Annotated in this window: 61 protein-coding genes and 1 pseudogene (1 of these 62 cut by a window edge); 35 read left to right on the top strand and 27 right to left on the bottom strand. The window is 40.8% G+C overall.

Going from position 1 to position 56,929, the window contains the following annotated elements:
* The 3 genes in view from B9T38_RS08240 to B9T38_RS08230 are tightly spaced (at most 17 nt apart) and all read right to left on the bottom strand, a layout consistent with a single transcriptional unit that may run on beyond the window.
* A protein-coding gene (locus B9T38_RS08240; RefSeq protein ID WP_086196458.1) for an OB-fold-containig protein crosses the window boundary here: on the bottom strand, positions 1–427 show its 5' portion. The gene continues 191 nt to the left of window position 1, outside the view; 427 of the gene's 618 nt are visible here — the first part of the coding sequence; the start codon lies at positions 425–427; the stop codon falls past the left edge of the window.
* Between the two features lie 17 nt (positions 428–444).
* Positions 445–756, bottom strand: a complete 312-nt coding sequence (locus tag B9T38_RS08235; protein WP_171263213.1) for a Rieske (2Fe-2S) protein — start codon at positions 754–756, stop codon at positions 445–447.
* Between the two features lie 14 nt (positions 757–770).
* The gene (locus tag B9T38_RS08230; protein ID WP_086196457.1) at positions 771–1,775 is read right to left on the bottom strand and encodes an adenosine kinase; all 1,005 of its coding nucleotides are present in this window, start codon (positions 1,773–1,775) and stop codon (positions 771–773) included.
* 136 nt (positions 1,776–1,911) lie between these two features.
* Here B9T38_RS08230 and B9T38_RS08225 point away from each other — a divergent pair, with 136 nt between their 5' ends.
* The 3 genes from B9T38_RS08225 (at position 1,912) to B9T38_RS08215 (ending at position 6,848) form a co-directional block, all read left to right on the top strand.
* On the top strand, positions 1,912–2,361 hold the full coding sequence (locus B9T38_RS08225; RefSeq protein WP_086196340.1) for a GNAT family N-acetyltransferase: 450 nt from the start codon (positions 1,912–1,914) through the stop codon (positions 2,359–2,361).
* Positions 2,362–2,729: 368 nt separating this feature from the next.
* Positions 2,730–5,669: an insulinase family protein gene (locus B9T38_RS08220; protein ID WP_086196339.1), complete on the top strand. Its 2,940-nt coding sequence runs from the start codon at positions 2,730–2,732 to the stop codon at positions 5,667–5,669.
* Between the two features lie 24 nt (positions 5,670–5,693).
* Entirely contained in the window at positions 5,694–6,848 is a 1,155-nt protein-coding gene (locus B9T38_RS08215; protein WP_086196338.1) for a phospholipase A, read from the top strand.
* Positions 6,849–6,907: 59 nt separating this feature from the next.
* Here the strand turns inward: B9T38_RS08215 and B9T38_RS08210 are convergent, their stop codons facing one another.
* The 3 genes from B9T38_RS08210 to ilvA all read right to left on the bottom strand — a co-directional run bounded on the left by B9T38_RS08210 (position 6,908) and on the right by ilvA (position 10,717).
* The gene (locus tag B9T38_RS08210; RefSeq protein ID WP_086196337.1) at positions 6,908–8,248 is read right to left on the bottom strand and encodes a TrkH family potassium uptake protein; all 1,341 of its coding nucleotides are present in this window, start codon (positions 8,246–8,248) and stop codon (positions 6,908–6,910) included.
* 3 nt (positions 8,249–8,251) lie between these two features.
* On the bottom strand, positions 8,252–8,902 hold the full coding sequence (locus B9T38_RS08205) for a potassium channel family protein (protein WP_086196336.1): 651 nt from the start codon (positions 8,900–8,902) through the stop codon (positions 8,252–8,254).
* Positions 8,903–9,178: 276 nt separating this feature from the next.
* A complete protein-coding gene (gene ilvA, locus B9T38_RS08200; protein ID WP_086196335.1) occupies positions 9,179–10,717 on the bottom strand; it encodes a threonine ammonia-lyase, biosynthetic in 1,539 nt (512 codons plus the stop codon).
* Between the two features lie 107 nt (positions 10,718–10,824).
* Between ilvA and rpiA the strand changes: the two genes are divergently transcribed.
* The 7 genes from rpiA (at position 10,825) to B9T38_RS08165 (ending at position 17,679) form a co-directional block, all read left to right on the top strand.
* Positions 10,825–11,496, top strand: a complete 672-nt coding sequence (rpiA, locus tag B9T38_RS08195) for a ribose-5-phosphate isomerase RpiA (RefSeq protein ID WP_086196334.1) — start codon at positions 10,825–10,827, stop codon at positions 11,494–11,496.
* A gap of 102 nt (positions 11,497–11,598) precedes the next feature.
* Positions 11,599–12,279 carry a M48 family metallopeptidase gene (locus tag B9T38_RS08190; protein WP_086196333.1) on the top strand — a complete coding sequence of 227 codons (681 nt, stop codon included), beginning with the start codon at positions 11,599–11,601 and terminating at the stop codon, positions 12,277–12,279.
* 297 nt (positions 12,280–12,576) lie between these two features.
* On the top strand, positions 12,577–13,632 hold the full coding sequence (gene argC / locus B9T38_RS08185; protein WP_171263210.1) for an N-acetyl-gamma-glutamyl-phosphate reductase: 1,056 nt from the start codon (positions 12,577–12,579) through the stop codon (positions 13,630–13,632).
* A gap of 78 nt (positions 13,633–13,710) precedes the next feature.
* Positions 13,711–14,466: a DUF6776 family protein gene (locus B9T38_RS08180; protein WP_086196331.1), complete on the top strand. Its 756-nt coding sequence runs from the start codon at positions 13,711–13,713 to the stop codon at positions 14,464–14,466.
* A gap of 18 nt (positions 14,467–14,484) precedes the next feature.
* Positions 14,485–14,907: an ATP-dependent Clp protease adapter ClpS gene (gene clpS, locus B9T38_RS08175; protein WP_086196330.1), complete on the top strand. Its 423-nt coding sequence runs from the start codon at positions 14,485–14,487 to the stop codon at positions 14,905–14,907.
* Positions 14,908–14,916: 9 nt separating this feature from the next.
* Positions 14,917–17,193 carry an ATP-dependent Clp protease ATP-binding subunit ClpA gene (gene clpA, locus B9T38_RS08170; protein WP_086196329.1) on the top strand — a complete coding sequence of 759 codons (2,277 nt, stop codon included), beginning with the start codon at positions 14,917–14,919 and terminating at the stop codon, positions 17,191–17,193.
* Between the two features lie 132 nt (positions 17,194–17,325).
* Entirely contained in the window at positions 17,326–17,679 is a 354-nt protein-coding gene (locus tag B9T38_RS08165) for a YnfA family protein (protein WP_086196328.1), read from the top strand.
* Positions 17,680–17,704: 25 nt separating this feature from the next.
* Here B9T38_RS08165 and B9T38_RS08160 read toward each other — a convergent pair whose 3' ends face one another.
* From B9T38_RS08160 to B9T38_RS08150, 3 genes are all read right to left on the bottom strand, one after another.
* Positions 17,705–18,175 (bottom strand): hypothetical protein, encoded by a 471-nt coding sequence (locus B9T38_RS08160; RefSeq protein WP_086196327.1) that lies wholly within the window; start codon positions 18,173–18,175, stop codon positions 17,705–17,707.
* Between the two features lie 100 nt (positions 18,176–18,275).
* A complete protein-coding gene (gene argF / locus B9T38_RS08155) occupies positions 18,276–19,196 on the bottom strand; it encodes an ornithine carbamoyltransferase (RefSeq protein WP_086196326.1) in 921 nt (306 codons plus the stop codon).
* Between the two features lie 114 nt (positions 19,197–19,310).
* On the bottom strand, positions 19,311–19,961 hold the full coding sequence (locus tag B9T38_RS08150) for a TetR/AcrR family transcriptional regulator (protein WP_086196325.1): 651 nt from the start codon (positions 19,959–19,961) through the stop codon (positions 19,311–19,313).
* 335 nt (positions 19,962–20,296) lie between these two features.
* Between B9T38_RS08150 and prpB the strand changes: the two genes are divergently transcribed.
* Both prpB and prpC read left to right on the top strand, forming a co-directional pair.
* Positions 20,297–21,172: a methylisocitrate lyase gene (prpB, locus tag B9T38_RS08145; protein WP_086174234.1), complete on the top strand. Its 876-nt coding sequence runs from the start codon at positions 20,297–20,299 to the stop codon at positions 21,170–21,172.
* 24 nt (positions 21,173–21,196) lie between these two features.
* Positions 21,197–22,333, top strand: coding sequence for a bifunctional 2-methylcitrate synthase/citrate synthase (gene prpC, locus B9T38_RS08140; protein ID WP_086196324.1), 1,137 nt, complete (start codon positions 21,197–21,199; stop codon positions 22,331–22,333).
* Positions 22,334–22,366: 33 nt separating this feature from the next.
* On the opposite strand, the gene B9T38_RS08135 is transcribed toward prpC, so the two are convergent.
* The 3 genes from B9T38_RS08135 to B9T38_RS08125 form a co-directional block, all read right to left on the bottom strand.
* Positions 22,367–22,990, bottom strand: coding sequence for an aminotransferase (locus tag B9T38_RS08135; RefSeq protein ID WP_086196323.1), 624 nt, complete (start codon positions 22,988–22,990; stop codon positions 22,367–22,369).
* Between the two features lie 2 nt (positions 22,991–22,992).
* Positions 22,993–23,469, bottom strand: a complete 477-nt coding sequence (locus B9T38_RS08130) for a CinA family protein (RefSeq protein ID WP_086196322.1) — start codon at positions 23,467–23,469, stop codon at positions 22,993–22,995.
* Between the two features lie 259 nt (positions 23,470–23,728).
* Positions 23,729–24,139, bottom strand: coding sequence for a prolipoprotein diacylglyceryl transferase (locus B9T38_RS08125; protein ID WP_086196321.1), 411 nt, complete (start codon positions 24,137–24,139; stop codon positions 23,729–23,731).
* A gap of 226 nt (positions 24,140–24,365) precedes the next feature.
* Here B9T38_RS08125 and pyrG point away from each other — a divergent pair, with 226 nt between their 5' ends.
* The 8 genes from pyrG to B9T38_RS08085 all read left to right on the top strand — a co-directional run bounded on the left by pyrG (position 24,366) and on the right by B9T38_RS08085 (position 31,207).
* Positions 24,366–26,006 carry a CTP synthase gene (pyrG, locus tag B9T38_RS08120; protein WP_086196320.1) on the top strand — a complete coding sequence of 547 codons (1,641 nt, stop codon included), beginning with the start codon at positions 24,366–24,368 and terminating at the stop codon, positions 26,004–26,006.
* Positions 26,007–26,038: 32 nt separating this feature from the next.
* A complete protein-coding gene (gene kdsA, locus B9T38_RS08115; RefSeq protein WP_086196319.1) occupies positions 26,039–26,896 on the top strand; it encodes a 3-deoxy-8-phosphooctulonate synthase in 858 nt (285 codons plus the stop codon).
* 60 nt (positions 26,897–26,956) lie between these two features.
* Positions 26,957–28,246, top strand: coding sequence for a phosphopyruvate hydratase (gene eno / locus B9T38_RS08110; protein WP_086196318.1), 1,290 nt, complete (start codon positions 26,957–26,959; stop codon positions 28,244–28,246).
* A 9-nt stretch (positions 28,247–28,255) separates the two neighbouring features.
* Positions 28,256–28,660 carry a septum formation initiator family protein gene (locus B9T38_RS08105; protein ID WP_086196317.1) on the top strand — a complete coding sequence of 135 codons (405 nt, stop codon included), beginning with the start codon at positions 28,256–28,258 and terminating at the stop codon, positions 28,658–28,660.
* Positions 28,650–29,348: a 2-C-methyl-D-erythritol 4-phosphate cytidylyltransferase gene (gene ispD, locus B9T38_RS08100; protein ID WP_086196316.1), complete on the top strand. Its 699-nt coding sequence runs from the start codon at positions 28,650–28,652 to the stop codon at positions 29,346–29,348. Before B9T38_RS08105 ends, ispD begins: the two co-directional genes overlap by 11 nt.
* Positions 29,349–29,449: 101 nt before the next feature.
* Positions 29,450–30,586 carry a rod shape-determining protein RodA gene (gene rodA / locus B9T38_RS08095; RefSeq protein ID WP_086196315.1) on the top strand — a complete coding sequence of 379 codons (1,137 nt, stop codon included), beginning with the start codon at positions 29,450–29,452 and terminating at the stop codon, positions 30,584–30,586.
* 62 nt (positions 30,587–30,648) lie between these two features.
* Positions 30,649–30,951 (top strand): DUF6988 family protein, encoded by a 303-nt coding sequence (locus B9T38_RS08090; RefSeq protein ID WP_086196314.1) that lies wholly within the window; start codon positions 30,649–30,651, stop codon positions 30,949–30,951.
* Positions 30,952–30,985: 34 nt separating this feature from the next.
* A complete protein-coding gene (locus tag B9T38_RS08085) occupies positions 30,986–31,207 on the top strand; it encodes a DUF6988 family protein (protein ID WP_086196313.1) in 222 nt (73 codons plus the stop codon).
* Positions 31,208–31,362: 155 nt separating this feature from the next.
* Here the strand turns inward: B9T38_RS08085 and B9T38_RS08080 are convergent, their stop codons facing one another.
* The 10 genes from B9T38_RS08080 to B9T38_RS08035 all read right to left on the bottom strand — a co-directional run bounded on the left by B9T38_RS08080 (position 31,363) and on the right by B9T38_RS08035 (position 39,351).
* Positions 31,363–31,659: a cyd operon YbgE family protein gene (locus tag B9T38_RS08080; protein ID WP_086196312.1), complete on the bottom strand. Its 297-nt coding sequence runs from the start codon at positions 31,657–31,659 to the stop codon at positions 31,363–31,365.
* A 3-nt stretch (positions 31,660–31,662) separates the two neighbouring features.
* Positions 31,663–31,764 carry a cytochrome bd-I oxidase subunit CydX gene (cydX, locus tag B9T38_RS08075; RefSeq protein ID WP_002120988.1) on the bottom strand — a complete coding sequence of 34 codons (102 nt, stop codon included), beginning with the start codon at positions 31,762–31,764 and terminating at the stop codon, positions 31,663–31,665.
* 24 nt (positions 31,765–31,788) lie between these two features.
* Positions 31,789–32,934 (bottom strand): cytochrome d ubiquinol oxidase subunit II, encoded by a 1,146-nt coding sequence (cydB, locus tag B9T38_RS08070; RefSeq protein WP_086196311.1) that lies wholly within the window; start codon positions 32,932–32,934, stop codon positions 31,789–31,791.
* Positions 32,931–34,517: a cytochrome ubiquinol oxidase subunit I gene (locus B9T38_RS08065; RefSeq protein WP_086196310.1), complete on the bottom strand. Its 1,587-nt coding sequence runs from the start codon at positions 34,515–34,517 to the stop codon at positions 32,931–32,933. The genes cydB and B9T38_RS08065 overlap by 4 nt, the downstream gene beginning before the upstream one ends.
* Positions 34,517–34,708, bottom strand: a complete 192-nt coding sequence (gene cydP / locus B9T38_RS08060) for a cytochrome oxidase putative small subunit CydP (protein ID WP_086196309.1) — start codon at positions 34,706–34,708, stop codon at positions 34,517–34,519. Before cydP ends, B9T38_RS08065 begins: the two co-directional genes overlap by 1 nt.
* Positions 34,709–35,155: 447 nt before the next feature.
* Entirely contained in the window at positions 35,156–36,280 is a 1,125-nt protein-coding gene (locus B9T38_RS08055) for a porin (protein ID WP_086196308.1), read from the bottom strand.
* A gap of 299 nt (positions 36,281–36,579) precedes the next feature.
* Positions 36,580–36,993 (bottom strand): HIT family protein, encoded by a 414-nt coding sequence (locus B9T38_RS08050; protein ID WP_086196307.1) that lies wholly within the window; start codon positions 36,991–36,993, stop codon positions 36,580–36,582.
* Positions 36,994–37,025: 32 nt separating this feature from the next.
* Positions 37,026–37,295 carry a YARHG domain-containing protein gene (locus B9T38_RS08045; protein ID WP_086196306.1) on the bottom strand — a complete coding sequence of 90 codons (270 nt, stop codon included), beginning with the start codon at positions 37,293–37,295 and terminating at the stop codon, positions 37,026–37,028.
* 81 nt (positions 37,296–37,376) lie between these two features.
* Positions 37,377–38,249 (bottom strand): NAD(P)-dependent oxidoreductase, encoded by an 873-nt coding sequence (locus B9T38_RS08040; protein WP_086196305.1) that lies wholly within the window; start codon positions 38,247–38,249, stop codon positions 37,377–37,379.
* 10 nt (positions 38,250–38,259) lie between these two features.
* Positions 38,260–39,351, bottom strand: a complete 1,092-nt coding sequence (locus tag B9T38_RS08035) for an alpha/beta fold hydrolase (RefSeq protein WP_086196456.1) — start codon at positions 39,349–39,351, stop codon at positions 38,260–38,262.
* Between the two features lie 135 nt (positions 39,352–39,486).
* Here B9T38_RS08035 and B9T38_RS08030 point away from each other — a divergent pair, with 135 nt between their 5' ends.
* The 9 genes from B9T38_RS08030 to trpB all read left to right on the top strand — a co-directional run bounded on the left by B9T38_RS08030 (position 39,487) and on the right by trpB (position 47,194).
* On the top strand, positions 39,487–40,674 hold the full coding sequence (locus B9T38_RS08030) for an O-succinylhomoserine sulfhydrylase (RefSeq protein ID WP_086196304.1): 1,188 nt from the start codon (positions 39,487–39,489) through the stop codon (positions 40,672–40,674).
* A 40-nt stretch (positions 40,675–40,714) separates the two neighbouring features.
* Positions 40,715–41,044: a YbaB/EbfC family nucleoid-associated protein gene (locus B9T38_RS08025; RefSeq protein ID WP_086196303.1), complete on the top strand. Its 330-nt coding sequence runs from the start codon at positions 40,715–40,717 to the stop codon at positions 41,042–41,044.
* A gap of 12 nt (positions 41,045–41,056) precedes the next feature.
* Positions 41,057–41,653: a recombination mediator RecR gene (recR, locus tag B9T38_RS08020; protein WP_086196302.1), complete on the top strand. Its 597-nt coding sequence runs from the start codon at positions 41,057–41,059 to the stop codon at positions 41,651–41,653.
* Between the two features lie 226 nt (positions 41,654–41,879).
* On the top strand, positions 41,880–43,022 hold the full coding sequence (locus B9T38_RS08015; RefSeq protein WP_086196301.1) for a ribonuclease D: 1,143 nt from the start codon (positions 41,880–41,882) through the stop codon (positions 43,020–43,022).
* A 129-nt stretch (positions 43,023–43,151) separates the two neighbouring features.
* The gene (locus tag B9T38_RS08010; protein WP_086196300.1) at positions 43,152–43,460 is read left to right on the top strand and encodes a YcgL domain-containing protein; all 309 of its coding nucleotides are present in this window, start codon (positions 43,152–43,154) and stop codon (positions 43,458–43,460) included.
* 22 nt (positions 43,461–43,482) lie between these two features.
* On the top strand, positions 43,483–43,866 hold the full coding sequence (locus B9T38_RS08005) for a hypothetical protein (protein ID WP_086196299.1): 384 nt from the start codon (positions 43,483–43,485) through the stop codon (positions 43,864–43,866).
* A 21-nt stretch (positions 43,867–43,887) separates the two neighbouring features.
* Entirely contained in the window at positions 43,888–44,739 is an 852-nt protein-coding gene (locus tag B9T38_RS08000; protein ID WP_086196298.1) for an AAA family ATPase, read from the top strand.
* 13 nt (positions 44,740–44,752) lie between these two features.
* Entirely contained in the window at positions 44,753–45,940 is a 1,188-nt protein-coding gene (locus B9T38_RS07995; protein ID WP_086196297.1) for a vWA domain-containing protein, read from the top strand.
* A gap of 45 nt (positions 45,941–45,985) precedes the next feature.
* Entirely contained in the window at positions 45,986–47,194 is a 1,209-nt protein-coding gene (trpB, locus tag B9T38_RS07990; protein WP_086196296.1) for a tryptophan synthase subunit beta, read from the top strand.
* Between the two features lie 165 nt (positions 47,195–47,359).
* On the opposite strand, the gene B9T38_RS07985 is transcribed toward trpB, so the two are convergent.
* From B9T38_RS07985 to B9T38_RS07975, 3 genes are all read right to left on the bottom strand, one after another.
* On the bottom strand, positions 47,360–47,791 hold the full coding sequence (locus tag B9T38_RS07985) for a CBS domain-containing protein (protein WP_086196295.1): 432 nt from the start codon (positions 47,789–47,791) through the stop codon (positions 47,360–47,362).
* Positions 47,792–47,923: 132 nt separating this feature from the next.
* Positions 47,924–48,298 (bottom strand): DUF2750 domain-containing protein, encoded by a 375-nt coding sequence (locus B9T38_RS07980; protein WP_086196294.1) that lies wholly within the window; start codon positions 48,296–48,298, stop codon positions 47,924–47,926.
* Positions 48,299–48,437: 139 nt separating this feature from the next.
* Positions 48,438–48,671, bottom strand: coding sequence for an SEL1-like repeat protein (locus tag B9T38_RS07975; RefSeq protein ID WP_086196293.1), 234 nt, complete (start codon positions 48,669–48,671; stop codon positions 48,438–48,440).
* A 220-nt stretch (positions 48,672–48,891) separates the two neighbouring features.
* Between B9T38_RS07975 and B9T38_RS07970 the strand changes: the two genes are divergently transcribed.
* Complete coding sequence (locus tag B9T38_RS07970) at positions 48,892–49,251, top strand: hypothetical protein (RefSeq protein ID WP_086196292.1); 360 nt, start codon at positions 48,892–48,894, stop codon at positions 49,249–49,251.
* 108 nt (positions 49,252–49,359) lie between these two features.
* Positions 49,360–49,680: a hypothetical protein gene (locus B9T38_RS07965; RefSeq protein ID WP_086196291.1), complete on the top strand. Its 321-nt coding sequence runs from the start codon at positions 49,360–49,362 to the stop codon at positions 49,678–49,680.
* On the opposite strand, the gene B9T38_RS07960 is transcribed toward B9T38_RS07965, so the two are convergent.
* The gene (locus B9T38_RS07960) at positions 49,607–51,190 is read right to left on the bottom strand and encodes a M16 family metallopeptidase (RefSeq protein ID WP_086196290.1); all 1,584 of its coding nucleotides are present in this window, start codon (positions 51,188–51,190) and stop codon (positions 49,607–49,609) included. The genes B9T38_RS07965 and B9T38_RS07960 overlap by 74 nt on opposite strands.
* Before the next feature lie 11 nt (positions 51,191–51,201).
* Positions 51,202–52,514: pseudogene (locus tag B9T38_RS07955) on the bottom strand (M16 family metallopeptidase).
* A gap of 252 nt (positions 52,515–52,766) precedes the next feature.
* On the opposite strand from B9T38_RS07955, the gene ftsY reads away from it, so the two are divergent.
* The 4 genes from ftsY (at position 52,767) to B9T38_RS07935 (ending at position 56,404) form a co-directional block, all read left to right on the top strand.
* The gene (gene ftsY, locus B9T38_RS07950) at positions 52,767–53,882 is read left to right on the top strand and encodes a signal recognition particle-docking protein FtsY (protein WP_086196289.1); all 1,116 of its coding nucleotides are present in this window, start codon (positions 52,767–52,769) and stop codon (positions 53,880–53,882) included.
* Positions 53,883–54,056: 174 nt separating this feature from the next.
* A complete protein-coding gene (locus B9T38_RS07945; RefSeq protein WP_086196288.1) occupies positions 54,057–54,743 on the top strand; it encodes a nitroreductase family protein in 687 nt (228 codons plus the stop codon).
* A gap of 187 nt (positions 54,744–54,930) precedes the next feature.
* Entirely contained in the window at positions 54,931–55,524 is a 594-nt protein-coding gene (locus tag B9T38_RS07940; RefSeq protein ID WP_086196287.1) for a nitroreductase family protein, read from the top strand.
* 211 nt (positions 55,525–55,735) lie between these two features.
* Complete coding sequence (locus B9T38_RS07935; RefSeq protein WP_086196286.1) at positions 55,736–56,404, top strand: DUF2057 family protein; 669 nt, start codon at positions 55,736–55,738, stop codon at positions 56,402–56,404.
* Positions 56,405–56,929: the final 525 nt, after the last annotated feature.

The following is a 56,929-nucleotide window of genomic DNA, read 5'->3' as shown; positions in this document are numbered from 1 at the left end:
GCGCATTGCCACTGGAAATGGTCGCCAAACGTCCCAGCAGACTGACCTGTTGTTTAGTAAGCGTTGGCTTGATGACCTGGTCAAGACAATGAATCATAAATACAGTGAAAAACACCGCAATGATCAGTGCCGGGATCATCAGATAATAAGCAGGCAAGAATGCCTTCTGCTGTGCAAATACACAAAGTTGCAGAAAATAGCCTGCGAAACTGAAGTTCATCAGTAAAAACACCACAATTAGTGTTTTGGAGAATTTGACATTGAGTAGAGGGGAGTCGGTAAGTTTCTTTGGATAAAGGGTTTTTAGAAACTCAGTCGGACGAATATTAAAGTAATAGCCAATGGTTTCTGCCATGCTGAGTAAAATTAAAGCCAGTAAACTTAAATGAAACGGGATTAAGTTATAGTTTTGTAGAAACTCAAGCATGGCAAATTCCATAAGTTTTATTCTTCTTTCAGGTAAATTCCACCATCAGAATGCACATTAATCTTTACTTTTTCAAGTGATTGTCCTAAGCAGGGACCAGAAATACATTCACCGGTTTCAACCAGAAACAGGGCTCCATGAGTGGAGCATTCAATATATTCCTGATCACGATCTAAAAACTGGTTTTCCAGAAATTCCAGTTCGACCTGTAAGTGAGGGCAGAGATTTTGATAGGCAAAGAATGAACCATCACGTTGGGTAATGAAAATATTGTCACCATTTGGCGTTTCGTATGAACGTGCTTCACGTTCAGGGATTTCTTCCATCATGGCAATTTTAATCATTATGCACATTCCTTGTGGAAGTTATTTAATAATTCTGCATAACTTTCTACACTCAGGCGTGGTCCAAATTGTGAAACCACTTCACTTGAAATCAAGATTGATAATTCAGCAGCCACTTTAAGGCTTAAACCTGCATTGAGTGCATACAGGAACGCACCTGCAAAGGCATCACCAGCGCCATTGGCATCTACCGCAGTCACCTTACGACCAGGAACTTTCAGGATTTGCTCAGAATCGGAAATCAAAGCACCTTCAGCTGATAATGTAATGACAGTGTATTTGCTTTTTAATTGCAATTTAGCCAAAGCTGCTTCAATTGAATCAGTTTCCGTATACATTAAAGCTTCATGATAATTACAAAGCAATAAATCGACACCATCATCCAAAAGCTCATCCAGCCCTTGACGCGCATATTGCACCATTGCTGGATCAGAAAGGGTTAAGGCAATTTTTACCCCATGTGCTTTTGCAATTTCACGGGCTTGTTTAACCGCTTGTCTTGCAGTGTCGCTAGTGGACAAATAGCCTTCAATATACAGCCATTTTGCAGTTTTTAAGGGTTCAAAATCGATTTGTGCTTCACTCAGTTCAGCGGTAATACCAAGGTAAGTTTGCATGGTACGTTCAGAATCTGGACTCACCAGAACCATACAGGTTCCAGTCACGCCCTCACTGACGGATTGTGCTGCAGTTTGAATGCCGGCATCATTTAAGCCTTTCAGGTAAATCTGACCAAGTTCGTCGTTACCCACGCGGCAAGCATAAAAGGCTGTGCTGCCTAAAGCACTAAATGCAACGGTGGTATTTGCAGCAGATCCACCTGATGCTTGACCTTTGTATACTTGCGTTTCTTTTAAATTATTATATAAATTTGCTTGCGTTTCACCATCAGTCAACTGCATAGTGCCTTTTTGCAAATTTTGTTGAATCAGGAAATCGTCAGAGACTTTAAATTCTTGGTCGATTAATGCATTACCAATTGCAAAAAGATCAACAGTTGTCATGTCTTTCATTCACATTTAAATTAAAACGTTAAGTTTACACCAATGCTCATGATTGCTGTAGATTGATGAATAAAATTCAATATAGAGTCAATTTATTCGTTCAAAATACTATATAGGACAGAATAAGGAAGGTTAGATGAATATCACGATTGATAAAGCTGAGCAATTACCTGAACAAATCAAGGAATTAGCCAAGCAGGCACAGAAAGAAGGATTTCAGTTTGTTGATCGATTGATTGAAGAGTTCGAAAGTGGCAAGAACCGGTTTGATCAACCTGGTGAATTTCTGCTGTTGGGCTATGATGATGACAAGCTTGTGGCTTGTGGCGGTTTAAACCAGCAGTGGAATGAAAATGAAATTGATGCGCGTATTGGGCGGGTGCGTCGTTTTTATGTATTACCGAAATACCGCAAGCATGGTGTGGGCAAGCAACTGTTACAACAGCTGGAAAAAGAGGCACGTGCCAACTTTTCAGCATTGTGCCTGAATACAGATACTAAAAATGCAGCGCATTTTTATCAAAAGCAAAACTATGTGTTTGTAGAAAATCATCCTAACTACAGTTATTTCAAATATTTGATCTAGTTTTTATTTTCACTTATGACACCGTTAAGTCTGAGTAGGCTTGATGGTGTCATAATGAAGTTATTTTTTAAATGCTATTCATTATTCAGATATTAGTCTAAATTGATAATTAAAAATTATTTCAACTTAATCTCTTGTTTGTTGCATTCATCGCTTTGTTTTCCACTATTTTTTGAATACCTGTCTGACCCTTATCTTGAATTCATTTTTGATAAAGTTACATTAAAAAATTCCGAAATCTGATTGAAATATTCCGTGATTTAAAATGGACCAAAATGCTTGGAATTTGGTAACTGTACAAATCCAAATAGTGCAATATTCAGGTATAATCAAAACCATCTTATAAATATTTAAATGTTGGAGATCACATGACTGTAGATGTCACTGAAACCATTTCTCAAACTGTTCATCCTGCGTTTCAGTTGATCCGTCAACACCATGTTGAAGCCCTAGATATTCGGGTGTCTGAATATAAGCATAAAGCCACGGGTGCTATACATTATCATCTGGCCAGTGATCTGGATGAAAATGTCTTTCTGGTGGCATTTCGTACCCAGCCCATGGATTCAAAAGGTGAGGCGCATATTTTAGAACATACTGCGCTTTGTGGTTCGGAAAAATTTCCGGTCCGTGACCCATTTTTCCTGATGATTCGTCGTTCGCTCAATACCTTTATGAATGCGTTTACTTCAGCAGACTGGACCGCCTATCCTTTTGCCACGCAAAACAAAAAAGACTTCCAGAACCTGCTGGAAGTGTATCTAGATGCTGCTTTTGCTGCCAATTTAAATGAACTTGATTTTGCTCAGGAAGGTATTCGCATTGAGCTGGAAAATGGCGAACCGGTTTATAAAGGTGTGGTCTTTAATGAAATGAAAGGAGCAATGAGTTCTCCTTCAGATCAGCTTTATCATCAATTGGCGCATCATTTATTCCCGCATACTACCTATCATTACAATTCCGGTGGCGATCCTAAGAATATTCCGGATTTAACTTACCCTGAGTTGGTTGATTTCTATAAGTCACATTACCATCCAAGTAATGCGGTATTTATGACTTTTGGCAATGAATCGGCTTATTACTTGCAGGAACAATTTGAAACTTTAGCCTTGTCTAAATTTGAAAAAGGTCAAACTTTACATTCAACACCCGAAACCCGTTTAACTGTACCGCTTGAAGTCACAGAAAGTTATGCTGTAGATGCAGAAGACCTGAAGGATAAAACCTATCACGTGATTTCATGGCTGTTGCCGCAAGCCAGTGATATTAAATTGCGCTTGGGGATGCGTCTGGTTGAAGGGATTTTGCTGGAAGATTCAGCTTCGCCCTTACGTCATTACCTTGAAACCTGTGATTATGCACAGTCTACCGGTCCAATTATGGGCGTAGATGATTCCAACTTTGAAATGACCTTCTTCTGTGGTGTGCAAGGTTCAAATCCTGAACATGCCCAGGAATTTAAAGACGGTGTGTTTAAGGTTCTTGAAGAAGTTGCTTCTAAACCGGTTGATGCTGAAATGGTGGATGCGATTTTGCATCAAATCGAATTACATCAGCGTGAAATCAATGGCGATGGCATGCCGTATGGTTTAAGCCTGATTTTAAATGGATTAAGCAGTGTGATTCATCACAGCGATCCGATTCAGGTCTGGGATGTAGACACGGCGATTGAACAGGTGAAAGAAGAACTCAAAGACCCAATGTGGTTGTCCAACCTGATTAAAGAATATCTGCTGGATAATCCGCATCGTGTACAGATGACTTTGGTGCCGGATGCCACAAAATCTGCCCGGGAAGCTGAAGCGGAAAAAGCGCGTCTGGCTGAAATTGGTGCCCAACTCACTGATGAGCAAAAAGCGGAAATCATCAAGCAAACCGAAGCATTAAAAGTCCGTCAGGATACGCCGGATGATTTGAACCTGTTACCGAAAGTCGGTCTGGAAGACGTTCCTGCAGACTTGCACATCGTCCAAGGTCAATTGCGTGAAATTATCAGCAATAATTTAGACACGCCTTTGAATCTGTATCATGCCGGAACCAATGGCATTTACTATCAACAGGTGTTGGTAAAAATTCCAGATCAGGTGGTTCAGTCGCCATATTTCAATTTACTTTCAATTTTGCTGGGTGAAGTTGGTGCGGGTGAATACGACTATCTGGAACTGCAACAACTGCAAACTGCGGTGAGTGGTGGCGTGGGGATGGGTGCATCTCTACGTTCAAAATATGATGATAAAAACAAGATTAGCGCATGGCTTACGTTGACCACCAAATCATTGGTGAATAATTTTGAAGCCATCCGCCTGTTGAAACTGGCATTTGAACAACTGCGTTTTGATGAAAAAGACCGTATTATTGAATTATTGCAACAACGTAAAACACGCTGGAATTCACGTATTTCCGGTTCTGGTCATAGTTATGCCATGCAAATTGCAGGGCGTAACCACAGTGCTTTGGCACAGCGTGACTATCAAAATACCGGTCTGGGTGCGCTGAACTGGTTAGGCGATTTGGTAAGTAAAATTGAAAGTGATGAAACTGCTTATAATGCATTAATTGCAGAATTAAAAGCCATTCATCGTTTACTTTTACAGGCACCAAAACAATTCTTGCTGGTGTGTGAAGAACATCAGTCCGATCGTTTGATTGAAGAAGTGCAAGACGTTTGGGACAAGTTAGCTATTGATAAAAGTCCGGTAGAATTAACTCAAATCATCACAGAAAATAGCAATAATGACGAAGCTTGGCTGATTCAAGCCAATGTTCAATTCTGTGCTGCTGCTTATGCTGCAGTAGAGGTTTCTCATCCAGATGCTGCACCTCTCATGGTCTTGGCTGCTTATTTGCGTAATGGCTTCTTGCATAGTGCAATTCGTGAAAAAGGCGGGGCGTACGGCGGTGGAGCAAGCTACGATGGCAATGCCTGTTCGTTCCGTTTTTATAGCTATCGTGATCCACGTTTGGCAGAAACTTTTAAAGATTTTGACGCCAGTCTTGACTGGTTGCTGAATACAGAACACAAACCGCATCAACTGGAAGAAGCAATCTTGGGCTTAATTGCAAGCATGGATAAACCGGGTTCTCCTGCCGGGGAAGCCATTACTGCCTGCTATGCATTATTGCATGCACGTACACCTGCAGTGCGCAAGCAATTACGTGCACGTTTACTTGCTGTAACTCTGGATGATTTAAAACGGGTTGCAGAACAATATTTGGTTCAGCAAAAACCAGTCAAGGCTGTGGTTGCACCCGTAGCTAAGCGTGAAGCGCTGCTTGAACTTGGTTTTGATATTAAGCAAGTGAACTAAAGATATCATTTGAGGTAAAACCCTATGGCGTTCAAAACGCTTGAACGCACTACATTGCAACTGAGCATGATCATGCTCAGTTCTTTGTATGCGGCGAGTATTCATGCACAAAAACCAGAATCTCTCATTACACCCGCAAGTCCGGAAGCATGCGTGGCATTAGAGTCCAATGCGGATCGTCTGGCCTGTTATGACACTTTGTTCAAGGTGCCTGAAACAGAAAAAACGGCACTGGTGTCTGAACGTCAGGCAGCCAATCAAATTGCACCTGCACCGACTGAGCCAGAAACGATCAAAGAAAAAATCAGTCATGGGATGAGTAATGTCTTTGCAGTTGAGGGGCCAAAAATTGATCCCAATACGTCTTTGCTGGACAAGCGTTGGGAGCTGTCTTCTGAAAGTAAACTTGGAACCTGGAATATTCGTGCGCACCAACCGGTTTATCTGCTTCCAGGATTCTGGACTTCAGACAAAAACGAACGTCCTTTCAGTCCGAATGAAAATAACACGGTACAGGTGGGTGATGAGCAAAACCTGAAATCGATGGAAGCGAAATTCCAGTTGTCTTTAAAAACCAAAGCAGTTGAAAACCTGTTTGGTGATAATGGCGATATCTGGCTAGGTTATACCCAGTCATCACACTGGCAGGTTTATAATGCAGATGCCTCACGTCCTTTCCGTGAAACCAACTATGAGCCTGAAGCCAGTCTAGTTTTTCGGACCAATTATGAAATTTTGGGCTTAAATGCACGTTTACTAGGCGTGACCTTTAACCATCAGTCCAATGGCCGTGCCGATCCTTTATCACGTAGCTGGAACCGTATTATTTTTAATGTCGGTTTAGAACGCGACAACTTTGCATTGATGCTACGTCCTTGGTATCGCATTGAAGAAGATGCAAAAGATGATAACAACCCAGATATTAAAAACTATATTGGTCGTGGTGATTTAACTGCATTCTACCGCAAGAATGATCATGAATTTTCCCTGATGCTGCGTCACTCGCTAAAAGATGGTAATGATGCGCATGGGGCTATGCAGTTTGATTGGGCATTCCCGATTAGCGGTAAATTGCGTGGTCATTTTCAATTGTTTGATGGCTATGGTGAAAGCCTGATTGATTATAATCATCGAGCCACTTATGTCGGTTTAGGTGTATCCTTAATGAATTGGTATTAAAATTTATCCATGAATGATAAAAAACCACTCTGTATGAGTGGTTTTTTATTGAATCGGGTTTAACCAATTTGAATATCTGCCGGTGGATGTTTTAAACGGCTTTTTTTCGGGGTGGCAATCAGGTAGGCTAGAGTCAGTGGCCCCAAACGCCCCGCAAACATCAGTAAGATTAACGCAAACAGACTTGCCGGCTGTAATTCACTGGTAATGCCACGTGATAATCCTACCGTACAGGTGGCAGAAACTGCTTCGAAGAGTAAATCCAGGAAGTTTTTGCTGGGCTCCAGAATAAGAAGCGTAAATAATCCTAAAAATATCAGTATGGCCGTAATGGAAACCACGGCTAAGGCTTTAAATGAGGTGGTTTTAGAAACTGAGTGATTGAATACGGTTAATTCTTCCGAGCGTCGTAAAAAAGTGATCACAGTTAAGACCACAATAATAAAAGTACCCACCTTAATACCGCCAGCCGTGCTGAGTGAACCGCCACCAATAAACATCAGGATCATGGTGACTAAGGTGGAAGCATCGGTCATGTTTGCCATTTCCAGGCTGTTAAAACCGGATGAGCGCGGAACGGTGGCATGGAACCAGGCGTTTAGGGCTTGATCACCCAGGCTCATATTCGCCAGGGTTAGGGGATTGTTGGCTTCCAGTGCCCAAATTACGATAAAGGCAAATAAGTTTAAACCTGCAATGGTAGAGAGTATTAATTTGCTATTGGCACTTAATTTTTTCCAGCGACGAGTGCGCTGGATATCCATCAGCACGACAAAGCCAATTCCACCAATAATATAGAGCATACTAATGGTAAAGGTAATAAAGTAATGGCCTGCAAAACTCATTAAACTGTTTGGGAAAAGCGAGAAACCACCATTATTAAAAGCCGAAACACTATAAAAAGCCGCGTAAAAAAAGGCGCGGGAAAACTCGTATTCTGGCATCCAGGCAATAGTTAAAATCAATGTGCCAATCGCTTCAAAAAACAGGGAATATAACAGCACCCCTTTAATGGTGAATGACACTTTAGCCAGGCTGGTTTGACCAATGGTTTCCTGCGCCATCATTTGCTGTTTGAGCCTGATATTGGAAGAAAGGCTCAGTGCAGCCAGTATGGCAAAGGTCATAAAACCTAGGCCGCCGCTTTGCAATAACAGCATAATGACGACCTTGCCAAAGGTGGTATAGGCGTCTCCGACATTGACTACAGACAGCCCGGTAATAGTCACGGCAGACGTTGAAGTAAACAGGGCATTGAGCCAGCTTAATTCACCATGATGTGAAATCGGGAGTTTGAGCAATAAAGTTCCGACAACGATAAAGCTCAAGAAACCCAGTGCCAGTAAACTGGGTGGGCTTAGATTGACCGTATTTGGATTTTTGTTTTGCGCTTGGTTCATATTTTATTTAAACCGGGCAGACAGTTTTCTTAAGGGTTCAATTTCACCTTCCACGACTAAGATATCACCTTCTTGCATAATTAAATTAGGATCAATGTTATATGAAACCTCTTTGCCGCGTTTGTGCAGAATCGTTTTAATTTCAGGAACATGACTCATAAGCTGATGAAAACGTTCTCCCTGCTGACTCTTTTTAATTTCAATTTTAACGATGAAATGATTGTCTTCTAAACCCATATAACGACTGACCATCGGGTAGCTTAATGACTGGGCAACCCGATTACCCATATCTTCTTCAGGATGAATGATTTTATTCACGCCAAGATGAGTCAAAATCATGTGATGGGCTTGTGATTTGGCCTTAGCCCAAATTTTTTTAATACCCATATTTTTTAGATGTAGGACACATAAGATGCTAGCTTCTATATCTTCGCCAATAGCCACCACCACGGCTTCACAGTTTTGAATATTCAGTTCTTTGAGTACATGTTCATCTGTGGCATCGGCAATGACTGCATGAGTCAGCTGATCAGAAAAGGTTTCTACATATTTTTTATTGCTGTCTATACCAATCACATCATGGTTTAACATGGCTAATTTGGTTGCGACGGTTGCACCAAAACTACCCAAACCAATCACTGCAAACTGTGCCATGTGTTTTTAATCCTAATTCGTTTTCAATTTTTACATCATATTTCAACGACTATGATGCCACTAAATTTTAGAGTTTGCGTGTTAAACTTTAGCTTAAGTATTGAATAACGTCATTCAACTGAATTCTAAACAGGAAATGATTAGCTCAAAATTATAAAACAGCTCATGTGCAGCTTTTGATTGATGTGATTTGTCTAACTATTTTTTTAATAATGAGAGTTAAATGCAAAAAAATAGCCTGTATGAATACAGGCTATTTCAAGTCATGCTAAAAAATTATTTCAAGAATCGTTGATACCCCAGATTATTGGTAATTTCAGCATATGGATAAGTGATATTTTCCAATGTTTCAATTAAACCATCTGGATTCTGCTTCGCGTCACTTGCTTCTAAGCCAACCAGTACACGACCTTCAGCTGCACCGTGGTTACGGTAGTGGAACAGGGTAATGTTGTGCGTAGGCCCTAAACGTTCCAGGAAAGTCAGCAATGCACCCGGACGTTCCGGAAATTCCACACGGAACAGACGTTCATTTTCAATGTCTGCATGACCACCAACCAGATAGCGAATATGCAGTTTGGCAACTTCATCATCAGACAAGTCATCAACATCATATTGCGTGGTTAAAGTTTCATAAATGTCGTGACGTTCTTTTTCACCACCTTTCAGGCTGATGCCGACAAAGACCTGAGCAGCACTGGCATTACTGGCACGATAGTTAAATTCGGTAATGTTACGGCCTTGCAGGGCACGGCAGAAATTCAGGAATGAACCTTTTTCTTCTGGAATAGTGACTGCGAAAATAGCTTCTTTACGTTCACCGAGTTCTGTGCGTTCAGCAATATAACGCAGGCGGTCGAAGTTCATGTTGGCACCGCAGACAATCGACACCATGTTTTTACCTTCTATGCCATGTTCTGCCACATATTTCTTGATCCCGGCAAGTGCCATGGCACCGGAAGGTTCAACAATACTGCGACATTCATCATAGGTATCTTTAATGGCTGCACAGATCTCGTCTGTGTTGACCAGAACGACGTTAGGTTCAACAATTGGACCCGAGTTATCTGATTTTTGCAGGCGAATTACATCAAACGGTTTTTCACCAATTTGAGCCACGGCCGTCCCGTCAGCAAATAAACCTACAGATGGCAAAATCACACGTTCATTGGCTTCAAAAGCCGCTTTTAAACACGCAGATTCATCATATTCCACTGGAATGACTTTGACATGCGGTGCGACATCGCCCAGGTAAGCCGCAACACCGGCAATCAAACCGCCACCGCCAACAGCTACAAATACATATTCCACATCACGCCATTGACGTAAAATTTCATTGGCAATAGTACCTTGACCTGCCATGACCAGTTCATCGTCATAAGGGGGAATAAAGGTCATGCCATCTTCGGTAGCACGTTGAATGGCATATTTATTGGCAACATCGAAAGAATCGCCGTGCAAGACCACTTCACCACCCAAACGTTTTACTGCCTGAACTTTAATGTCAGGCGTGGTTTTCGGCATGACAATAATGGCGCGAATTCCCAGTTTTTTACCAGATAGGGCCACACCTTGCGCATGGTTACCTGCTGAAGCCGTAATAACGCCACGTTCCAACTGAGATTTCGGTAATTGACTAATACGGTTATAAGCACCGCGTAGTTTAAAGGAAAAGACAGGTTGTAAATCTTCGCGTTTAAAGCGAATGTTGTTGTTTAGCTTTTCACTAATTCGTGGCGCTGCTTCGAGTGGAGTTTCGATTGCAACGTCATATACCGTTGCTTGTAATATTTGTCGAACCAAACGAGACAGCATGTTAATTTTCCATCTAACAGTTTAAAATAGGCCTTTATTGTAACAAACCCCTGTACATTTGGGCTGTTAAATCAGCAACAAATGTCAAAAAATAGTTGAGCCAAGTTATGAGTCTGTATGCTACCCAAGATGAAAAGAAACAAGCTGCTGCAAAAGCTGCTTTAAAACACTTGCCTAAAGGCGGGATTTTGGGGGTAGGTACAGGAAGTACTGTGAACTTCCTCATTGAATTGTTGCCAGAATTGCAACTGGAAGCTGCTGTTGCCAGTTCTGAAGCGACTGCCCAGCGTTTGAAAAAATTAGGCATTGAAGTGGTTGATATGAACAGCGTTGGTGGCTTAGACGCCTATGTGGATGGTGCAGATGAAATCGACCGTCACATGCATATGATCAAAGGCGGCGGTGCTGCATTGACTCGTGAAAAAATTGTGGCATCGATTGCGAAAAAATTCGTCTGTATCGTGGATGATTCAAAATGGGTAGAACAATTGGGGCGTGATTTCCCGCTGCCTGTAGAAGTCATTCCAATGGCGCGTTCTGCGGTAGCTCGTAAAATTGTTGCTTTAGGTGGGGACCCTGTATACCGTGAAGGCGTAGTGACAGATAACGGCAATGTGATTTTAGATGTGCATAATTTGAATATCTTAAATGCGCTTGAACTTGAAAAAACCATTAATAACATTCCGGGTGTGGTGTGTAACGGTATTTTTGCTTTGAATAAAGCTGATATTGCTGTAGTTGCAACAGACAACGGTATTGAAGAGCGTACTGCGGTTTAATTAAACTTTCTAGAAAAATCCCTCTAAATCTCCCTTTCTTAAAGGGAGACTTTAAAGCCCCTCTTTGTAAAGAGGGGTTTGGGGAGATTTTAAAAGAACAAAATGACCCTAAACGACCTACCTGAAATCCAGATTGTCCGTCATGCGCGAGCGAAGAATTTACGCTTACGTGTTGAGCCGACTCAGATTCGTTTAACTGCGCCGGTACTTTGCAGCAAACGACAAATTCAAAATTTTATAGATCAGTCTGAGCAATGGCTCATTCAAACTTGGCAGAAACAACAAGAAAAAATTGTTCAAATAGACAAAACTTTACCGAATGAATTACAGCTGTTTAATTTAGATCAGCCTTTACAGATTATTTATCAAAGCCAAAAGCATGGTTTTATTTTTGATGATGAAAATTTAAAACTTTTGATCAGTGATCGTCAGCCTGAACAATATTTAAAAGCGTTTGTAATCGCCTATGCAAAGCAGCATCTTCCGCTTTATTTGGGGGATGTGAGCCAAGAAAGTAATTTGAGTTTTGGCAAATGTGCGATTCGGCAGCCTAAAACACGATGGGGAAGTTGTACATCGAAGCATGACATTATGTTGAATAGCGGCTTGGTTCTATTTCCTGAAAAGATTACTCGTTATGTCTGTGTGCATGAATTAGCACATACCAAGCACTTTGATCATAGTCCGCATTTTTGGGCAGAAGTACAAAAACATGATGCCAATTTTCAACAGCATCGGAAAATTTTAAAAAATACTGTGATGCCATATTGGTGGGTGACTTAAAAATACTTCTATCAAGATGAATTTATCATTTAGTATATATAAAATAGCCTAAGAAAATCATATATTTCATGATTGTTTCATCCACAGCTCGAAATAAGAGGATGCTTAAGCTTTATCAAGATTTTTTCTCGCGGTTTACGATGTGATGTAACCGATGCAAGCAGAAGTTAAATCTATAAATTAAGAAACTGGCCTTGAATTTATAAAAAAACGTCAATCCTTTGAGAAACAGTTCAGAAAACCAAAACTTCCTGTCATACTACGCAGTTACGAAATGGAAACTTTTGATTTGAGGTAGTGATCGTGATTACTGTTGGTATTGTCGGTGGTACAGGTTATACAGGCGTTGAATTGTTGCGTCTTTTACTACGACACCCAAATGTACAGGTTAATGTACTGACATCACGTACCGAAAAAGGTCGCCGTGTCGATGACATGTTCCCAAGCTTGCGCGGTCATACCGATCTCGAATATTCAGATTTAAACATTGATGAATTGAAAAAATGCGATGTGGTTTTCTTTGCAACCCCTCATGGTGTAGCCATGAAACATGCGGCAGAACTTGTCGCTGCTAATACTAAAGTCATCGACCTGGCAGCAGATTTCCGTTTGCAAGACTTGGAACAATTTGAAAAATGGTATGGTCTTGAACATGCCTGCCCAGATATTTTAAAAGATTCAGTTTACGGTTTGTCAGAACTGAATCGTGAAAAAATTAAACAAGCCAATGTAGTGGGTAACCCTGGGTGTTATCCAACTACAGTTCAGTTAGGCTTGGCACCATTATTTAAACAAACTGAAGCATTGGTGAAACCGGAAAGTATTATTATTGATGCAAAATCCGGCGTATCTGGTGCAGGGCGTAAAGCCAGCCTAGGTATGATTTATTCTGAAAATGCCGATAACTTTAAGGCTTATGGCGTGGCTGGTCACCGTCATCATCCTGAAATTGTGGAAGCACTGGAAAATATTTCCGGTCTTAAAGATGTATTTAATCACATTTTATTTGTACCGCATTTAGTTCCTATGATCCGCGGTATGCTGAGTACCATGTATGTGGATTTAACTGATGCAGGTGATGCTACCGATTTGCAAAGCTTGTATGAACAATTCTATGCCAATGAACAGTTTGTAGATGTAATGCCTGCCAACAGCTCACCTGAAACACGTTCGGTACGCGGTGCCAACCAGCTTCGAATAGCCTTGTATAAACCACAGCCTAAAAAACTAGTTGTGCTCTCTGTACAAGACAATTTGGTGAAAGGTGCGGCAGGACAGGCGATACAAAATATGAACCTGATGTTTGGCTTTGCTGAGAATGCAGGTCTTGCAGGTATTGGCTTATTACCATAAAAAACGTTTTTCGACTTCACACACATTTGGATTTGGATTTAAATGTGTGTTTTGAATGAATCAAAATAAGAGATGACGATGCCGAATTCTGACTCAAATACTCCGTCACAACTGAATTTCCTCAGTAAAAAACCTTTTCTAAAGGGTAATTTGCCGCTGGCAATTGGTGCGGCCATTCTTGTTCTGGGAAGTGGTTTACTGGGCTATTCAGTTGGGCATCGGCAAGGTTTGACTGTGGTTGGCTATGAGGCGGATGCCGAACAGCTGGTCGAAGTAGTGCAAAAGCAAAAAGCCAGCCTGGAAATGCTGAATAAAAATTTGAATCTGGCAGTACAGGAGCGTGATGTTGCGGTCAGTAATTCAAATGATTTGTTTACTGCTTTGAATCAGGCACGTGAAGATAAAAGTCAGGCTGAAGGTTTGAGTGCAATTTACCGTGAAGTGTTGCGTCAGCGTGGTGGTTTAAGTCTGACCATACAAAATATCGGCATTAAACCCTTACCAGAAAATGCCTATGAATATCAACTTGATTTGGTTCAAATCAGTCCGAATAGACGGGGTGTTTCAGGAACTGTGGAGTTGCGTTTAATTCAGGGTACTGAAGTTTTGGTGGTTCCTATGGAAGACAAAAACTTTAACTTTGAAGATTATGAACGTTTAACCGGACGCTGGACCATGCCTAACGGCTTTACACCACAATTCATTGAGGTGCGTTTAACCGGAGCAACAAGTACACCGTTAATTAAGCGTTTTAGTTGGGGACGTGGTAAACCTATAGAGAGTCAATCGGCATTTATTTCTGAAATTCCTCAAGCAGAAGCAAATGCACAATAAATGTGAATTAAAAATCCTATGCGAATGAATAAGCGTCATTATTGTTTAAACACCATCAAAAATTCTTTTCATCAATCGGGATATGTCGACTGGCATATTAGTCCACGCTTAAGTAATGACTCGCAGGATGACGCTGAAGGGACTGACGGGGATGTTGTAGTACAAACGGCTCCCCCTGAATTAAAGCGTCCCCCCTTATATGCTGTTGTTTTGATGAATGACGATTACACCCCTATGGATTTTGTAATTGAAATTTTACAACAATACTTTGCTTTGAATCTTGACCAAGCGACCCAAGTAATGCTAACTGTACATTATGAAGGGAAAGGTGTTGCAGGCGTTTATCCACGAGACATTGCGGAAACGAAAGCGAACCAAGTCAATAATTATGCTCGGTCTCAAGGTCATCCATTACTTTGTCAGATTGAGCCAAAAGATTAAGGGGATTACATGCTCAGTCGTCAATTAGAAGTATCATTACGTTTGGCTGTAAGCATGGCTCGTCAAAAGAGACATGAGTTTCTCACGGTTGAACATTTATTGTTGGCTTTACTTGATAATGACTCTGCAGTAAATGCGTTAAAAGCATGTGGTGCGGACATTATCGTTCTTCGTAAGGAACTGGAAGAATATGTTGAGCAGCACACCCCTAAATTAAGCGAACATAGTGATCAGGCACCACATCCGACGGAAAGCTTTGATCGTATTTTGCAACGTGCGATTTTCCATGTGCAATCGAGTGGTGGAGATCGAACTGTTGAAGGTGCAGACATTCTTGTTGCGATGTATTCTGAACGTGATTCTTTTGCAGTTTACTTGCTTAAACGTCATCAAATTAATCGTTTAACATTAACTCAATATTTATCGCATGGTACACGTAAAGAAGACGTACAGGCTGAAGAGGAAGTGGAAGAGCTGGATGGAGAAACATCGAGTTCTTCAAATGCAGGCCCACTCGATCTATATACCACTAACTTGAATGCAGAAGCGCAAAAAGGTAAAACCGATCCTTTAATTGGGCGTGAAAAAGAAATTGAACGTGCAGCACAGATTTTATGTCGTCGCCGTAAAAACAATCCTTTGCTGGTTGGTGATCCGGGGGTTGGTAAAACCTCGATTGCAGAAGGACTGGCTTGGCTGATTGTTAATGGTAAAGCACCGAAGCCATTAGCCCATGCAGAAATATATAGTCTGGATATTGGAGCTCTGGTTGCAGGAACCAAGTACCGTGGTGACTTTGAAAAACGCTTGAAACAACTATTGAATGCGTTGAAAAAGAAACCGGAAGCCGTCCTGTTTATTGATGAAATTCACATGATTATTGGTGCAGGTTCAAGCATGGGCAGCACTATGGATGCATCAAACTTAATTAAACCGGCTTTATCGAATGGTTCGTTACGTTGTATCGGTTCAACCACGTTCCAAGAGTATCGCCAAGTCTTTGAAAAAGATCATGCATTGTCTCGCCGTTTCCAGAAAATTGATGTTAATGAACCTTCTATTTCTGAAACTATTGATATTTTACGTGGTTTGAAATCGAAATTTGAAGATTTTCATCATGTCAAATATGATGATAAAGCACTGGTTTCAGCGGTAGAGCTATCCGCCAAGTTTATTAATGACCGTTTCTTGCCAGATAAAGCAATTGATGTAATTGATGAAGCAGGTGCTCAGCGCCGTTTGAAAGCCGAGCAAGACGATACGTTAATCACGGTTGAAAATATTGAAGATATCATCTCCAAGATTGCCCGTATTCCACCGAAAACAGTATCGAAAGATGATAAAACGGTGCTTTCAAATTTGGAGCGTGATCTTAAACGTGTGGTCTTTGGTCAGGATGAAGCCATTGAAGCACTTGGTTCTGCAATTAAATTGTCGCGTGCGGGCTTGAAATCACCGGAGAAGCCTGTGGGTAGCTTTGTTTTTGCAGGCCCAACCGGGGTAGGTAAAACCGAAGTCACCAAACAGTTGGCAAAGTTACTGGGTGTGGAACTGGTCCGTTTCGATATGTCGGAATACATGGAACGTCATGCAGTTTCACGTTTAATTGGTGCACCTCCGGGTTATGTGGGTTTTGATCAGGGCGGTTTGCTCACCGATGCCATTCATAAAAATCCACATTGCGTATTGCTGTTGGATGAAATTGAAAAAGCGCATCCTGATGTGTTTAATTTATTATTGCAGATTATGGATCATGGCTCGTTAACAGATAATAATGGTCGCAAGTCAGATTTCCGTAATGTGATTCTGGTTCTTACCACCAATATTGGTGCAGAAAGTATTTCACGTGCCAGCATTGGTTTTAGAGAACAAGATAATAGTAATGACAATCAGGAAGCAATGAAACGCGCATTCTCTCCAGAATTCCGTAACCGTCTGGATGGGGTGATTCAATTCAAGGCATTGCCAACCACAGTTATTGAAAATGTCGTGGATAAATTCCTGACTGAACTTCAGGCGCAGCTGGATGATAAAAAAGTCATTCTTGAAGTGGATCAAAGTGCACGTGAATGGATGGCCGAAAATGGCTATGACCGTTTGATGGGTGCTCGTCCAATGCAGCGTCTGATTCAGGAACACCTGAAAAAACCGCTTGCCGAGATGATTCTCTTTGGTGAATTGGCAGAACATGGCGGCAATGTTGCAGTTTCAGTGAAGAAAGAGAATGGCAAAGCAGTCGGTCTTAAACTGGAAGTGTTTGAAGATCAGACTGCGGAACCTGCGTAATTAAAATCAGTCATAAATAAACCCGTGTTCGCACGGGTTTTTTATTTGTTTCAATTTAAATTTTTTGTGTTTTATCTCAAGTATGATTTTCAAAATCTTTAGAAAAATGAAATCGGATGCGACCTTTAATTTATGGACATTCAAATTACCAAAGTATTAAGCACGGTCTTTTTATTTCTTGTCACTGCTGTGATGGAAATTCTGGGGTGTTATTTTCCCTATCTTATTTTAAATCAGGGAAAAACTCAGTGGTTTTGGATTCCAGCGGTCTTGGCACTGGCTGCATTTGTCTGGTTGCTCACTCTACATCCAGCAGCGTCCGGGCGAATTTATGCAGCCTATGGTGGTATTTATATTTTTAGTGCACTGATATGGTTAAGATTTGTTGATCAGGTCACCTTAAGTCGATGGGATCTGCTGGGCGGAATTGTAGTGATGATTGGGGCAATCATTATTATTTTACAACCGCAAGGTTTGATACGTTAGTTAGCCTAACGTATCAAACGACTGTTTAAAAAGAACATTCACTGTTCTTAATCTTAAAGTCATAGTTTTTACTTTCGGATGACAGCTTTAATTCAACATGATATGGATTTACACGTTGAAATTCATTTTCAAACAACAAGCTGCAGTTCTGCAAAATATTTTTTCTCAGCAGTTTTTTGACTTCCTTTTCACCTACATCTTGGGCAAACTGGGTAAAATCAGGCGTGGTGATAATGCCTTCAATTTTTACCCCATTCGCGCTCATTTGGTATTTTTCCATCAGCATATTTTGATCGATCTGGAAAGGCAATGTGCGCGAATCTTCATCACTGATGACATCTAAAATCTCATTCAGCGCTTTGCGGTCTTTAATTTTATAAGATGAATCCAGAATCTGCTTTTTAACAAAATATTGATCGAGTTCGGTGGCTTTGGCGTGTGCGGTATTAAATATAAGAAAAGTGCTTAAATATAAAAATATTGTTTTAAATGGCATGATCATCATCACTGAGAATACTTATGATTTAAATTAAACAATTTATAGGCATAAAAAAAGCACCCGAAGGTACTTTTTTAGAAAACTTGAGGCTGAAAATTTAATCTTTCTTTAAATTTTCATTAATTAAGAATTCAACCAGTGCTTTTTGTGCATGCAGGCGGTTTTCAGCTTCATCCCAAACCACAGCATTTTTGTGATCAAGCATGTTTTCTGAGATTTCTTCGCCACGGTGAGCTGGCAAGCAGTGCATGAATAAGCAATCTGGGTGAGCAAGGTCCATTAAGCGTTCATTGACCTGATAATCAGCAAAGGCTTTTTCACGGATTTTTTGCTCTTCTTCCTGTCCCATGCTTGCCCAGACATCAGTCACAATCAGATCGGCATTTACCGCAGCATCTTCAGCTGAATCGACAAGTTCTACACAGTAGGCAAATTCAGTCAGGAATTTTTCTTGTGGTTCATAGCCTTTAGGTGCAGCAATTTTTAATTTAAAGCCCCACATGTGTGCAGCTTCAATATAAGAGTTGCACATGTTGTTGCCATCACCAATCCAGGCAACGGTTTTACCTTCAATTGAACCACGGTGTTCAAGGTAAGTTTGCATATCAGCCAATAGTTGGCAAGGGTGGTGATCATCTGTTAATGCATTGATTACAGGTACTTTTGAATAAGAAGCAAAACGCTCAACGATATCATGGCCGAAAGTACGGATCATTACGATATCCAGCATGCTTGATATTACGCGTGCCGAATCTTCAACTGGCTCACCGCGACCAAGTTGGGAGTCACGTGAAGAAAGAAAGATTGCGCTACCACCGAATTGACTCATGCCAGCTTCAAACGAAACACGTGTACGAGTACTCGATTTTTCAAAAATCATACCCATGACTTTACCAACGAAAGGTTGGAAAACTTCATTGTTATGCTGCTTACGCTTGAGTTCGATCCCGCGTTGCAAAATTTGGTTAAGTTCTAAAGTCGATAAATCACGTAAAGTTAGAAAGTGACGGAGAGCCATCATTTACTCCACAATAACCGCTGAAAATAAATTATCAGTAATTAGTTGCTGGTTGGTTAAGAAAAAAATACGGAATCGGCTAATATACTATATGCGAGACAAATTGCAAAAAATCTAACGGGGTTGATGGCCTTCCAGGAAGCGATCTACACAATAAGTAATGTAATTGATGGTTTCTTGATCATTTTCACGGATTGGCACACCCATAAGTACGCACCATTCAATATTGCGGATAATGCCAAAATACAGTTGAGCAGAATAAATCGGTTGTTTACAGTGAATAATCCCGATTTCATCGGCTTTGGTTAGCGCATTGGCTATGGCGATTTGAATATGCTTTGGACCCTGTTCGTGAATGTAAAGAGCAAGCTGTGGGCTGCGCTGTGTCTGTTCAATAATTAAACGAAGGAAGGCTACATTTTCTGGAAGCATCAAATGTTGCTTAACATTTATCAGGGTTTGGATTAAATAGACACGAAGATCATCTTTACCGTGTTCAAAAGGGATGCAGATATCTTTAAAAAACTGTTCCCGACGATAATCACAAATTGCTTTGAATAAGCCTTCTTTATTGCCAAAGTATTTATAGATTGAAGCCTTAGATCCGCCTGCGTGTTGCACAATATCATCCAGTGATACTGCATCGTAACCACGTTCTAAAAACAGGTCGGTTGCACTGACTAATAATGCCACACATCGCTCATGACCACGCTTGGTTGGTGGTATATCTTTACCTAAAGGAGCTAAATGGGCGATTTTATGCATATTGGATAAAAAACTAACAATTAAATAGGAGGGAGATTGTTATTATAACAAATATATGCACAGCGTGCTGTGTAGAAGTGTACTCGCGTACGGCATGATTTGAACTGAAAAAGTCATTTTTCAGAAAATAGCTCAAATTTAGCTTATTTAGCGTACAAAAAAGCTGTGTTTATCAAAAATAAATAATATCTAATATCACGAAAATTTATTGTGCAATAAATTTGAGAATTATTTGACTAAAGTTATAGAGTAAAAATTCTAAAGAGTCATGGCCAAACAGGGGTTTATGGATATACTCAAACTTCGATAAATAAAGTGAAACTGTGGAAAGGAAGATGACACAACAAATGTCTGCAGGCTTAAGATTTAGACAAGCACTGGAAGTTGAAAAGCCATTACAAATTATCGGCACAGTGAATGCCTATGCAGCCATGATGGCGAAAGAAGTGGGTTATAAAGCCATTTATGTATCGGGCGCAGGAGTTGCCAACTATTCTTACGGATTGCCTGACTTGGGTATGACCAGTTTGGACAATGTCCTGGAAGATGTACGTCGTATCACTGAGCGTGTCGATACGCCTTTACTTGTAGATATTGATACGGGATGGGGCGGAGCATTTAATATCGCCCGTACTGTTAAACAGATGATTGCGGCTGGTGCTGCAGCCGTTCATATTGAAGATCAGGTTGCACAAAAGCGTTGTGGTCACCGTCCAAACAAGGAAATTGTGACCCAGCAGGAAATGGTTGACCGTATTAAAGCAGCGGTGGATGCCAAGACTGATTCAAACTTTGTGGTGATGGCGCGTACCGATGCCTTGCAAAAAGAAGGTTTACAAGCGGTGATTGACCGTGCATGTGCATGTGTTGAAGCTGGTGCGGATGCGATCTTTGCTGAAGCGATGACTGACATTACCATGTATCGTACAGTGTGTGATGCTGTAGGTGTGCCTGTATTGGCAAATATTACCGAATTTGGTGATACGCCTTATTACACCGTAGACGAGTTGGGTGAACAAGGTATTCGTATGGTGCTTTATCCACTGTCTGCGACACGTGCAATGCAGAAAGCGGCATTGGAAGTGATGCGTTCTATCCGTGAAAACGGTACGCAAGTGAATGTATTGGACAAGATGCAACAGCGTAAAGAGCTTTACGAGTTTCTTGATTATCATACGTTTGAGAACACTTTAGATAAATTGTTTAAATAAATAATTCAAAATGGAGAATTAAAAATGGCTGAAGGAAAAGTACTGACAGGTGCAGGATTACGTGGACAGGTTGCAGGTAAAACCGCACTTTCTACTGTTGGTAAGAGTGGCGCAGGCTTAACCTATCGTGGTTATGATGTGCAGGATCTGGCGGAAAATTGCCAATTTGAAGAAGTGGCTTATCTTATCTTCTTTGGTGAATTGCCAACGACTGAACAGCTTGCAGCTTATAAGGCCAAATTGAAATCTTTACGTCAGCTTCCGCAAGCGTTGAAAGAAGTGTTGGAACGCATTCCGGCAGATTCACATCCAATGGATGTGATGCGTACCGGTGTTTCCATGCTAGGCAACTTGGAAACTGAAAAATCTTTTGATGAGCAGCAAGATGTTGCAGACCGTATTTTGGCGACCTTACCTGCAATCATCTGCTATTGGTATCGTTATAGCCACGATGGCGTGCGCATTGAAGAAAATACTGATGATGATTCAATCGGTGCACAATTCCTGCATTTACTGCGTGGTGAAAAACCGAATGAATTGCATGAACAGGTGATGAATGTGTCGCTTATTCTTTATGCAGAGCATGAATTCAACGCGTCTACATTTACTGCGCGCGTGTGTGCATCTACTTTATCTGATATGCACTCATGTATTACTGGTGCTATTGGTTCACTTCGTGGTCCATTACATGGTGGTGCCAATGAAGCAGCGATGGAAATGATTGAAAACTGGACCTCTCCAGAAGAAGCTGAACGCGAAATGCTGGGCAAGCTGGAGCGTAAAGAAAAGATCATGGGCTTTGGTCATGCCATCTATAAAGACAATGACCCGCGTAATGGCATCATCAAGATCTGGTCTGAGCGTTTAGCTCAAGATGTAGGTGATACCGTACTTTACCCGGTATCAGTACGCTGTGAAGAGGTGATGTGGCGTGAGAAGAAATTGTTCTGTAATGCAGACTTCTTCCATGCCTCTGCTTACCACTTCATGGGAATTGCAACCAAACTGTTCACGCCAATCTTTGTGATGAGCCGTGTAACAGGCTGGGCAGCACATGTAATGGAACAGCGTGCAGACAACCGTATTATCCGTCCAAGTGCGGATTATACTGGCCCTGAATTGCGTAAAGTGGTTCCAATTGCAGAGCGTACTGCAGCTTAAGATAAAAGCATGAATAAAGCCTCTTCGGAGGCTTTATTTTTTTGCAGTCAGTAAAACCGGATCTTCAATGCTGTAACCTGTTTCAAAAGGAATGCCCAGGTATTTAACCGCCGCTAGAATCTTCTGTTGCCGGGGAATCTTGTAAGCTTGGGATATGCTTAATCCGTGGCGATAATTGATTGCCTGATGGATCTGGCTTTTCAAGCTTTTACTGCTGAGTTGGTAGGTATAAGTATATTTCGGAATATATTGTTGCGGATCATACCAAGACTTTTCTTTAGAGGTGATTTTCTTTAACACTTGGATTTTGATACTTGATTTAGGTAGTGGTGTAAGAGGGTTAAGCCGCTTTTTAATTTTTACTATTTCCTTATCGAACTGCCGACTATCTTGGTCATAATCAATTTTCTTGGTTTTAGGATTGATATATAGCGAATGCACCTGAATCAGCTTTGCCGGTTGTTGGGTATTTTTAAATTGATAATAATAAAGCTGCGGCAGGCGACCACGACCATCAAGATAATGTCTCAGCACATAGACTTTTTGCTCTTTGCTTTCATAGCCCAACACTTCAATATTTTGAGGGCCGCCTACGGTTGCAAAACAGGTGCAGGGCAGCAGTATCAGACTAAATACGAAAGTTTTACTGTTAAACATCCTTAAACTCCCTGAATGAGTTGGGTGACTTCATTTGCAATATATTGAGTTAAAACATCAAGGCGTTTTAATGGGGTACCCTCAATAAAATATTGAAAGTTGTGTATTTTATTTAAATATAAAATTGAGGTGAAAAATGTGCCTTCAGGTTTATTTTCTGTTGCGCTACCGCCAGGTTTGAGTAACCCTGTGCAAGCAACAATAATATCGGCTTGAGTAAAGAGATTTTTTCCTTGCCTTGCCATTGCTTCTGTGACTTCAGCAGATTCCGCGGTATATTTTTCTATCAGTTCAGCATCAATATGCAGGATGTCAATCTTGATTGAGGGATCATAACTGACCAGCCCACCTAGTAAAATTTCTGCACCACTATTTTTGCAAATAGAAAACTGACTGGAAAGATAGCCCGAACTGGCACTTTCAACAAAAGCAATTTTTAACTGATGTGTTTCGAGCAAATCACAACATTGTTTTAGCATGGGTTTGTGTCTCAAAATCAATACTATTTAGTTCAAATTTTTTATCTTGGGTAGGCTTCACTCAAAAATATGGTGAAAGACAAAAAATCAGTTTTTCATTTTTCGGTTCGTGTTTTTTAAATCTATGTTCTTTGTGCTTAACTTTATCTCGATCGTTTTTAAATAAAAATTTTATTTAGAATCTATAAATTATTTTCGATCTCTGGTAAATCACAATAAAAAACCCGCCATAAAGACGGGTCTTTGAAACTGACTGAATTTATTGATCCAATGCAGGTGTTGCCGCAGCAATTGCTGCAGCTACTGCATCATCTTCAGACTGAACTTCACTATTTGATTTGGCTGGAGCTTCTGAAGCTGGTTTTGGTTGAGCTTTTGGTGCTTCAGCTTGAGCAGTTTCAGTTGTGGTCTGTTGAGGAGCTTCACGCACTTCACGACGAATGACTGTAGTTGTATTTGGCGTTTCTTCACGTTCAACTTCTACCTGGGCTGGAGCTTGAGCGTTGTTATCTTCCGTGGCTTCCAAAGGTACAGCTTCGGCAGGTTGATTTACTTGTTCCGTTGTTTCAACCTGTTCTTGCTCATCTTCTTTTGGCGTTTCTTTTTTTACACACGCTGTTAAAAGTAAACTTGCTGCAATAGCACCACAAAGTAAAAGTTTGTTATTCATAATCGCACAAAATAAAGCATTAATTGGATCTTGCCATTATAACAGCAAATATGAATATAAAAATCCTATCAGCTTACCCTAATTTTTTATCGGAAATGCTGATAGAATAACCAATTGTTTATTGTTCTATGAATTGATGCGGAATGACTTTGCTTTATTGGTACAGAGTAAAGTAAAATCGCACAACATTGTAGGCCAATTTAGGCTCCATTGTACGAGAAACTTAATGACCCATTTTATTTTCGTTACTGGTGGTGTTGTATCATCACTAGGTAAAGGTATTTCAGCTGCATCTGTGGCTGCGCTTTTAGAAGCCCGTGGTTTAAAAGTGACCATGGTCAAAATGGATCCATACATTAATGTCGATCCAGGAACGATGAGTCCGTTCCAACACGGTGAAGTTTTTGTCACAGAGGATGGTGCTGAAACTGACTTAGACTTGGGTTATTACGAACGTTTCTTACGTCGTGCGAAAATGACCAAACTGAACAACTTCACATCAGGTCGTGTTTATCAGGATGTTTTAAATAAAGAACGTCGTGGTGATTATCTGGGTGGTACTGTTCAGGTTATTCCACATATTACCGATAATATTAAAGAACGTGTTCTTCGTGCTGGCGAAGGCTATGACGTCGCAATTGTGGAAATTGGCGGAACAGTAGGTGACATCGAATCTCTCCCGTTCATGGAATCTGTACGTCAGTTAATGGTAGAGCTTGGTCATAAACGCACCATGCTGATGCACTTAACCTTGCTTCCATATATCAAGTCAGCAGCAGAACTGAAAACCAAACCGACTCAGCACTCTGTGAAAGAGTTGTTATCGATTGGTATTCAACCAGATATTTTAATCTGCCGTACCGAGCATGATGTTGATGCAGATACAACCCGCAAAATTGCACTATTCACCAACGTGGAAGCGCGTGCGGTTGTGGTCTGTAAAGATGCACGAACTATTTATCAAATCCCGCGTACTTTCTATGAACAGGATGTTGACGATTTAATTTGTGAACGTTTTGGTTATAACGACCTACCTGAAGCGGATCTTTCAGACTGGGACAATGTCGTAGAAGCCTTATTAAACCCTGAATACACAGTTCGTGTTGCCATGGTGGGTAAATATGTTGAGCTTCCAGATGCATATAAATCTGTAAACGAAGCACTTTTACATGCTGGTATCAAAAACCGTGTCAAAGTCCAAATTGACTATGTCAATGCTGAAGATCTTGAAAGCCAAGATGTGAATGAAGCGCTTAAAGATGCCGATGCCATTCTGGTTCCGGGCGGTTTTGGTGAGCGTGGCACTGAAGGCAAAATGCTGGCAATCAAATATGCACGTGAAAACGGTGTGCCATTCCTGGGTATCTGTTTAGGTATGCAGTTGGCAGTGATCGAATACGCACGTAACGTAGCGGGTATCACTGATGCATCTTCCACAGAATTCAACCGTTCAACCAAATCACCTTTAATTGGTCTGATTACTGAATGGCTGGATGAGCGTGGTGAAGTTCAACAGCGTTCTGTTGACTCTGACTTGGGCGGAACCATGCGTCTAGGTGCACAAAAATCTGAACTGGTTGCGGGCACGAAGACTGCAGAAGTTTATGGTTCTACAGAAATTATTGAACGTCACCGTCACCGTTACGAAATGAACAACCGTTTCATTCCTGCGCTAGAAGAGAAAGGTCTGAAGATTTCAGGTTATTCACCAGTACAACATTTGGTAGAAACAGTTGAAATTCCTCAACATCCTTGGTTTATTGCTGTACAATTCCATCCGGAATTTACAAGTTCACCACGTGATGGGCACCCATTATTTGCCAGCTTTATTGATGCTGCGAAAAAACAGTACCAAAAAACCAAATAATGGCTGGGCAAGACTAAACTAGGAAAGTTTAAATGTCGCAATTAAAACCACAAGAAATTGTACGTTTAGGCGATATACAAATGGCAAATCACTTGCCATTTGTATTATTCGGCGGAATGAATGTACTTGAGTCAAAAGACCTTGCTTTTGAAATTGCAGAAACTTATGTTGATATCTGCAAACGTCTGGAAATTCCTTACGTGTTTAAAGCAAGTTTTGATAAAGCCAACCGTTCAAGCTTGAACTCTTTCCGTGGCCCAGGCTTGGAAAAAGGGATCGAGTGGTTAGCAGACATTAAAAAACACTTCAATGTACCCATCATTACTGATGTACATGAACCTTATCAGGCTGCACCTGTTGCTGAAGTGGCGGATATTATCCAGCTTCCAGCATTCTTGAGCCGTCAGACTGATCTGGTTGAAGCCATGGCAAAAACCGATGCCATCATCAACATCAAAAAAGCCCAGTTCCTTGCGCCACACGAAATGCGCCATATTTTGCATAAGTGTCTGGAAGCTGGAAATGACAAGCTGATTCTTTGTGAACGTGGTTCGGCATTTGGCTATAACAACCTGGTTGTAGACATGTTGGGCTTCGATATCATGAAAGAAATGAATGTGCCTGTATTCTTTGATGTCACCCATGCGCTGCAAACTCCAGGTGGGCGTGCAGACTCTGCGGGCGGTCGCCGTGCGCAAATTACCACTTTGGCTCGTGCGGGTATGGCCACTGGTCTGGCTGGTTTATTCTTGGAAGCTCATCCAGATCCAGAACATGCTAAATGTGATGGTCCTTGCGCACTTCGTATGTCGCAACTGGAGCCATTCCTGGCGCAGCTGAAAGAATTGGATACCTTGGTTAAAGGTTTCAAAAAGTTAGATACACACTAAATCATATACACCTTGATGCCTTCTAAAGCATCGCGTTATTCATCAACTGAGGAATTGTTCATGAGTCAAATCGTTGACATTCGTGCACGTGAAATTTTGGACTCTCGTGGTAACCCAACCATCGAAGCAGACGTAATCTTGGCATCTGGCGTAGTTGGCCGTGCATGTGCACCATCTGGTGCTTCAACTGGTTCTCGTGAAGCTTTAGAACTTCGTGACGGCGATAAAGCACGTTACTTGGGTAAAGGCGTAAAAACTGCAGTTAACAACGTTAACACAGTAATTCGTGATGCATTGTTGGGTAAATCAGTCTTTGAACAAAAAGATATTGATAACACAATGATCGCGCTTGACGGTACAGAAAACAAAGAAAAACTAGGTGCGAACGCAACTCTAGCGGTATCTTTGGCTGCTGCACGTGCTGCTGCTGACGAAAAGAAAATTCCTCTTTTCCAATACATCGCAGACCTTCGTAACAACAGCATTTTAACTATGCCTGTTCCAATGATGAACATCTTGAACGGTGGTTCACACGCAGATAACAACGTTGACATTCAAGAGTTTATGATTGAGCCAGTTGGCTTTACTTCATTCTCTGAAGCGTTACGTGCGGGTGCTGAAATCTTCCATTCTTTAAAATCAGTTTTAAAGAAACAAGGTTTGAATACTGCGGTGGGTGATGAAGGTGGTTTTGCACCAAACTTACGTTCAAATGAAGAAGCGATTACTGTAATCCTTTCTGCGATTGAGCAAACGGGTTATAAAGCGGGTTCTGACATTATGCTTGCACTTGATTGTGCATCTTCAGAATTCTACAAAGATGGTCAGTACATTCTTGCTGGCGAAGGTAACAAAGCATTCACAAGCAACCAGTTCTCTGACTACCTTGCGGGTCTTGTAAACCAATACCCAATCATCTCGATTGAAGATGGTCTGGATGAGTCTGACTGGGAAGGCTGGTCTTACCTGACTTCTATCCTTGGCGACAAGATCCAGTTGGTAGGCGACGATTTATTCGTAACCAATCCAAAAATCCTTCAACGTGGTATCAACGAGAAAGTTGCTAACTCTATCTTGATCAAATACAACCAGATCGGTACCTTGACTGAAACTCTAGATGCTATCTATCTTGCGAAAGCAAATGGTTACTCTACCGTAATTTCTCACCGTTCAGGCGAAACTGAAGATTCGACTATTGCTGATCTTGCAGTAGGTACAGCAGCGGGTCAAATCAAAACAGGTTCACTTTGCCGTTCTGACCGTGTAGCAAAATATAACCAATTACTTCGTATCGAAGAATTGACTAAAGCTGCATATCGCGGTAAAGCTGAGTTCAAAGGTTTGAACTAAGCACATATCATGCTATCTCTATTCAATGTATTTGACTCCAAAGTGAGTAAAGCATTATTGGGCCTTGCGATCATTTTGATCGCAGGGTTTCAGTACTTATTCTGGTTTGGTGAAGGTGGTTACCATGACCATCAAAAACTGGCTGAAAAAATTCAACAACAAACAGAATTAAATACGGAACTTAAAGAACGTAACCGAGTTCTCGCTGCTGAAGTTTATGACTTGAAAAATGGTATTGAAGCCATTGAAGAGCATGCGCGTTTAGACTTGGGCTTGATCAAGCCGCATGAAACTTTTGTACAAATGAGTACTATTAGTACAAACTATAAGCCTATTTATATTGATCCAAATGCCAAAGCAGATTTAAGAACCAATGAAAATGAAACTGGAGCACCCATAGAAAGTGCACCATAAAATTTGGGCAGTTATTCCTGCTGCTGGTTCCGGAAGTCGTTTTTCTAAAACTGAACTTAAACAATATCAACAGATTCAAGATCTAACTGTACTTGAGCATACCGTTGCACGTCTGAATCAGTTGCCTTTGGCAGGTTATGTTCTGGCTATTGGTGCACAGGATGATGTCGCAAAAACCTTAGCTTTATCCAATCCTAAAAAGGCCCATTTTTGTTCGGGTGGCGCAGAGCGGGTCAATTCTGTTCTGAATGCCTTAAGCTATCTAGAAGCATTTGCAGCTGAAGAGGATTGGGTATTGGTACATGATGCTGCGCGTCCTTGTGTGACCCAAGACTGTTTGCAGAGTTTAGTGAATACGGCTATCCATGAAAATTGCAGTGCGATTTTGGCGATTCCCGTACGTGACACCTTAAAATATGTTGCACAGGCAAATACAATTGCCAAGACAGTTAGTCGTGACCATTTATGGCAAGCTCAGACACCCCAAATCTCAAGATTAGGTATCTTAAAATATGCCATTGAAAAAGCATTGCAGGATGGTATGACCATTACCGATGAAGCCAGTGCTCTGGAGTATGTGGGTGAACCAGTAAAAGTGGTACAGAGTCGATCAGATAATATTAAAATTACCTATGCCGATGATCTGGAGTTGGCACGTTTAATCTTAGCCTCCCAGCAAGCAGTTTAAAGTCTACAAGATAAAAATGCAGAAATATGGGACTTAATGATGTTATTTAAACACTTTAAACTTATAATTTGCGCTGTCTCTAGCTTGTTCAAATATTTCAAATGATACCATCCCCCCAGTATCGTTTTTTACGTCACTCTTTACGTGATGGTAGAAGCATTAAACATGACTCATCCAGATGGGCCAAATTACACTTGGATCCATGGCTGCTTTCTTTTCTGGTATTGAATTCAATATTGGGATTGATGGTGGTCTATAGCGCAACCCTGCAAGATAGCAGTATGGTGATTCGTCAGGCGACCAGTTTTGGTGTCGGTTTCATCCTCATGTTTTTATGTGCCCAGGTTCCGCCAAAAGTTTATCAGGCGGTCAGTCCATATTTTTATATGCTGGGCATGCTGCTACTGGTGCTGGTTCTGGTGATTGGTGATACGCGTTTGGGGGCAAAGCGCTGGCTGACCGTTCCGGGCATTGGTAGTATGCAGCCCAGTGAAATCATGAAATTTGCCATGCCGCTGATGATGGCATGGTATTTTTCACGTCGTGTATTTCCACCTACGTTTTTGCAGATCGTGACTGGACTCATCCTGATGATGATTCCGTTTGTACTGGTGGCACTACAACCAGATTTGAACATTGGTCTGATTATTCCCGGTGTTTTTGTCTTGTTCCTGTGTGGCATGTCTTGGCGTTTGATTCTGGGAGCTCTGACGGCTTTGGCTGTTGCAGCACCGGTTTTATGGATGTTTGTACTGCAAACCTATCAAAAGAAACGTATCTTGACCTTATTTGATCCTGAGTCCGATGCATTGGGTGCTGGCTGGAACATCATCCAGTCCAAAATTGCCATTGGTTCTGGGGGGTTAACCGGGAAGGGATATTTAACCGGTACTCAGTCTCATTTGGGTTACTTGCCTGAACATCATACCGACTTCATTATGTCGGCCTATGCTGAAGAATATGGCTTTGTCGGGGTGTTTTTATTATTCAGCCTGTTTGCTGCAATTATTATTCGTTGCCTGATGATTGGCTTGAATAGCTTCCATAATTTTGGACGCTTATATGCAGGTGCTATAGGCCTGACGTTCTTTTTCTTTGTATTTTTAAACTCAGGAATGGCCAGCGGAATTTTACCTGTAACTGGGGACCCTCTGCCACTGATGAGTTATGGTGGCTCGGCAGTAATTTCATTACTGGCGAGTATGGGGATTGTGATGTCGATCCATACCCATCGTTGATGTTGATATTAATATTGAAGAGCTAGATTTGATCTGGCTTTTTTGTTTTTGGGGGAAAATAAATGGATTTATTTGAACAATCAATGACGATGGTTAATGAATTAAATCAAGAATTATCGCAGTCTGAATTTGTAGATGGCGGGCTACGTCTAGATTTAGTATATCAGTGTTGTGACATATCGATTGAACATAGATTAGCGGTTAAAATATTATTAGAAACTGAACTGTTTATATCGGCTCTTGCGTTGTTTCGTACACAATTTGAATCTTTAGTGCGTGCTTATTGGATATTATTTGCAGCAACGGATGAGCAAGTGTGTGAGTTGGGCGTGCTGGATTCAATAGAGCAGCTTACTTTAAAGTAACATAAAAGTATTAGCCCGTTTTACTGCAACGCCGATGATTGAAGCTTTGAAGGAAATTCAGGAAATCAAGCATATTGTCGCTCAACTCGAAGAGTTCAAGTCATTCTCTTTGGATTATCTTAATTCAATTGTACATAGTGGGAAGCAAACATTTTTGCGTCACATCTTTGGTTTGGGTGATGAACACAAAAAATTGATTATTAAGCAATTGAACAATGATGAGTGCACAGATTTATTTAAAACATACTTTGCCTGATTGTCAAAAGCTTATTCAGATTTTTCTTCAAAAGTATCGTGAATGTTTTATGTTGCCTGAAGATATATCGAAAGAAGAGCGGGAAAAGATTTTAGCGCGTTATAAGTAGATGTAAAAAAGCCCACAAATGTGGGCTTTTTAGAACGTTTAAAGAATTAGGTGAGGAACCAGGTGTAATAACCCCAGATCATCAGTGGCCATGCGATATATGGACTAAATAGCCATTTCCACAGCCAAAACTTAGGCAGAAATCCTACGCCGTAAATAAATCCACCTGAAATGCCAATCATGATCATCATCAAGGCTCTATGATTATAGTGACCATTGGCATCGAGCATGAGGGCTGGGTGAATTAGCAACACCGTAGCAAGAGGCAATGCCATCAAAAATGAAATGGCCATTACAAATTTATTTGGCTTGCTTCCTTCTGCTGTCATTGCGATCTCTGTCATTGTTTATTCCTCATCCAAATCTTGATGATGTTCGATATAAAGGGCACTTAATACGCCTGCAAAGCACGCCATTAAAATCCCGAGAATCCATGCGAAATACCACATAATTTTATCTCCTAAAACACAGCCTTAGTACAGGCTGTGTGAATTCTCTTGAATATGTTTTTTGGTAATTACGCCCCACATTTTATAGTAACACCAAGTGGTGTAACTCAAAATAATTGGAACAAAAATACAGGCAGCAACAGTCATTACAGTCAGTGTGTTTTTACTTGATACGGCATCCCACATGGTCAAGCTGGCAACAGGGTTGATGCTTGAAGGCATAAGGAATGGGAACAATGCAAAACCAGCTGTTAAAATTGCCCCAATTACCATCAGCGATGTGCCTAGGAAGCTTAATCCGGCTTTGGCTTTCGCAGCAGCGGCAATTACAATCAGGCTTCCCAAGATTGCCATGATCGGTGCAATCATAGTGATTGGGTAAGTCGAGTAGTTATTCATCCAGCCGTGGTTGCCATTGGTAATGACTTCTTTGGCAAGAGGGTTTGCAACCCCATTGGTATCAAATGGTTGAGCTAAAGTATAACCTTCAATGTTACCGAAGTATAACCATGCTCCAGCGCCCAGGAAGCAAACCAAGAATACCACACCCATCAATTGAGTTGCTTTGGCAGAACGTGCATGTAAGTCGCCATCGGTACGAAGCATCAACCACGCACCACCATGTGCACTCAGCATGGATAAGCTGACAATACCACAAACCAGGGCAAATGGGTTGAGCAGGGCAAAGAAGCTACCAGTATAAGTTGAACGTACGGTTTCATCTAAAGTAAACGGTACACCCAGGAACATATTACCGAAGGCAACACCGAAGACTAAAGCAGGAACTGCACCACCAACAGCCAAACCCCAGTCCCAAGAGTTACGCCATTTTTTGTTCTCAAGTTTAGAGCGGTAGTCAAAACCTACAGGTCTTAAGAACAGGGCAAACAGTACCAGTAATAGTGCCCAGTACATGCCGGAGAATGCGGTTGCATAAACCATTGGCCATGCAGCAAACAATGCGCCACCAGCTGTAATGAACCAAACCTGGTTACCGTCCCAGTGCGGGGCAATGGTATTAATTGCCGCACGACGCTCTTCATCGTTTTTGCCCACGAATGGCATGATTGCCATAGAGCCCATATCGAAGCCATCGGTGAGGGCAAAGCCAATCAGTAGTACACCTACCAAAACCCACCAGATAATTTTGAGTAATTCATATTCGATCATGATTGAGCCTCCGCAGCAGCGTGGTTTTGATCAGCGCCTTTTTCAAAATGGTATTTACCAGTATGTAAAGAACTTGGACCTAAGCGAGCGAATTTGATCATCAAGTACATTTCGATAATCAGAAGTACTGTATAGAACGCTGCAAGTGCCAGGATTGAACCCCAAATATCACCAGTGCTTAAGCTTGAAGCAGAGAGATGTGTAGGTAGAACCTCACCAATTGTCCATGGTTGACGACCACCTTCAGCCACATACCAGCCAGTTTGTGTAGCAATCCATGGTAATGGTAAGCCGTACAGCGCAAATTTAAGTAACCAAGGTTTGCTTTCTGCGTTGCGTTTAGCCACTGCATAGGTTGCAAGGATAAACAGAAGCAGCATCAAGAAACCAGAAGCCACCATGGCACGGAACGAGAAGAACAGGGCAGTTACGTTAGGAACTGTATCTTTGGTTGCTGCTTTGATTTGCTCTTCAGAAGCATCTACTACATTTGGTGTGTATTTTTTAAGAAGTAAGCCATAGCCCAAGTCTTTCTGATTTTCTTTGAACGAAGCCATCAGTGCTGGTGAGCGGTCGCCTGCACGAAGTTTTTCAAGTTCGGCATATGCAGTCATACCATTACGGATACGAAGCTCATGTTGAACCATCAGGTCTTTCAGGCCAGTTACTTCTTTATCAAGCGAACGTGTGGCAATGATACCCATCACATATGGAATTTTGATGGCGTAGTCAGTGCGTTGTTCTTCCCGATTTGGAATACCAAACAATGTAAATGGAGCAGGTGCTGGGTGAGTTTCCCATTCTGCTTCAATTGCAGCCAATTTGGTTTTTTGTACATCACCCAGTTCATAACCTGATTCATCACCCAGTAAAATAACTGAGAATGTAGAGGCTAAACCAAAGATTGCCGCAATAGCGAAAGAACGGCGCGCAAAAGGTAAATCACGTTTTTTCAGCATGTAGAAACTGGAAATCGCTAAAACGAAAACGGCACCAGTGACATAACCTGAAGATACTGTATGGACAAATTTAACCTGAGCCACCGGGTTGAAAATCAGTGCGCCGAAGTCAACCAGCTCCATACGCATGGTTTCAAAGTTGAACTCTGCGCCCACAGGGTTTTGCATCCAGCCATTGGCGACTAAAATCCAAAGTGCCGACATGTTAGAACCCAGTGCAACCAGCCAGGTCACGCCTAAATGCTGAACTTTGGAAAGCCGGTCCCAGCCGAAGAAGAATAGACCAATAAAAGTCGATTCCAAGAAAAATGCCATTAATCCTTCAATAGCGAGTGGCGCACCAAAAATGTCACCGACATAATGCGAATAGTACGCCCAGTTTGTACCAAACTGGAACTCCATGGTTAAACCTGTGGTAACACCTAAGGCAAAGTTAATACCAAAAAGTTTTCCCCAGAATTTGGTCATGTCCTTATAAATTTCTTTACCGGAAATCACATAGGTGGTTTCCATAATGGCAAGAATAAAAGCCAGACCAAGTGTAAGAGGTACAAATATAAAGTGATACAACGCGGTCATTGCAAATTGGAACCGCGAAAGATCGACCACGCTTTCAGAAATCATCAACGTGTCTCCTTGATTTGGGAAGGGCTGCCAGCAATATGCTCGGCAACTTGAGTGTCAAAATTTTGAGGAATAGTAGGGGCATCGAACCAGATGTGTTTAATCGTCAGTAGGAGAGCAACCTTGATTATTAATATGATTGCGATCTCTCGAACTAAACGTTGATTGTAATCTTTCGGTATTAAGCTCATACAAATAAGCCTATTTTTTTAAACTTGATCTATATTATTAAACAAAAAATAACTAAAAATAAATAGATGAAACAATTAAAATAAAAATATATTATATTTGTTTTTTAAAACAATAATTTATGTTAAGGTTGTGATAAAAAATATACTGATTTTTTGCGATTATTAAGTTGACTAAAACACTGCGTATTTAATTTTTAATTCTGACTAAAATACTTATATATACTTTTAACTCCCACTAAAACACTTGTATCTTTTTAGGGGATATAAATAATTAATTGATAATTATTCTTGTTTGAAATTCCATTTAATATGTTTTATATAAATCCAATTAAACACCTTGACTTAAAATGCAAGAGGGATGAGAGAAGAAGTTAAAATTCTTTCCTCAAAAAAAAGACCACACGAATGTGGTCTTTTTTAATAGCTTTCTAAGTAAATGAAGAGTGCTTAGAAGTTATATTCCATACCTAGCCCGAATACTGTCATAGTATCGTCTTCACCAGCTTTAGTTTTCCAGTCACGTTCTTGAGAAGCAACTACACCGTACATACGAGCTTGTTTGTTGAATTGGTAATCTACGCCAAGACCATATTGGTCAATTGTGCGGTCTTTCATAAGATCAGCGGTAGTTTCAGCTGTAATGTATTCAGCCTTAACTGTCCATGGAGTATTAGCAAATTTATAAGCTGCGGTGATACCCATTGCTTTCTCTTCAATAGAGTCAACGTTGTTTGTAACAGTAGTAATGTTAGGGGCAGTACCTTCAGTTAATGCTTTGTTTGCTGGAGCATCAGACAATTCAGCTTGTTGCCATAAAGCACCCAAAGTTAAACCAGACAAACCAGCAGCTTTAAAGTTATAAGAACCAGTTACACGGTAAGCATCAGATTCAGCATTAGAGATATCTAAAGCATTAAAATCACCTTGTACCCCCATATTGCCAGCAAGAGCCAAAGCAAGACCAAGATCTTTGTTTTCATAGCTTAGAGAAGCTGAAACTGCATCACCAAAACCATCATTTGTTTCAGTTGTATATGTACCAGATGTGGTAGCAGGAGTATTGTCTTCACCTTGGATAGCCATGATGTTGAATTGCACACCAACAAGAAGGTTTTTGTCAGTTTCAAAACCGATTACGTTTTTAAGACGCTCTTCACCGTGTAATACTTTGGTCATGTCAAGACGAGTGTGGTCGTTAAAAATGTCTTGTGCACTGCCAGCAGCTGTTTTGAAGTAAGAATCATATTGACCGGCTTTTAAAGTACCAATACCAGCCCATTTAAGACCTAGGAAACGGTTACGAGCACTCCATTCAGAGTCTGAACCAGAACCATCAGTGGCAAAACCCCATTCTGCTTGGTAAACAGCAGAAAGTTTTTCAGTAAGCTTCTCTTCACCTTTTACACCAATACGTGATGCATTTGAGTTTACTTCACTAATGTCATTACCTTTAAAATCATAGTTATCTGCTTGATCTATAGAAACATTCAGTTTACCGTACAAAGTTGGTGCCGCTTGTGCTGCGCTTACACCCATTGCCGCAACAGCAGCTGCTAGAAGCAATTTTTTCATCAAGATTTCTCCAAAACACTTTTTAAAATGGCATTCGCCTTGCTTTCTTTTTAGTTTGCTTGTGTACAAAAAATTACAAAAGCTCACCAACTTGCTAAGCAGTATCTGCAAACTTTGTGACAGTGAAGTGAAAGCTATATGACAGTTTGATGACGAAGATGATTAAAAAAATAATATATTTTATTATTTTTCAATAATTTAAATTTTTATTAAAATCTGTGAGATGGGTTGATTTAATCTCAAATATAAAAAAATGGAGCTTAAGCTCCATTTTTTACAAATTAAAATTCTAGTGAATTTTAAAGTTCAGCTTTAATCTTTTCAGCCAGTGCTTTAATTTTTTCCTGGTCACCCATGTGCAATGCATGTTTTCCGAGCTCATGCACTGAACTTGGAATAAGGTGAAAATGTACATGCGGAACTGTTTGACCAGCAGATGCACCTGAAAGTTGCATCAGTACAATACCTTGAACATCAAGTGCTATTTTCATTGCCTGGGCAATTCTTTGCACAATCTGAATGGTATAGGCAGCGGCATCAGGTGGCAGATCGAGCAAGGTAATTGCAGGTGTTTTCGGGATGACCAACGTATGACCTTCTGCCTGGGGCATAATGTCCATAAAAGCCAGAACCTGTTCGTCCTCATACACTTTTATTGCAGGAAGTTCATTACGGATAATTCGTGCAAAAATATTTTGATCATCGTAAAGCATGTCTAGTCCTTGAAAGTGATTGGGTGCTGTAATTATTTACAGTTCAATTCTTTCTGACGATCTTTGATGGCGTCAAGTCGTTGTTGCTCTTTTTCTGAAAATTTTGGCTTGGTTGTATAACAATTGTCATTGCCGAACTTGGCCTTGGCTTCCGGGTCTTTAAAGCAAAAACCTTTAGAGGCATAAATGACATCATGGTCATTTTTTAATTGTTGGCACTCTTGCTCTGCTGTCGCTGCAAAAGCAGTTGCCCCAAAGAAAGTTGTAAAACTAGCCAAAACTGCAACACTAAGCTTGGTCATGAGGGTTTCCTCTGTGAGAATATTGTGTAGAGCACTTCTACACAATATTAGGTTTATTTATTATTATTCAATGGCGAGTAATTACTCAAGTGTAATTTTATTCCAAGATTCGTACATTTTCACAGCACTAGAAAAGTCACTGTCTTTTTCTGCTAAATTACTGGCTGCCTGAATCAGACTTTGAGTCAAGGCAATCACCGGTGCTGACAGTTTGGCATCACGAACCAGATCAAGTGCAATTCCGGTATCTTTTGCCAATAATGGCAGAGCAAAAGTCAGCGGGAAGGCACGATTTAAAATACGTTGTGGTAACACCATTTCCGTTACGCCACTTTTACCGCTTGACGCATTAATGCAGTCTAAAGCTTCATGCAGATTTACCCCATGCGCTTTTAAGGTGGTGAAACCTTCAGCCACTGAGCAGAGATTGACGGCTAATAGCATATTGTTCACTGCTTTGACTGCGAAACCTGCACCTGATTCACCGACATGTTTAATCAGTTTCCCGAAAGCCTGAATAGCAGGTAGGGATTTTTCAAAAGCAGCAGCTTCACCACCAATCATTACGGTTAATGTGCCATTTTCCGCACCAATGGTTTGCCCGCTCACCGGTGCATCGAGAAAATCCACATTCGATATTTTTAATTGTTGGCTGAGCTTTTTTGCCGATGCAGGAACACCACTGGTGCAATCGACCCATACTGCGCCCGATTTAATCTGAACCGTTGCAATAAGATCTTCAACTTCCTTACTCGTTGGCAGGCAAGAAAAAATGATATCGGCCTGAACTGCTTGCTCAAGTTCTACAGCTTGGGTGCCATATTCAGTTGCATGCTGTTTGGCTTTTTCGAAATTACGGTTCCATACATAGACCGTATCAAAATGTTGAGGTAAATGTGCTGCCATGCGGTAACCCATTGCGCCTAAGCCGATAAATGCAACTGACTGAATCATGATGTTTCCTTTATATTTTGCTCGATCTCTGTTTTAGCCAAGTGGTCATGAAAGGCCAGAACTCGTTGGCACTGGACTGGCTAGACATGAGTCCCAAATGACCACCCGGGATAAGAGTAAACGTGACATCCTGACTATTTGTCAATTCAATTAACGGTTTAACGGCCTCTTCGGAAACAATCCGATCGCTACGACCCGCGCCTACCAGTAAAGAGCAGGCTATATGTTTTAATTCGATATGCTTATCCTGTAATCTGATAACACCGTTTTTGAGCGGATTTTGTAGCCAAACATTAAAAATCATGTCCTGATTGATACCGCCTGGATAGTCAATCATCTGGTTCAGGAAATTACCCATGGTGGCGTGTTCATATAAGGCTTGCAGGTTATCGAGGTTTGCTAGAAGCTGTTTCTGGCTTTGTATCCATCCCACAGGATCAATCATTTTAAAACCGAGTGAATTTAGTATGCCTGGGCTATGAATCAGATGCTTGGGTACCATTCCTGAGTAAATCTTGTTTTGCAGTGTTTTGTTTTTGGCAATCAGTTGATTGGTCTTTTGAAAAAGTTTGCCGGTACGGCCTGATGCATGACTGTCCACCGGACTGCCCAATACAATTAAATTTTTAACATGGTTCGGTTTTTGCAATGCACAATACAGCATGACAAATACACCTGCCATACTCCAGCCATGCAGTGAAATTTCATCACTATGCGAGTGAGTTCGGATCTGGTCTATACAATGCGGAATGGTATCATCAATAAATGACATGAAATTGAGGAAACGATCTCGATAGCTATATCGACCCCATTCGATTAAATAGACATCAAAGCCACTGTGTTGAAAGTGTTTTACCAATGAACGGTAGGGGTACAGGTCGTAAATGGCCATGTTTATTGCAAGGGGAGCAACAAAAACCAGGGGTTCTTTATATTGCTTATCTGCTGAGGCGTAATAGCGTACTCGGGTCTGTTTGTACTCTGCAATGACTTCATAGGGAGTGGCTTGCGATAAAACCAGTGATTTTGAGTTAAATAAAGTCTTTGACAGGTTTTTGAGTTTGCTTTTATGTTTGGCAATTTTATTTTTAACTTGAATCATTGCTGGGTGTGCTGACATATGGGGGATTGATCGAAGTGTAGGCGATATTTATGCATTATACCTTGACCTTAAATGCCATAGACGCTCAAAATGTTGGCAATTATTAGCAATACAGTCCAGGACTGGGTAATACAAATGAGCCAACAAGACGACATTGAATACCAATTAGATACCTTAGCCATTCGTACAGGTCATACACGCAGTTTTGAAGGCGAGCATGGTGAGCCAATTTTTCTCACTTCATCATTCGTCTATGAAAATGCAGCAGAAGCCGCAGCTAAGTTTTCTGGTCAGGAACCTGGCAACATTTATTCGCGCTTTACCAACCCGACAGTTGCAATGTTTGAAAAGCGCCTTGCCGCATTAGATGGTGCGGAACGTGCTGTTGCAACCAGTACTGGCATGGCAGCCATCATGGCTGTGGCTATGTCTTATTTGAAACTGGGCGATCACGTCATCTGTTCACGTGCGGTGTTTGGTTCAACAGTTTCGCTTTTTGAAAAATACGTGGCTAAATTTGGTATAGCAGTCGATTTTGTTGATTTAACCGATCTTGATGCGTGGAAAAATGCCATCAAACCTGAAACCAAATTACTGTTTGTCGAATCTCCGTCCAATCCACTGGCTGAAATTGCCGATATTCAGGCCTTGGCGGATCTGGCTCATGCCAATGGTGCATTGCTGGCGATTGATAACAGCTTTTGTACGCCGGCATTGCAACAGCCAATTAAATTAGGGGCTGACCTGATTGTCTATTCAGCAACCAAATATCTGGATGGTCAAGGTCGCGCATTGGGTGGTGCTGTGGTAGGTAATCACAAATTGCTTGAAGAAGTTTTTGGTTATGTTCGCACCACTGGCCCGTCAATGAGTCCATTTAATGCCTGGGTTTTTTTGAAAGGTCTGGAAACTCTGCGTTTACGTATGCGTGAACATTCAGCAAATGCACAAAAACTGGCTGAATTCTTAAATCAGCACGACAAAGTAGAAAAAGTGTATTACGCTGGTTTGCCTTCACATATCGGTCATGAGCTTGCAGCCAAACAGCAAAGCGGTTTTGGTGGTATTGTGTCCTTTGAAGTCAAAGGTGGGCGTGAAGGGGCTTGGAAAGTTATCGACAATACCCAGTTTATTTCCATTACCGGTAACCTGGGCGATGTGAAATCAACTATTACTCATCCAGCAACTACCACTCACGGTAAGCTTTCACCAGAAGCCAAAGAAGCTGCAGGGATTCGTGAAGGATTAATCCGTGTATCTGTTGGTTTGGAAGATATTGATGATATTATTCGCGACATTAGTCGTGGTTTAGATTTAATTTAAATTTTTATCTTATTTTTAAGTTTTGTGTTCGGAGTATTTTATGAACATTAACATGTTGATGCAGCAAGCACAGCGCATGCAAAAAGATATGGAAGCCAATGTTAAAAAGGCCAAAGAACAGCTTGCGCAAACTGAAGTTCATGCTGAAGCAGGCGGTGGTTTGGTAAAAGTTACTATGACTTGCCGCAACGTGGTAAAACGTATCGAAATCAGCCCTGAATTGCTGCAAGATGATGCAGACATGATTGAAGACTTAATCGCAGCTGCAATGAATGATGCTGCACGTCAGGCTGAAGCTATTTCTGAGGAAAAAATGAAAGCGGCAAATTCTGGTATGGGCTTGCCACCAGGTCTTTCAGGTTTATTCTAAGGAATACGTCCAGTGTTTAGTGATCGATTTGATCAACTGGTTCAAGCCTTACGGATTCTGCCAAGTGTTGGGCCGAAATCGGCTCAGCGCATGGCATTACACCTGATCATGAAAAACAGGGAAGGTGCAGTCGGGCTGGCACATGCTTTAAATGAAGCAGCTACCTACATTCATGAATGTAGCGTTTGTCATTCGCTCACTGAAAATGAAGTTTGCGATATTTGTCTTTCGCATGAACGTGATGATCAGCTGCTCTGTGTGGTGGAATCACCAGCAGATGTGATGGCGATTGAACAAAGTGGTAGTTTTCGGGGTAAATACCATGTGCTGGGTGGACATTTATCTCCACTGGACGGAATTGGGCCGGAAGAAATCGGGATTCCCTATCTGATTCAGCGCCTGAGTCAGGGCACGGTTTCAGAAGTTATATTGGCAACCAATGCTACTGTAGAAGGTCAGGCGACAGCACATTATCTGGTTGAAGCAACCAAGCATTTACCGATTCAAATGACCCGGATTGCTCAAGGTGTTCCTCAAGGGGGAGAACTTGAATATGTGGATAGTCATACTTTAAGTCAGGCGGTGCATAATCGTATGCGTATGAAATAAGTACCAGGGTGCTTATTTCATTATTTTTAACAAGAATAAGAACTGGGTGGCATCTACGAGAAAAATAGTCTTAAACTTATACAAAAAAAATATAAAAAAATGTTGATTTTTTATTTAAATATTAAAATATGGTGAATATACACGCTAGATGTAGATTTTGTTATATCTAAATGTTATATATCGGTTAATATACTTTTCAAGAGAATCTGCTTTTAGACTCGGTAATATGTTTCAGTTCATTCATCAACAAAAAGATTTAGAAGATATTCTGCACTTGATGGGGCAGACATCCATTTATGGATTGGATACCGAATTCATCAAGGTGGATACTCTTTGGCCTAAACTCGGTGTATTTCAAATTAATGTTGCGGATCGGGTTTTTTTACTTGATGGCACAAGTTTAGACCTGTCGGCATTCTGGAAAAAATTGTTTCAGGCCCAGCAAAATATTTTCCATGCTTGCAGTGAAGATATTGATTTAATTTATCATTACTCACAGCAAAAAAGCCTAAGCAATGTTTTTGATACCCAGATTGGCATGTCTTTTTTAGGCCATGGACTACAGGTAAGCTATCAAAATGCGTTAAAGCACATGCTGGATGTGGACATTGATAAAGACCAGACCCGATCTGACTGGTTGGCACGTCCGTTAAGCTCGGAGCAACTCACCTATGCGGCGAATGACGTACTATATCTGATGAATCTATCGAATAAGATCCAGCAGGAATTAGGCGATAAGCACTTACTGGATTTTGCCCTGGAAGATTGCCGTCATCTGACCCATGAAATTGGTCAGGAAACACCTTTAGAGTTGCTTTATCACGATATTGGAAACTACCGGCATTCACGCCGTCAATTGATGCAGTTGCAACAACTGGCTGTGTGGCGCGAACAGATGGTCAAAGCCTTGAATTATCCTCGCAGCTTTATTCTGAAAAATTCTACCCTGATTGATCTGGTAGAAAAAAATCCGCGTAATCATTTCCAGTTGTCCAGCATTAAGGATATTCGTCAAAATATTGTGCGTGAATATGGTAAAACCATTCTGGACCTACTTAAATTTTTGCCTGAACAGGCAGAATGGCCACTGCGTATGGCACGTCCAATTCGTCACTCATCCAAAGAAATTGGTGAAAGAGTGGAGAATGTCATTCAGGCTGTGGTGCAGGAAACTACGGTACCTAAAGAAGTATTGATGCGTAAAAAATGGCTCAATGCACTATATCAGCATGTAGTATTTCATAATGATGAACAAGATTTGCCCGCTTATCTGCTCGGTTGGCGCTATGATGTTCTGACCAAGCCCCTGATTGATGTGTTACATGCAGATGAACGTTATCTGTCTACGCAAATGAAAGTAATGGACTAATTTTTAACCATTTTGTTCAAAGAATTAACATTTACACACAATCACGACTGATGCGTTAATAATCACTAATGTATCGGTCTTTTTTTTAATGTATGCTTTGTGCTGAGTTTTATGAGTCCTGTTTCAACTATGCACTGTTCAATTTTTAAATCTAGCAAAAAAGATGAAATGTATCTTTACATCGCCCGTCCAGAAACTTCTGAGAATGAAGCTGAGGCAGTAAATCCGCTGGAAATCTTGCCAGAAGCGATGCGTGTTGCATTTGGTCGTGCAACTTTTGTTATGGATTTGGAGTTAACCGAAAGCCGTAAACTGGCGCGTGTCAATGTATTACATGTGATTGACTCTATTGAAACCAAAGGTTTCTTTATTCAAGTCCCTCCAGAAGGATTAATCAATCCGAATGCGGTTGCACCCGAAGGGCTGCGTGGCGCTTAAAGGCTAATCAGGAGTTGTAACGATGAATAGTTTTTTTTCACTACTAGATTCAATTCCTGAAGATAGCATTGCCGTCACGGTATATCTGCTAGGAAGCGTGATTATTCTTTGGGCCTGGTATGTTATTGCAAAACGTTTGCCTAAGCCGCTAGGTGGAATGACATGGCTCATCGGCTTTGCCATTTTACTCACGCCGACAGTTTCTGAAGGAAATAATGCTGCTATCGCTCCGGCTTTTTTTGGACTGCTATTTGGTCTTTTAACCAAAGAAAAAGCTTTGGTCTGGACCAATGCTTCTCTCATTCTCTTTGTGATCGGGCTTGGCCTGATCATTGGTGCTTTATGGTCAAAATATATGGCCAACAAAGCAAAGTTTGTCGCAAACAACAATAGTTCACCGCTTTAAATAAAACAATAAGGTTAAATCATGTCTGTGGATACTCAACAATTTCTTGGTACAGATCAGTACATTGCGACTGATAGTTTAAAACTTGCCGTTAAAGCGGCACGTAGCTTGCAAAAGCCGCTTTTGGTTAAAGGTGAGCCGGGCACAGGTAAAACCCTGCTTGCCGAACAAGTCGCAGAAAGCTTGGGACTGAAGCTACTCACCTGGCACATCAAGTCCACCACGAAAGCCCAGCAAGGCCTGTATGAATACGATGCTGTATCGCGTTTGCGTGATAGCCAGTTAGGTGATGACCGTGTTTATGACATTAAAAACTACATCAAGCCTGGAAAATTGTGGGAAGCCTTCACCAGTGAACAACGCTGTGTCTTGTTGATTGATGAAATTGATAAAGCAGACATCGAGTTTCCGAATGACTTATTGCATGAACTCGACAAAATGTCATTTTTTGTTTATGAAACAGGGGAAACCATCACGGCGACACAGCGTCCTATCGTGATTATTACTTCAAATAATGAAAAAGAACTGCCAGATGCATTCTTGCGCCGCTGTTTCTTCCATTATATTGAATTCCCTGATGAAGCGACCATGCGTGAAATTATTGACGTGCATTTTCCGCAAGTGTCTGCAGCTTTGGTGAATGAAGCTTTACAAGTATTCTTCAAGCTTCGCCAGATTCCGGGCTTAAAAAAACTACCATCCACTTCAGAACTGATTGACTGGTTAAGCCTGCTGATGGCTGATGATATGCCTGAAGATATTTTACGCAAGCATGACAAATCCAAAGCCATTCCACCTCTTTATGGTGCATTGATTAAAAACGAGCAAGATGTCCAGTTGCTTGAACGTTTAGCCTTTATGTCGCGTCGCTAAGGGAGAAACACGCATGTTTGTGCGATTGTTTTATACCTTACGCAAATACGGTGTGCCAGTATCAACCCGTGAACTGATTGATCTGAATGAAGCTGTAGCTTCAGGCTTGGTGTTTGTCAATCAGGAAGAGTTCTATGAACTCGCAAAAACGGTTATGGTTAAAGATGAGCGTTTCTTTGACAAGTTTGACCGGGCCATGAAAGATTACTTTGATGGCATCTCCACTTTTGATCTGGATGATTTGCTTAATCAGGTGCATAAGTTACCAAAAGACTGGTTTGATCTGGAACTTCTGGAAAAGCATCTCACGCCTGAGCAGCGGGAAGAACTGAAAAAAGCCGGCTCACTGGAAGAGCTGATGAAGATGCTGGAAGAGCGTCTTCGTGAGCAGCATAAGAAGCATCAAGGCGGTAACAAGATGATTGGTACCGGTGGCACCTCACCCTTTGGGGCGTATGGTGATCATCCTGAAGGTGTGCGTATTGGTGGGCCAGGACGTAAACGTTCTGCGGTTAAGGTTTGGGAACAGCGTAAATACCAAAACCTGGATGATGAACAGATTTTAGGTACACGGCAAATGCAAATGGCACTCCGCCGTTTACGCAAGTTTGCCCGTCAAGGCGCAGCTGAAGAACTGGATATTAATGGCACGATTCGTGAAACCGCCAAGCAAGGTATTTTAGATGTACAGTTGGTTCCCGAACGTCGCAACCGTATTAAAGTGCTGATGTTGTTCGATGTTGGTGGGTCGATGGACTCGTATATCGCTGAATGTGAAAAACTGTTCAGCGCGGCCAAAACCGAATTTAAAACTTTAGAATATTTTTATTTTCATAACTGTTTGTATGATTATGTCTGGAAAGACAATATCCGCCGTTCTAATACCCGCATGAATACCTGGGATTTATTCAATACTTATGGGCGCGACTATCGGGTAATTGTGGTAGGGGATGCCAGTATGGCACCTTATGAGCTGAACTCAGTGGGTGGTTCTGTTGAATATATGAATGATGAAGCAGGTAATGTCTGGTTACAGCGTTTACGTCAACATTTTGAAAAGACGGCCTGGCTTAATCCAGAACAAGACAGTTATTGGCATTACACCCATACCATTGGTCAGATCAAACAAATCTTTGAAGATCATATGTATCCCATGACCTTAAAGGGCGTGGAAGACATGACAAAATATTTGGCTCGTTAAACGCATTGAAATTAAATGCGTTCTTTTTAAATGAAGGAATTGAAAATGGATCATCAAATTAATGGCATCCCATTACCCAATGAAGAAGGTTTCTTTGGACAATACGGTGGTCAGTTTATTCCGCCTCATTTAAAAGAAGCAATGGATGAAATTAATGTCGCGTATGAGCAAATTCGCCATACTGCAGAATTCCAGAATGAACTAGCCGATTTATTTGCCAACTATGTGGGTCGTCCAAGTCCACTGTTTCATGCCAAGCGTTTGTCTGACCAATTGGGTGGAGCGCAAATTTACCTGAAACGTGAAGATTTAAACCATACCGGTGCACATAAGATTAACCATTGCCTAGGCGAAGCTTTGCTTGCTAAATACATGGGTAAGAAAAAAGTAATTGCTGAAACGGGTGCAGGCCAGCATGGTGTGGCACTTGCAACTGCATGTGCCTTAGTCGGTATTCCATGTGAAATTCATATGGGGCAAGTGGATATTGAAAAAGAACATCCGAACGTGGTGAAGATGAAGATCTTGGGTGCCAACCTGATTTCTGTTACCCGTGGTGCGGCAACATTAAAAGATGCGGTAGACAGCGCGTTTGAAGAATATCTCAAAGATCCGAAAAACTTTATTTATGCGATTGGTTCAGTGGTTGGTCCACATCCATTCCCGAAAATGGTACGTGACTTTCAGGCAATTATTGGTGATGAAATTAAAGTTCAGACCCATGACCGTTTTGGTTCAAACCCGGATTATATCGTAGCTTGTGTTGGTGGTGGTTCAAATGCCATGGGTGCCTTTTCTGCATTTTTAAACGATGCCGATGTAAAACTAGTAGGTGTAGAACCTGCGGGCCATGGCCTGGATACTAATATGCATTCGGCAACCTTGACTCTGGGTAAACCAAGCCAGCTTCACGGAATGGCATGTTATGTCCTTGAAGATGAACAAGGTGAGCCTTTACCGGTACATTCGATTGCTTCAGGTCTGGATTATCCGGGTGTGGGTCCGCAGCACAGCTTGTTGAAAGACTTGGGTCGTGTGGAATATACCACAGCAACAGACCAGGAATGTCTGGATGCTTTTATGACACTTTCACGTGTAGAGGGAATTGTGCCTGCACTAGAAAGTTCTCATGCAGTCGCCTGGGCTTTGCGTGAAGCACCCAAAATGGCAAAAGATGTGAAAATTGTAGTGAACGTTTCTGGTCGTGGCGATAAAGACTCGGATTATGTGGCAGAAAAATTAGGCTTGAACTAATTATAAAATCTCCCACTTACATCATATGTGCTCATCTTTTTGAAGATGTATTATTTTTCTATTGTTATAGGAAGATAGCTAAAGTCTCTCTTTATGAAAAAGGGAGCTTTAAAGGGATTAAAAAAACCTCTCATTTCGAGAGGTTTTTTTAATGTGCTTTAAATCTTAACTGGCGATATATTGCTGCAATTGATCGATGAGTTTGCGCTGATCTTCCATTACGGCTTTGACCAAATCACCAATCGAGATTAACCCTACCAGTTTTGAATTTTCAACTACAGGAAGATGACGTAAATGGCGATCAGTCATTAAACTTAAACAGTCTTCAACACTGGTGGATTTAGTCACGGTCAGTACTTTAGCAGTCATGATTTCACCGACTGTCGTTTCTTTAGAGGTCCGTTCCATCAACGTCACTTTACGCATGTAATCACGTTCAGAAAGAATACCGACCACTTTCTCTTGATCAGTCACGACCAGTGCACCAATGCCTTTATCTGCCATAAGCGAAATTGCTTCAAGTACCGTTGATTCTGGATCAATCGTAAAAATGGTTTTATCAATTTTATCGTGAATAACTTGTGCAACATTAGTCATTTATTATCATCCTTTTTGTTCCTTATTTGACATTAAACTTAGCGCGAAATCAGAAAAATGCAAATATTTTTCAGGTCATTAATAAAAATTTACATTTCTCTGAATTTCACTTTTAATATTTGCCGCAAACCCTCAAGCAGATTGTAAAGATTCAGCAAAAAAGAAATGCCGCATCTGTTGTGTGGTCAATTTAAATTTTTGGCTAGATGAATTACAAAGTGCGGGGGTAACATTTAAACGAGTGAGTGTTGGTAACAGCAAGTCCTGAAAATCAGCTGAAGTAATTTTACGCGGCATATAATTTGGCCAATGACGTTCGGCATATTTTTGTGCCTGCATACCGTTTAGCCAAAAGGGAAAAATAAAATCTTCATGGTCAGACATCATGGCCCAACCCTGCTGATGATATAAACCCCACAGTACACCACAATACATCATAGATTTTAAAATCGTGATCTTAAAAAATAAGTCTTTAGGAATAGGCTGTAATGAATTAATTTGATTCATACCCGAATACATGTAGTGAATTCAGCAGTTATTGTAAGGAATGAAGATGAAAGTTCAGTGTAAGCTTTGAGAAACTATGTAAATAAATATGTATTTAGAAAGAGAAGGCATTAAAAAACGCCACCTTGGTGACGTTTGATTAGGCTTGCATCGTGGCCAGTTTCTGCCAATATTGTGCTTTGAGTGAGTCGCGTTCTACCCGGAAGCCTTGATAATAAAGTTCTGCTAAAAATAAGGCAGCTTTACCATGACCAGCACGAGCGACCTCTTCCAATTTTTGAACCGCATCTGCAAAATTCATTTGAGATTGAATAGTATTGACTGCATCTGCATATGCATGTTCTAAGTCTTGATGAGAGATTTGTTGAATCATATTAAACTCCTTATTGTAATTATGATTGCTAGATCGACTATTAAGTTCGTCTTGATACCAATTTAACTAGCTATTGTTAAATTAATATTACATCGCACCTAAATTGTCAAACAATATCTATGGGCTATATTATTAAATTCAAGGTTACATGATTAAACAATATACAAAATGATTTTTGCTTAGTATGTTAATGAGAGTTTGAAAATATAAGGAGAATAATATGACAAAAACATTAGATGGTTTTACATTCGATTTGCCTCCTACAGTAGATCAAATCATTGAACTTGCACATCAGCATCGTAAAAATTTAGACGAAGCCATTTTCCATCAGGAAATTCACTTGGGTAATTATTGTTTGGCACAGCGTAAAAGAGTTTATGATTTTACTCGCCAGCTTGATATACAGCAACGTGAGGATTTTTATAGTATCTATAATGGTGAGTTGCTGCGCATAGCGGACGATGATGAACTGCATCCCGTGCATGCTGAAAGAGGAGTGGGGGCTTTTGCAATTCTAGTGGTATTAGTGATTATCGCACTGGTGCTTTACTTTGCAGTAATCCGGAATGTCATTGTCTAATCGCTGAATTGATTTGCTTGATTTCTGTGGTAAATATGGAGAAATTGAGCAAATCTGCTTGTGCTTCTTTATGCTGCATCCTACACTACCTTGAATTCGAGGTAGGTTATGCATAGCGCTGTACAAAAAATTGTTCAATTAAAATCTCAAATAAAGCTGGAAGATATTTATAACGGATTTGTCGTTGTAATCATTGCCATTATTCTGATTCTTGCTTTCATTGCCCTGCATCGTCCCATTACTGTTAAACAATTTGAAAATGTAGTACAACTTTCAGCTCAAGCCAATTATCCGGCGACCCAGGAAATGGCCCTGCTCTTGATACAGCAACCTCAGATTCCTTATGCGCAATATTTCAAATTGATGCAGGCGCATCATCTGGAGATGACACAGGCTCATCAGTTACCTCCTTTGCAGGCGGAGCAATAATTGTTTTAGGGATTGGCTCAACCGAAGGCGTGTTTGAGTGAACTTGGGGACTTAAATCTTGTTTAAGTATTGTCTCCAGCGCGGCTTTGTCTAATTTATCATTGACCACAATAATAGTGAGGCGTTCAGGATGCTGATGTTTTTGAAGGGCATTCTGAACATCTTGCACGGTAATTTTTTCTAATAATTTGGGATAGTTGCTCAGGTAGTCAGCGGGCTGATTGTAAAATCCTAGCGAACCTAACTGTGCATTGATACTGGCATTACTACTATAATTATTTGGAAAAGCGCGTAACATGCCGGCCTTGGTTTCTTCCAGCTGTTTTGGGTTAATAGGTTGGCTGACAAAATTGATCAAGGCCTGATGAGCAACCTGTATGCTGTCGAGCAACTGGTCTTGTCGGGTTGAATAACTAAAACTGAACATGCCTGGCGCCTGACTAAATGAAAATGAACTATAAGCTCCATAGGTAAAACCGCGCTTAACCCGTAGTTCTTTCATTAAGATAGAATTAAAACCACTTCCGCCAAACATCTGGTTGGCCACTTCCAGGGCGAGTCGATCCGGATCAAAACGTGTAGGGCCCAGTTGTCCCATCATGATATGTGCCTGACTGGATTTAAACTTGATATGGCGAATATCAAAACCCGATTTATCAACTGGTTGAGCTAGAGGTCTAGCTTTTTCTCCCTGTTTTAGGTTGCCTGAGATATGTTCAGCAAGTTGCTGCGCCTGTTTGAGGCTGAGTTGACCAGTAATGGCAATGTTCAGGTTCTGTGCCACCAAAAATTGTTCATTAAACTGCTGTAATTGTGCCGGTGTGATTTTGCTAATACTGCGCTGAGTCCCGGTAATGGGTTCGGCATAGGCATGTTTTCCATATAAAGCACGGTAAAACAGGATATTCATCATGCGGCCAGGGCTTTCCTGGATCTGTTTCTGACCGACTTGAGTATTGCTTAATACCAGATCGATACTGGGCTTTTTAAAGGTGGAATGGTTGAGCACTTCCAGCAGCATGGCTAAAGCAGGTTCAAGTTTTTTAGGCTCAGACAATACCCGTAATTTTACAATAAACATGTCCCGATACGCCTGAGCACTAAATCGTGCCCCTACATTTTCAAAAGTATGGGCAATTTCATTGGCCGTATATTTTTCTGTTCCTTCATCAATCAGTTTTGCTGCCATATTAGCAATACCAAATAAACCTGGTGCGATTTCCTCATCCCGGGCCGAGCCTGCATTAAAGGTCAGCTGAATATCAACCATAGGTAAATCCTGTGATTCTACAAATAGCGTACGAATTTGATATCTGTTTTTTAACTCATGCACATAGGGGGCGTGGAATTGATTTTGTGGATGGGTGATTTTCAAGCTTTGTAACAGGGGGATTGATTTTAGCTGTGTTGAATAGTCATCGGGGAGAGTATTTAAATCAATTTCAGCACTTGCTGCTTGAACCCAGATCATCATAGAAACAAAGATAAGGCGAGAATGCAGCTTGAACATAGCAAATTCCACTATTGGGTTTTATTTTCAGGAAAAAGGTATAAGGTGCTCAAATTGTCAAGGCTGAAATAAATATTCGCCACGCGTTGTATATCTTGCGGAGTGACAGTTTCAAAATGTTTGGGCAGTTCATCCATCAAGCGAAAACTTAAACCGTTAATCTCCAGATTGCCGATCATCTGGGCTTGTCCGGCAATGTCATCCTGACTATAGACTAAATTGGAGACATATCTAGCTGTCACTCGCTTGATTTCTGTGGGTTTGACCAGCTCCGTTTTGAGCAGCTCAATTTCAGCTTGAATGGCTTTTCTGCCTCTGGCAAACTCAATCCGTCTATAGGCAAGGCTGAAATACTCAATAAGCTATCTCCGCGGCTATAAGGATCGTAAGATACACTGACCGAGGTTAATATTTTTTTGTCCCGCACCAGATGATCTTGCAGTCGTGAAGAAATTCCACTGTCCAAGATGTTCTTGATGATGGTTAAGGCATAAGCATCTTGCGGATTTTTGGCTGTGACCAGTGAGCGCACGTTCCAGGCCATAAACAGGTTGGGTACTTTCACAGGAAAATTCAATTCCATATGGCGATAACCGATATGGTCAAATTCTAATACGTCATTGCGTGGCGGGGTTTTTCTGACAGGGATATCGGCAAAATACCTTTGTACTTGCAGCAAGGTTTGTTCAGTGTCGACATCACCGACAATCACCAAGAGGGCATTATTGGGGCTATACCAGTCACGATACCATTTTTTGATATCTTCAAGCCGAATGTTTTGCAGGTTTTTCATGTGGCCAATCACCGGTTGGCGATAATGGCTGGTTGGATAGGTGATCCATTTAAAACGTTCGAAAGCTAGGGATCGGGGATTGTCATCTGTGCGTAGGCGCCGTTCTTCCATTACCACCTTAATTTCAGGGTCAAAATCCTGCTGGTGTAATAACAGGTTGCTCATCCTGTCTGCTTCAAGTTCTAAAGCCAGTGGGAAATAGGTTTTAGGGTAGAGCTGGTAATAATTGGTGTAATTGGTAAAAGTTGAAGCATTGATGCGTCCACCATACATACGGCTTAAGCGGGTAAATTCATCATCGGGAACTTTTTGCGTACCTTTAAACATCATATGTTCCAGTACATGTGAAATGCCTAATAAGTTCCCCGATTCATCACTGCTGCCTACCCGGTACCAGATTTGCGTCATGACCATAGGAGAACGGTGATCTTCCCGAATAATTACTTTTAAACCATTTTTGAGTGTAGTTTCAAAGGTCGTAGGTGTCAGTTTATTGCGAGTCTCTGCATGTACCCAGCCACTTTGAAGCATCAATAAAGCCAATGTGAGCGTTAAAACTGGATTTTTAAAAAAAGACGGCTTTAAAAAAAGTGGGTAGCTGCTTTCGAGCACAAGATTTACCCCCAGTCATAAATTATATTTATGATCATTTTTCAGAAACTTTTGCTTGAAAGCAAAGGTTAAGTTGTTGGTTTTTGGTGTGTTCAGTGTCTATTGGAAAACGCAGGACAAAACTATGCTAGAATCCTTGTTTTTTAACGCTATGCTTTTCAAGGATTCGGCATGCAACAGCAATCTAATGGGCAAAATAAATTTTTGATTGATGCTGATATCGGGGATGACGATGTCACTTTACCGAATTTACCTGCGGTAAATATCCCTATTGTTGAAACTCAAAATAAACAAGCTACTGTTTCTGCGCCTGTAGCCACAGAAACCGAGCAAACAGAAATAGAGCAAGGTGCTACGCCTAAAGGTGGCTTTTTTAGCCGCATGAAAGAAGGGTTAACGAAAACCCGTAAAAACCTTGCCGATGGTATGGTCAACATTCTCATTGGTGGTAAAGAAATCGATGATGAATTGCTGGAAGAAGTGGAAGAGCAATTACTGGTTGCAGATATTGGTGTAGATGCAACCAAAACCATTATTGCCAATTTAACTGAACGTACTGCACGTGGTGATCTGATTTATTCACATTCGCTGTACAAAGCGCTGCAAGAAGAATTGGTGGCATTGCTGGCCCCGCGTGTTAAACCTTTACATATTGATCCAAATAAAAAACCATTTGTGATTTTGGTGGTAGGGGTTAATGGCGTGGGTAAAACCACTACGATTGGTAAGTTGGCAAAACGCTTGCAAGGTGAGGGCAAAAAAGTCATGCTGGCTGCGGGCGATACTTTCCGTGCGGCAGCAACAGAACAACTGCAAATTTGGGGCGAACGCAACAATATTTCAGTGGTTGCACAGGGTCATGGTGCAGACAGCGCTTCGGTAATTTTTGATGCTTTTGAGAGTGCACGAGCCAAAGGCGTGGATGTGCTGATTGCTGATACTGCGGGTCGTTTGCATAACAAAGGTCATTTAATGCAAGAGTTGACCAAAGTAAAACGCGTGATGCAAAAAATTGATGCTACAGCACCGCATGAGATTATGCTGGTGGTGGATGCGGGTACTGGTCAAAATGCAATTAATCAGGTTGAAATGTTTGATGAAGCTGTTGGCTTGACAGGGCTTACCATTACCAAGCTCGATGGCACGGCTAAAGGTGGTGTGTTATTTAATATCGCTAGCCGTACCCATGTACCTATTCGCTTTATTGGTGTGGGTGAGAAAATTGATGATCTACGTCCATTTTCGGCAAAATCATTTGTTGCAGCATTATTCGAAACTGAAAAGTAAAATGCGTGATATTTCACACAAACTCCGCTAAATGCGGAGTTTGTTATTTTAGTAGTAATTGTTTGATTTAAAAAACAACATTTAAAAATCCATGATCCAAAGAACTCTCTTATAAAACCGTTAGAATATGAAAAAATCTTAAAAGCTTTAGCATTCTTATTGGGGAGTACTGTTGTGGCATTATTAGAGAAAATTGGTCATGTCCTTACCACAGATATCACCAAAGAATTAAAATTTAAAAAAAGAGCTGTTGAAGAGGTGAATGAATTAACATTTGTTGATCAATTAAAAAAACGTCGCAGTATTTATGTTCTAGGAAGAAAGGTTCATTTTAGCCAGGCCTATTTGGCAGAGTTGATTCAAGAGGCTGTGCGAAGCTGTCCATCTGCATTAAATTGTCAAAGTTCTAGAATTGTGGTGTTGTTTGGTGATTCCCATAAGCAATTTTGGGAAATTGTCAAAGAAGTGCAACGTAAACTAGTCGCCGTACATGTATTCGCCGGTACAGTAATGAAAATAGATCAATGCATGGCAGGGTATGGAACGGTACTGTTCTATGAAGATCAGAACATTATTCAAAAATTGCAAAAGAAAATTCCTTTTAATGCTGATGATTTTCCAATCTGGTCAGAACAAACATCGGGTATGGCGCAATATGCAGTATGGACAGCCTTGGCTGATTCAGGCATCGGTGCCTGTCTGCAGCATTATAATCCGAGTATAGATACGGCAGTTGCGGAACATTTTCACATTAATGAATCTTGGTTGCTGCGAGCACAGCTGGTTTTTGGTTCCATTGAACAAGAAGCAGAGATTAAACAAGAACCTCAAAATGCTGAACGATTTAGAATTCTGAATTAATCTGATCGTGATATCAATAAAGCATTTTTTATAGGTGCTTTATTGTTTTATATCGGTTGAAAATCAACTATAAAACTATTCTATAAATAAAACACAATGTCACTTTTTTAATTGCGGAATACTTCTAAAATTAACATAAGATCAATATATTCTAATTACGGTTATTAAAATTCCAAGAAGGTGAGCCATGTCATTTTTAGCCCATATGAAACAACGCCGTACTATTTATGCAATTGGTCAAAACGTTCCGATCGCAGCTGATCAAATCGAAGAGATTATTAAAGAGGCCGTACGAAATAGCCCTTCTGCTTTCAATTCACAAACTTCACGTATCGTGACTCTATATGGAGAATCACATGCGAAATTCTGGAGTATCGTACGTGAAACATTACGTAAAATTGTGCCAGAAGATTCATTTACAAGTACTAATGCAAAAATTAACAGTTTTGCAGCCGGTTATGGCACGGTACTGTTTTTTGAAGATCAGGATGCGGTAAAATCGTTACAAGAACAATTCCCCTTATATGCTGAGCATTTTCCAGCATGGTCAGAGCATTCGACTGGCATTGCACAGTTTGCTGTATGGGCATCATTGGCAGAACAGCATATTGGTGCTTCCTTGCAGCATTACAATCCCGTGATTGATGATGAAGTGGCAGCCACCTTCGATATCCCTAAAAACTGGAAATTACGTGCCGAACTGGTGTTTGGTTCAATTGAAGCCCCAGCGGGAGAAAAAACATTTCTTGATGATAGTATTCGTTTCAAAAGATTTGACTGATCAATGTTTTACTTAAGTCAAGTTAAGAGAGTGCTGAAACGGCACTCTTTTTATTGATAAAGTGAATGATAGATAAATCAATTAAGCTGCAAAGCTTATCTCAACAAAGTCTTGAAAATACAGCTGTATTAAAAATGGCTTTGTCATAAAATTGTCATTTGTTAATTGCATAGTGCAATTTATTTTTAATATTCAAAGAAGAGATAGTGGGATGAGCCTAAAATTAACTTTTGCTGCAGCTGCATTGATGGTAAGTAGTGCTGCATTTTCAGCCGTCACTATTTCAGCACCAGAAGAAATTAAAATTCTAGCGGTGAATGATCAGGAAGTTAATACGGGATTATTTCGTGCCAAGAACAATCAATACAAAGTTGATGCAGGTATTAGCAATATTAGTATGCGTTACACCCAGTATTTTGAACATTTGAATGGTGAACACGATATTGTGAAATCATCTGTGGTGACTGTCCGCACGTCCATTTTGCAAGATGGTGAAGAATATCGACTGGACCTGATCAATGCGCCGGCAAATTTTGAAGCTGCAAAAAAATATGCTGAACAACCTGTGGTGGCATTGTTTGATAAAAATAATCAGATGCTGGTGCAGCAAGTAGGTGCAAACACAGAACAAAAACCATGGTTAGGACAAGGTATATTTTCAAAAACTACAGATTTGACTCAAAAGAAAACAGCTTTGCAGAATCAGCCAGCACCTATATATACACAAGCAGCAGTGCAATCAAAAATGGTGGCAGCTGCTTCTAGTGAGTCGTTAACTTCAGGAGTAACTGCTGATCAGCAACTGATTCAATTATGGCAAAAAGCAAATAAAGTAGAACGTCAGAAGTTTATGTCATGGCTAGCAGAGCATTCCAATTAATAAATCTCAATAAAACCAGCGTAAAGCTGGTTTTATTATTTTGAGAAGCACGAATAAAAATTAAAATGGTAAAAATGATCTAAAAAATGAATGTTGCAATGTGTAAAAAATACTCAAAATAGTCTTTAAATATGCTAAAAATACCTTATTGGGTTAAAAAGCAAACACTCGAATACAGAATTATAGAAAATGCTATAATAGGGGTTGCGTTGGTTTAAAAACTCTATAGAATACGCTGCATCCCGACGCGATACAGCAAACGAACTTAGCTGAACAGGTTAAGTTGTTAAATGTTTATTGCGTTATATTTTCTACTGACGAGGTAGGGAATAGATCATTAAGAGATTATGAAGAACAACTTGTGTGGATTTTTACTGGTTGATTGATCGAAATTATTTTCATTGATTGATGGTAGAAATTACTCGAAGTTTATTTGAGAAATATTTGTCAGAAAATTGATGAGCCAGATTTGGTGTTTTGAATAAAGCACTATTGATTTTAAACTGAAGAGTTTGATCATGGCTC

Source organism: Acinetobacter sp. ANC 4218 (assembly GCF_002135245.1).
Taxonomy (GTDB): domain Bacteria; phylum Pseudomonadota; class Gammaproteobacteria; order Pseudomonadales; family Moraxellaceae; genus Acinetobacter.
The sequence above is the reverse complement of the archived record's forward strand: the minus strand, read 5'-3'. Positions and strand labels throughout refer to the sequence as shown.

What these genes read in the sequence shown, in the direction of transcription:
- B9T38_RS08235 (WP_171263213.1), bottom strand. Translation starts at nt 756, where the DNA reads ATGATGGAAGAAATCCCTGAACGTGAAGCACGTTCATACGAAACGCCA.
- B9T38_RS08230 (WP_086196457.1), bottom strand. Translation starts at nt 1,775, where the DNA reads ATGACAACTGTTGATCTTTTTGCAATTGGTAATGCATTAATCGACCAA.
- B9T38_RS08225 (WP_086196340.1), top strand. Translation starts at nt 1,912, where the DNA reads ATGAATATCACGATTGATAAAGCTGAGCAATTACCTGAACAAATCAAG.
- B9T38_RS08220 (WP_086196339.1), top strand. Translation starts at nt 2,730, where the DNA reads ATGACTGTAGATGTCACTGAAACCATTTCTCAAACTGTTCATCCTGCG.
- B9T38_RS08215 (WP_086196338.1), top strand. Translation starts at nt 5,694, where the DNA reads ATGGCGTTCAAAACGCTTGAACGCACTACATTGCAACTGAGCATGATC.
- B9T38_RS08210 (WP_086196337.1), bottom strand. Translation starts at nt 8,248, where the DNA reads ATGAACCAAGCGCAAAACAAAAATCCAAATACGGTCAATCTAAGCCCA.
- B9T38_RS08205 (WP_086196336.1), bottom strand. Translation starts at nt 8,902, where the DNA reads ATGGCACAGTTTGCAGTGATTGGTTTGGGTAGTTTTGGTGCAACCGTC.
- ilvA (WP_086196335.1), bottom strand. Translation starts at nt 10,717, where the DNA reads ATGCTGTCTCGTTTGGTTCGACAAATATTACAAGCAACGGTATATGAC.
- rpiA (WP_086196334.1), top strand. Translation starts at nt 10,825, where the DNA reads ATGAGTCTGTATGCTACCCAAGATGAAAAGAAACAAGCTGCTGCAAAA.
- B9T38_RS08190 (WP_086196333.1), top strand. Translation starts at nt 11,599, where the DNA reads ATGACCCTAAACGACCTACCTGAAATCCAGATTGTCCGTCATGCGCGA.
- B9T38_RS08180 (WP_086196331.1), top strand. Translation starts at nt 13,711, where the DNA reads ATGCCGAATTCTGACTCAAATACTCCGTCACAACTGAATTTCCTCAGT.
- clpS (WP_086196330.1), top strand. Translation starts at nt 14,485, where the DNA reads ATGCGAATGAATAAGCGTCATTATTGTTTAAACACCATCAAAAATTCT.
- clpA (WP_086196329.1), top strand. Translation starts at nt 14,917, where the DNA reads ATGCTCAGTCGTCAATTAGAAGTATCATTACGTTTGGCTGTAAGCATG.
- B9T38_RS08165 (WP_086196328.1), top strand. Translation starts at nt 17,326, where the DNA reads ATGGACATTCAAATTACCAAAGTATTAAGCACGGTCTTTTTATTTCTT.
- B9T38_RS08160 (WP_086196327.1), bottom strand. Translation starts at nt 18,175, where the DNA reads ATGCCATTTAAAACAATATTTTTATATTTAAGCACTTTTCTTATATTT.
- argF (WP_086196326.1), bottom strand. Translation starts at nt 19,196, where the DNA reads ATGGCTCTCCGTCACTTTCTAACTTTACGTGATTTATCGACTTTAGAA.
- B9T38_RS08150 (WP_086196325.1), bottom strand. Translation starts at nt 19,961, where the DNA reads ATGCATAAAATCGCCCATTTAGCTCCTTTAGGTAAAGATATACCACCA.
- prpB (WP_086174234.1), top strand. Translation starts at nt 20,297, where the DNA reads ATGACACAACAAATGTCTGCAGGCTTAAGATTTAGACAAGCACTGGAA.
- prpC (WP_086196324.1), top strand. Translation starts at nt 21,197, where the DNA reads ATGGCTGAAGGAAAAGTACTGACAGGTGCAGGATTACGTGGACAGGTT.
- B9T38_RS08135 (WP_086196323.1), bottom strand. Translation starts at nt 22,990, where the DNA reads ATGTTTAACAGTAAAACTTTCGTATTTAGTCTGATACTGCTGCCCTGC.
- B9T38_RS08130 (WP_086196322.1), bottom strand. Translation starts at nt 23,469, where the DNA reads ATGCTAAAACAATGTTGTGATTTGCTCGAAACACATCAGTTAAAAATT.
- B9T38_RS08125 (WP_086196321.1), bottom strand. Translation starts at nt 24,139, where the DNA reads ATGAATAACAAACTTTTACTTTGTGGTGCTATTGCAGCAAGTTTACTT.
- pyrG (WP_086196320.1), top strand. Translation starts at nt 24,366, where the DNA reads ATGACCCATTTTATTTTCGTTACTGGTGGTGTTGTATCATCACTAGGT.
- kdsA (WP_086196319.1), top strand. Translation starts at nt 26,039, where the DNA reads ATGTCGCAATTAAAACCACAAGAAATTGTACGTTTAGGCGATATACAA.
- eno (WP_086196318.1), top strand. Translation starts at nt 26,957, where the DNA reads ATGAGTCAAATCGTTGACATTCGTGCACGTGAAATTTTGGACTCTCGT.
- B9T38_RS08105 (WP_086196317.1), top strand. Translation starts at nt 28,256, where the DNA reads ATGCTATCTCTATTCAATGTATTTGACTCCAAAGTGAGTAAAGCATTA.
- rodA (WP_086196315.1), top strand. Translation starts at nt 29,450, where the DNA reads ATGATACCATCCCCCCAGTATCGTTTTTTACGTCACTCTTTACGTGAT.
- B9T38_RS08090 (WP_086196314.1), top strand. Translation starts at nt 30,649, where the DNA reads ATGGATTTATTTGAACAATCAATGACGATGGTTAATGAATTAAATCAA.
- B9T38_RS08085 (WP_086196313.1), top strand. Translation starts at nt 30,986, where the DNA reads ATGATTGAAGCTTTGAAGGAAATTCAGGAAATCAAGCATATTGTCGCT.
- B9T38_RS08080 (WP_086196312.1), bottom strand. Translation starts at nt 31,659, where the DNA reads ATGACAGAGATCGCAATGACAGCAGAAGGAAGCAAGCCAAATAAATTT.
- cydX (WP_002120988.1), bottom strand. Translation starts at nt 31,764, where the DNA reads ATGTGGTATTTCGCATGGATTCTCGGGATTTTAATGGCGTGCTTTGCA.
- cydB (WP_086196311.1), bottom strand. Translation starts at nt 32,934, where the DNA reads ATGATCGAATATGAATTACTCAAAATTATCTGGTGGGTTTTGGTAGGT.
- B9T38_RS08065 (WP_086196310.1), bottom strand. Translation starts at nt 34,517, where the DNA reads ATGATTTCTGAAAGCGTGGTCGATCTTTCGCGGTTCCAATTTGCAATG.
- cydP (WP_086196309.1), bottom strand. Translation starts at nt 34,708, where the DNA reads ATGAGCTTAATACCGAAAGATTACAATCAACGTTTAGTTCGAGAGATC.
- B9T38_RS08055 (WP_086196308.1), bottom strand. Translation starts at nt 36,280, where the DNA reads ATGAAAAAATTGCTTCTAGCAGCTGCTGTTGCGGCAATGGGTGTAAGC.
- B9T38_RS08050 (WP_086196307.1), bottom strand. Translation starts at nt 36,993, where the DNA reads ATGCTTTACGATGATCAAAATATTTTTGCACGAATTATCCGTAATGAA.
- B9T38_RS08045 (WP_086196306.1), bottom strand. Translation starts at nt 37,295, where the DNA reads ATGACCAAGCTTAGTGTTGCAGTTTTGGCTAGTTTTACAACTTTCTTT.
- B9T38_RS08040 (WP_086196305.1), bottom strand. Translation starts at nt 38,249, where the DNA reads ATGATTCAGTCAGTTGCATTTATCGGCTTAGGCGCAATGGGTTACCGC.
- B9T38_RS08035 (WP_086196456.1), bottom strand. Translation starts at nt 39,351, where the DNA reads ATGATTCAAGTTAAAAATAAAATTGCCAAACATAAAAGCAAACTCAAA.
- B9T38_RS08030 (WP_086196304.1), top strand. Translation starts at nt 39,487, where the DNA reads ATGAGCCAACAAGACGACATTGAATACCAATTAGATACCTTAGCCATT.
- B9T38_RS08025 (WP_086196303.1), top strand. Translation starts at nt 40,715, where the DNA reads ATGAACATTAACATGTTGATGCAGCAAGCACAGCGCATGCAAAAAGAT.
- B9T38_RS08015 (WP_086196301.1), top strand. Translation starts at nt 41,880, where the DNA reads ATGTTTCAGTTCATTCATCAACAAAAAGATTTAGAAGATATTCTGCAC.
- B9T38_RS08010 (WP_086196300.1), top strand. Translation starts at nt 43,152, where the DNA reads ATGCACTGTTCAATTTTTAAATCTAGCAAAAAAGATGAAATGTATCTT.
- B9T38_RS08005 (WP_086196299.1), top strand. Translation starts at nt 43,483, where the DNA reads ATGAATAGTTTTTTTTCACTACTAGATTCAATTCCTGAAGATAGCATT.
- B9T38_RS08000 (WP_086196298.1), top strand. Translation starts at nt 43,888, where the DNA reads ATGTCTGTGGATACTCAACAATTTCTTGGTACAGATCAGTACATTGCG.
- B9T38_RS07995 (WP_086196297.1), top strand. Translation starts at nt 44,753, where the DNA reads ATGTTTGTGCGATTGTTTTATACCTTACGCAAATACGGTGTGCCAGTA.
- trpB (WP_086196296.1), top strand. Translation starts at nt 45,986, where the DNA reads ATGGATCATCAAATTAATGGCATCCCATTACCCAATGAAGAAGGTTTC.
- B9T38_RS07985 (WP_086196295.1), bottom strand. Translation starts at nt 47,791, where the DNA reads ATGACTAATGTTGCACAAGTTATTCACGATAAAATTGATAAAACCATT.
- B9T38_RS07980 (WP_086196294.1), bottom strand. Translation starts at nt 48,298, where the DNA reads ATGAATCAAATTAATTCATTACAGCCTATTCCTAAAGACTTATTTTTT.
- B9T38_RS07975 (WP_086196293.1), bottom strand. Translation starts at nt 48,671, where the DNA reads ATGATTCAACAAATCTCTCATCAAGACTTAGAACATGCATATGCAGAT.
- B9T38_RS07970 (WP_086196292.1), top strand. Translation starts at nt 48,892, where the DNA reads ATGACAAAAACATTAGATGGTTTTACATTCGATTTGCCTCCTACAGTA.
- B9T38_RS07965 (WP_086196291.1), top strand. Translation starts at nt 49,360, where the DNA reads ATGCATAGCGCTGTACAAAAAATTGTTCAATTAAAATCTCAAATAAAG.
- B9T38_RS07960 (WP_086196290.1), bottom strand. Translation starts at nt 51,190, where the DNA reads ATGTTCAAGCTGCATTCTCGCCTTATCTTTGTTTCTATGATGATCTGG.
- ftsY (WP_086196289.1), top strand. Translation starts at nt 52,767, where the DNA reads ATGCAACAGCAATCTAATGGGCAAAATAAATTTTTGATTGATGCTGAT.
- B9T38_RS07940 (WP_086196287.1), top strand. Translation starts at nt 54,931, where the DNA reads ATGTCATTTTTAGCCCATATGAAACAACGCCGTACTATTTATGCAATT.
- B9T38_RS07935 (WP_086196286.1), top strand. Translation starts at nt 55,736, where the DNA reads ATGAGCCTAAAATTAACTTTTGCTGCAGCTGCATTGATGGTAAGTAGT.